The sequence below is a fragment of the Almyronema sp. genome (genome assembly GCF_052168255.1).
Taxonomy (GTDB): domain Bacteria; phylum Cyanobacteriota; class Cyanobacteriia; order Phormidesmidales; family Phormidesmidaceae; genus Sphaerothrix; species Sphaerothrix epifaneia.
Window position 1 is genome coordinate 30,045 of sequence record NZ_JBQLZL010000023.1, and the last position, 57,671, is coordinate 87,715.

Below are 57,671 nucleotides of genomic sequence, written 5' to 3' on the forward strand. Positions count from 1 at the left end.
TGAAGGCTTCTGTCATACTAGAAATGCAGTTAGAATCCCCCTTAGAGCCGCTATGTTAGGGACATTTCAGCAGAGCAATTTACGCATTGAGGTCGATGCCCCTGAAACGGCCATTCGGGAAAAATTAGTTTTTCCCGCTCAATTTCGTCAGTGGATGTGGCCGCAGCGATTCTCAACCGGACTGCCGACAGAGCTAACACCTGGTCTAATTTTCAGCAGCTATATTGGGCCAATTGAAATTCAACATCAGGTTGAAACGGTTTCTAGCAATCGTTTAGAACTTTTGCTTTGCGGTGGAATTGATGGTTTCCATCACTGGTACTGGGGAGAAGGATGGCTGCAATCTCATATAGAAGGCGTTTCTCTGTTGCCGCTTAACTTGGGTCAGACCTTCAACCTGTTTAAGTTACGCCAGCAGCTAGAAGCTCCCCTGCTGAGCGTTGACTAATGGTGAGCTATGGTTTTTGAGTGCTTTCCCGATTAGCTTTGATCACTAGAACCGAACAAGGAGCCTCAGCGACAACTTGACCACTCACGGAACCTTGAAGAATGCGGCTAAGCCCGGTTAAGCCCCGACTACCCAGAACAATCAAATCGCTTTGATAAATATTGGCCAGTCTAATAATTTCTTCGACAGGATCACCCGTGACAATTTCTAGTTCGCTGGTACAGGGTAAAGCCTCTCGATAAGCTTTGAGCTGTTGTTCAATTCGGTGGTATAAATCTTGACCTTCTGCTTTGGGGCGATCGGCTTGATCGTCGGGGCGATCGCTCGTGACTACGTGGGTCAAAATAATCTTGGCTTTAGACGAGAGCTGCAGTTGTGAGAAAACCTGCATCATTGGCTCCCCTATCGCTGAGTCGTCAAGCGCCACCAGAATTGTGTTAAACAGCACAGAGATTTTTCCTACTAACCCTACTAAACCAAGTTCAGGGTAATTTTAGCGGACATGGGCGGCTATGCCGTCATTCACCTGCAATCCCTTTAGCTTGTAGCCGAATCCCCAGCTTCGAAGGGGGGATGATTCGGATTTTCTGGATTGGTTTGTGTCCGTAGCCGGACGGAAGCACCATGAGAGGGTAGCCCTTCTGCCGCAGTCAGGGCATCAATGGCTCCGGCGACTTGCTGCAGTGCCTGAGGTGAATACTGAATCAAGCTAGAGTGCTTCATAAACGTCTCAGTTCCGAGCGCTGACGCATAACGAGCAGTGCCCGAAGTCGGTAAGGTATGATTAGGCCCTGCTAAATAATCACCTACTGCTTCTGGCGTTGAGTGACCTAAGAAAATAGCGCCCGCGTGCCGAATATGCTCTAAAAGCTGCCAGGGATCGTCAACTTCTAGCTCTAAATGTTCTGGAGCAAATTCATTTGAAAGCTCAGCCGCCGTTTTTAGCGTATCTACGACAATGGCAATACCATAGTGGGCGATCGCTTTTTCGGTTAATGTTTGCCGGGGATGATCAACAAGCTGACGTTCTACTTCAGCCGCCACCTGTTGCGCCAGTTCAGCATCCGGCGTAATCAAGATAGCCGCTGCCAAAGGATCGTGTTCAGCTTGGGCTAGCAAATCTGCCGCCACATGGGCAGGTTCAGCAGTGTGATCGGCAATGACTAAAACTTCCGAAGGTCCTGCTAGCGAGTCAATCCCCACTGCGCCATAAACCAGCTTTTTAGCCAGGGTGACATAAATGTTGCCAGGGCCAGTAATCACGTCCACCTTAGGAATGGTTTCAGTGCCATAGGCCAGAGCCGCGATCGCCTGTGCCCCGCCCACCCGATAAATTTCCTGTACGCCCGCCTCTTGAGCAGCCACCAGCACAGCCGGATTGAGAGCGCCCCCTTCACCCGGTGGGGTTACCATGACTAACCGCAGAACCCCAGCCACCTTCGCCGGAATGGCATTCATCAACACGGTACTGGGATAAGCGGCCCGTCCTCCCGGTACATAAATACCAGCACAGTCAACGGGTGTATAGCGCTTGCCTAGAACGATTTCATTTTCGCCAAAATTCACCCAGCTTTTAGGCATTCGCTGCCGATGAAACTGCTCAATATTGCGACAGGCTAACTGAATAGCGTCTAACAGCTTTTTTGAAACCTGCTGGTAAGCCGCATCTAATTCCGAACCTCGCACCCTCAGCTGCTCTCGGCTCAAAGTTTGACGATCAAATTCTGCCGTGTAATGCAAAAGCGCCTGATCGCCAAGCCGTTTAACAGTCTGAAGTACCTCCCTAACCGTCGCCTCTTTGTGCACGACCTGACTGTCGTGGGTTCGTGAACAAATACGCTGAAGTTCTGCCTTTGCCTCAGCCAACTGATGAATAATTCGCAGCATTACAGCAGGATAGTGGGAAAACTAACTTCGAAGATTACCGCTGGGAGAGTCGGCTCAGCCGCTCCCTAATTCAGAAGAAGCAACCGGAGCATGCCATCCTTAACGATCTATAGCTTAGCGCGAATTTTCGTTGCGGTATAACACAAGCCCAAGAGAAGTGCTATGATTATTTATCCGGTGATAATCTAATTAGACTAGGGCTGACTGTGGCAAATATTAAGTCTGCGATTAAGCGTATCCAAATTGCAGAGCGTAACCGTCTGCACAACAAATCTTACAAATCTGCGGTGAAAACCTTAACCAAGCGATATCTCGCCGCAGTTGATACTTATGCGGCTGAGCCATCTGCGGAGAACATGCAGACGGTTCAAGAACATATGGCAGCGGTTTACAGCAAAATTGACAAAGCCGTTAAGCGAGGCGTTTTACATCCAAACTCAGGGGCAAGACGGAAGTCTCGTCTGGCGCATGCACTCAAGCGGCACGACCAGCCCGCTGCTTCTTAGAAGATACCGCTGATTTCGCGGTTCTCTTCTAAAGCAGTGATCTGGTCACTATGCCACTAATTGATACACACGTTCATATTAATTTCGACTCTTTTCAGTCAGATCTAGACGAAGTCGCTTTAGCTTGGAGACAAGCAGGGGTTGTTCGTCTGGTTCATTCGTGTGTGGAGCCTGATGAATTTTCGGGTATTCAAGCGATCGCCAATCGCTTTCCTGAAGTCTCTTTTGCCGTGGGGCTTCATCCGCTAGATATGGACAAATGGGAAGCCTCCATGCCAGCGCGTATCAGGGCACTGGCTGAGTCTGACGAGCGGGTGGTTGCGATTGGTGAAACCGGGCTGGACTTTTACAAGGCTGAGGATCGGGAGGTGCAAGAGGCGGCGTTGTGGGCTCAGCTTCAAATTGCGAAGGCGCTTGATCTGCCCGTTATTATTCATTGCCGAGAAGCGGCTGAGCCAATGGTTCGGCTGCTTAAGCGGTTTTGGCAGGAGGTGGGGCCAGTTCAAGGGGTGATGCATTGCTGGTCGGGCACACCTAGCGAGACACAATGGTTTCTAGACTTAGGGTTTTACATTAGTTTTAGTGGCATTGTTACCTTTAAGAATGCCCATCAGGTGAAAGCTGCGGCACAGATAGTCCCCTGCGATCGCCTATTGATTGAAACTGACTGCCCGTTTTTAAGCCCCGTGCCAAAGCGTAAAGAGCGGCGCAACCAACCAGCCTACGTGCGCTATGTAGCCGATGCGATCGCCCAGATTAGAGAAACCTCACCTGATGTCATCGCTCAACAAACCACTGAAAACGCCTGTCGTTTATTTGGACTATCGCTTGCTGTCTAAATTGAAGCGATCGCCCTCGCCGCCCAAAACATTTTTGGGGGTTCTAATGGATCAAATCTTTGATTGCATAAGCTTGGTTTACAGATACTCAGATGCAAACCGTATGCAGGGCAGGCGTTTGAATCTGAACTCGCTTACTTGAGCTTGATTATTCTTATCTGGCGCAGCCAAGGTGATTTTAATTTCAGTGTCGAAGGCGTTTATATTTTTGTGAGCTTATGAAGCTTTGTTTTTGGAGGGATCACGGTTGAGCAACCCCCCTAGCCCGGTTGCAAATGCATATTTTTTGTCAAGTTCGCCGTTTGTGCGGCTGTAGCTATTTTTGAAGACCACCTGTAGTGGTCGCTAAGCGGTTGCCTAAAGTCAAACCATCTAACCGCTGCACGCTTTACTGAAGTCCAGGGCACGACCTGTTGAGGAGAGGCATGACTGATCAAACCTATCAAACTCCCGTTTTTGTTCTACCGGATCTGGTAGAAATTCAGCGTTCTAGTTTTCGCTGGTTCTTGGAAGAGGGCCTGATTGAGGAACTTGACAGCTTTTCTCCCATTACAGACTACACCGGTAAGTTAGAACTGCATTTTCTCGGCAAAGAATACAGGCTGAAAAGTCCTAAATACGACGTTGACGAAGCTAAACGGCGTGACAGTACCTATGCGGTGCAAATGTACGTCCCCACTCGTTTAATTAACAAAGAAACGGGAGAAATCAAAGAGCAAGAAGTTTTTATTGGGGATCTGCCTTTGATGACCGATCGCGGCACCTTCATCATCAACGGAGCCGAGCGGGTTATCGTCAATCAAATTGTCCGCAGCCCTGGTGTTTATTACAAGTCGGAAACTGATAAAAATGGGCGTCGGACTTACAACGCCAATCTAATTCCTAACCGAGGTGCCTGGTTAAAATTTGAGACGGATAAAAACGGCTTGGTTTGGGTGCGGATTGACAAAACCCGTAAGCTTTCAGCTCAAATTTTGCTCAAAGCCTTAGGACTCAGCGATAGCGAGATTTTCGATGCGCTGCGCCATCCTGAATATTTTCAGAAAACGATTGAAAAAGAAGGCCAGTTTAGCGAAGAAGAAGCTCTCTTAGAACTCTATCGCAAGCTGCGTCCCGGTGAGCCACCAACCGTTTCTGGCGGGCAACAACTGCTAGATTCTCGCTTCTTTGAACCTAAGCGCTATGATCTGGGCAAAGTCGGTCGCTACAAGCTCAACCGTAAGCTGCGTCTCAACATTCCAGATACGGTTCGGGTACTGACCCCGCAAGACATTCTGGCAGCAGTTGACTATCTAATTAACCTTGAGTTTGATATCGGCAACATTGACGATATCGACCATCTGGGAAATCGGCGGGTACGCTCTGTCGGTGAGTTACTCCAAAACCAGGTACGCGTCGGCCTCAACCGTTTAGAGCGCATCATTCGAGAACGAATGACGGTTTCAGATGCTGATTCGCTAACACCCGCTTCTTTAGTCAACCCGAAGCCTCTGGTGGCAGCGATCAAAGAGTTCTTTGGTTCCAGCCAGCTTTCCCAATTTATGGATCAAACCAATCCATTGGCTGAGCTGACCCATAAGCGGCGTCTCAGTGCGCTTGGCCCAGGTGGTCTTACTCGCGAACGGGCTGGGTTTGCAGTCCGAGATATTCACCCCTCTCATCATGGTCGTATCTGCCCGATTGAAACGCCAGAAGGCCCTAACGCGGGTTTGATCGGCTCTCTGGCAACCCACGGTAAGGTGAATGACTTTGGCTTTATTGAGACGCCCTTTTTCAAAGTTGAAAATGGTCGCATTCTCAAAGATCAAGCGCCTATTTATATGACTGCCGATGAAGAAGATGATCTGCGCGTAGCCCCCGGTGACGTCCCTATTGATGCGGAGAATCGAATTCTAGGCGACCAAGTTCCAGTTCGCTACCGCCAAGACTTTACCACTACGGCTCCTTCTGAAGTAGACTATGTGGCCGTTTCGCCAGTTCAAATTATCTCGGTAGCGACTTCTCTAATTCCCTTTTTAGAGCATGACGACGCTAACCGCGCCTTGATGGGTTCAAACATGCAACGTCAGGCGGTACCGCTACTGCGACCCGAACGGCCTCTAGTGGGCACAGGTCTAGAAGCTCAAGCCGCCAGAGACTCAGGAATGGTTATCGTCAGCCGTACCGAGGGTGAAGTCACTTTTGTTGATGCCAATCGCATTTCTATTCGTAGCCCGCAAGGTGAAGAGAACACCTACTACCTGCAAAAGTATCAGCGCTCTAACCAAGATACCTGCTTAAATCAGCGGCCCATTGTCTTTAAAGGCGATCGCGTTGTTGCAGGTCAGGTAATTGCCGATGGGTCTGCCGCCGAAGGGGGCGAAATTGCCTTGGGGCAAAACGTTCTAGTTGCCTACATGCCCTGGGAAGGTTACAACTACGAGGACGCCATTCTCATCAGCGAACGCCTCGTTTATGACGATGTTTACACCTCCATTCACATTGAAAAATATGAAATTGAGGCGCGTCAAACCAAGCTAGGCCCGGAAGAAATCACCCGCGAGATCCCTAACGTCGGTGAAGATGCTCTGCGCCAGTTAGATGAAACAGGCATCATTCGTATTGGGGCCTGGGTGGAATCTGGCGACATTCTCGTCGGTAAAGTAACCCCTAAAGGCGAATCCGATCAACCCCCTGAAGAAAAGCTCTTGCGGGCTATCTTTGGAGAAAAAGCACGAGACGTCCGCGACAACTCGCTGCGAGTTCCTAATGGTGAAAAAGGCCGCGTTGTCGATGTGCGAGTCTTCACGCGTGAGCAGGGTGATGAACTGCCGCCAGGGGCTAACATGGTTGTTCGCGTCTATGTTGCCCAAAAACGTAAGATTCAAGTCGGTGACAAGATGGCTGGACGTCACGGCAACAAGGGAATTATTTCGCGGATCTTACCCATCGAAGATATGCCCTATCTACCGGATGGCAAGCCCATTGACATTGTGCTTAACCCGCTCGGTGTTCCCTCTCGGATGAACGTGGGTCAGGTGTTTGAATGTCTTTTAGGTTGGGCTGCCGAAAACTTGGACGTTCGCTTTAAGGTAACCCCTTTTGATGAAATGTACGGAGAAGAGGCTTCTCGCAATACAACCCACGGCAAACTGCAAGAAGCCCGAGAATCCACAGGAAACGATTGGGTTTTCAACCCCGATGATCCGGGCAAAATTCAGCTTTATGACGGACGAACCGGGGATCCTTTTGATCGACCCGTGACGGTGGGCAAAGCCTACATGCTGAAGCTAGTTCACCTAGTAGACGACAAAATTCATGCTCGCTCGACCGGGCCATATTCGCTAGTGACGCAGCAGCCTCTAGGTGGTAAGGCTCAACAAGGCGGCCAGCGGTTTGGCGAGATGGAGGTGTGGGCACTAGAAGCTTTTGGAGCCGCCTACACGTTGCAAGAACTGCTCACGGTCAAGTCAGACGACATGCAAGGACGCAATGAAGCGCTTAATGCGATCGTCAAAGGCAAGGCTATTCCTCGTCCGGGTACACCAGAATCTTTCAAGGTGCTGATGCGAGAACTGCAATCCTTGTGTCTAGATATTGCTGTCCACAAGCTAGAGACGCGTGAAGACGGTACTAGTCGAGATGTAGAGGTAGATCTGATGGCAGATGTGAGTAATCGACGGACGCCTTCACGTCCTACTTACGAATCCATCACCCGAGAAGAACTCGAAGAGGTTTCCGAGTAATCCCCTCACTTCGCTAAGAGAGGAGAATAAGCTCTTCTCTTAGCCCCCTTATTTGCAGCGTTAAGCACTTAGTCGTAAGGAAGTTGCCAAGAATGCCTAAGCTAGAACAGCGATTTGACTATGTCAAAATCGGTTTGGCTTCTCCAGAGCGCATCCGTCAGTGGGGAGAGCGCACCCTTCCCAATGGCATGGTTGTGGGAGAAGTGACCAAGCCAGAAACCATTAACTACCGTACGCTCAAGCCTGAAATGGATGGCCTCTTTTGTGAGCGAATTTTTGGGCCAGCCAAAGATTGGGAGTGTCATTGCGGTAAATACAAGCGTGTGCGCCACCGGGGTATTGTGTGTGAGCGCTGCGGGGTTGAGGTAACCGAGTCACGCGTGCGGCGTCACCGCATGGGATATATCAAGTTAGCGGCTCCGGTTACTCACGTTTGGTACCTCAAAGGTATTCCCAGCTATATGGCTATTTTGTTAGACATGCCCTTACGGGATGTTGAGCAAATTGTCTACTTCAATGCCTATGTCGTTTTAGATGCAGGTAATGCTGAAAACCTGTCTTACAAACAACTGCTGACCGAAGAGCAGTGGATGGAGATTGAAGATCAGCTTTACGATGAAGATTCTCAACTGGCGGGAATTGAAGTCGGTATTGGGGCAGAAGCCTTGCAACGGCTGCTAGAAGACCTCGACTTGGAGGGAGAAGCCGAAAAGCTGCGGGAAGAAATTACCACTGCCAAAGGCCAAAAGCGGGCAAAGCTGATTAAGCGCTTGCGCGTCATTGACAACTTTGTCGCCACTGGATCTAAACCCGAATGGATGGTACTCGACGTCATTCCGGTCATCCCACCTGACTTACGGCCTATGGTGCAGCTAGATGGCGGTCGGTTTGCAACCTCTGACCTTAACGACCTTTATCGGCGGGTGATTAATCGCAACAACCGATTGGCAAGGCTGCAAGAGATTTTGGCACCTGAAATTATTGTCCGTAATGAAAAGCGGATGCTTCAAGAAGCGGTTGATGCGCTGATTGATAATGGTCGTCGAGGCCGCACTGTTGTTGGAGCAAACAATCGTCCCCTCAAGTCTCTCTCCGACATTATTGAAGGGAAACAGGGACGATTCCGCCAAAACCTATTGGGTAAGCGGGTAGACTACTCAGGCCGTTCAGTCATTGTCGTAGGCCCAAAACTGAAGATTCACCAATGCGGCTTGCCGCGTGAGATGGCAATTGAGCTATTTCAGCCCTTTGTGATTCATCGCTTGATTCGGCAGGGCTTGGTCAACAATATTAAAGCAGCGAAGAAGCTGATTCAACGCAATGATCCCCAAGTTTGGGATGTGTTGGAGGAGGTGATCGAAAGTCACCCTGTGATGCTGAACCGAGCGCCAACTTTGCACCGTTTAGGTATTCAAGCTTTTGAGCCAATTTTGGTGGAAGGACGCGCTATTCAACTGCATCCGCTGGTTTGTCCTGCCTTTAACGCTGACTTTGATGGTGACCAAATGGCGGTGCATGTGCCGTTGTCGTTAGAGTCTCAAGCTGAGGCGCGGCTGCTGATGCTGGCGTCGAACAACGTTCTTTCTCCTGCGACTGGGCGACCGATTATTACCCCTAGCCAAGATATGGTTTTGGGCTGTTACTACTTAACGGCTGACAATCCTTATCAACAGAAAGGAGCTGGACGCTATTTTGCCAGTATGGAAGATGCCATTATTGCCTATGAGCAAGGGCTGGTAGACTTGCACGCTAAGGTTTGGTTGCGCTTCGATGGCCCGGTTGAATCCGAGGGGACAGAATCATTGGTGAAAGAAGAAAAGGCAGCAGATGGCAGCGTAGTGCGGGAATACAGCGATCGCCGGGTTCGCGAAGATGCCGAAGGACAGCTTATTTCCCAGTATGTGCGGACTACGCCGGGTCGCATTATCTACAACAAAACCATTCACGATGCATTGGCTAGCTAGCGCAGCCGCTAGATTTGGCAGTTGACGGCAACACCTTTGAAGAGAATAGAGCGAAGGGTAAGGAAATTAAGATGTCAGAGCAGCAAGGTTCCAATCAATCCACTCCGATGCTGTTTCGCAATCGGGTGATTGACAAAAAGCAGTTGAAAAAGCTCGTGACCTGGTCATTTGCAAACTATGGCACAGCCCGGACAGCCCAGATGGCTGACCTTGTGAAAGACTTGGGCTTTAAGTATGCTACCCGCGCCGGGGTTTCTATTAGCGTGGCTGATCTGCAGGTGCCGCCTAAGAAGAAAGAAATGCTGGAGGCAGCAGAAGAAGATATTCGCATTACGGAAGAGCGCTATACCCGTGGTGAAATCACCGAAGTTGAGCGATTCCAAAAGGTAATCGATACCTGGAACGGAACGAGCGAAGAGCTAAAGGATGAGGTTGTTCGCAACTTTAAATCGAACAACCCGCTGAACTCAGTTTACATGATGGCCTTTTCAGGAGCCAGAGGTAACATTTCTCAGGTTCGTCAGCTGGTAGGGATGCGTGGGTTGATGGCGAATCCGCAGGGTGAAATCATTGACTTACCGATTAAAACCAATTTCCGCGAAGGGCTGACGGTTACTGAGTACGTCATTTCTTCTTATGGTGCTCGGAAGGGTTTGGTTGATACGGCTCTGAGAACGGCAGACTCTGGCTATCTGACCCGCCGTCTTGTCGATGTTTCCCAGGATGTCATTATTCGGGAATTAGACTGCGGTACGGAACGGGGTATTCCGCTCACTAGCATGACGGATGGCGATCGCGTTCAAATTCCGCTACAAGATCGACTGCTCGGTCGGGTCTTGGCCAAAGAAGTGGTGCATCCCAAAACGGGTGAACTGATTGCAGAACGCAATCAAGACATTTCAGACGACTTAGCGGAAACGATCGCTCAAGCAGGTGTCGAAGAAGTTGAGGTGCGTTCAGCCCTCACTTGCGAAGCCGCACGTTCAGTTTGTCAGCGCTGCTACGGCTGGAGCTTAGCCCACTCCCACATGGTTGATCTAGGCGAAGCGGTAGGAATTATTGCCGCTCAGTCCATTGGTGAACCAGGTACGCAGCTAACCATGCGGACATTCCATACCGGTGGGGTCTTCACGGGTGAAAAAGCCCCTGAGATTTTTGCCAAAGCCGAAGGTAAAGTCAGATTTCCCGAAAAGCGTTTGAGAACACGGGCTTTCCGAACCCGCCACGGTGACGACGCCTTTGTAATCGAATCTAAAAGTGCTGAAATTACGGTTGAGCTGAACTCAGGCAAAAAACAGACTTTTAGTTTGCCTCAGGGAGCCACCCTGTTTGTGCGAGACGGCGAATCGGTTAAAAAGGCTCAGGTCTTGGCCGAAATGCCTTCCATGAGCCGCGTGCGTAAAGTAACCGAAAAAGCCAGCAAAGACGTTACCTCAGACCTATCGGGTGAGGTACTGTTTGACGGTCTTTACCAAGAGGAAAAGAAAGATCGCCAGGGAAACACCACACGCCTAGCTCAGCGGGGTGGTTTGTTGTGGGTACTTTCCGGTGAAGTCTATAACCTCCCACCGGGTGCAGAACCAGTTGTTAAAAACGGCGATCGCATTGAAGCTGACGGCATCATTGCTGAAACCAAACTCGTCACCGAACGTGGGGGTGTCGTTCGTCTACCCCAAACGTCTGACGGTAAAGGAGGGCGAGAAGTTGAAATCATCACCGCTTCTGTGCTGCTTGACAAAGCTGAAGTCAAAATCGAAAGCGGCCAAGGACGAGAACACTATGTGATCGAAACCATTGGTGGACAGCGATTTTCACTGATCGCCACCCCCGGCACCAAAGTCAGTCACGGCCAGGTTGTCGCTGAATTAGAAGACGATCGCTACCACACCAACACAGGCGGCATCTTAAAGTACTCTGGGGTGGAAGTCGCCAAGCGCGGCAAAGCAAAGCAAGGATACGAAGTCGTTCAGGGCGGCACTTTGCTTTGGATTCCTGAAGAAGCCCACGAGGTGAATAAAGACATCTCGCTGCTTTTAGTAGAAGATGGTCAATTTGTCGAAGCAGGCACCGAAGTTGTCAAAGACATTTTCTGTCAGAGCAATGGCGTGGTTGAAGTGACGCAGAAAAATGACATCCTGCGAGAAATTGTGATCAAGCCAGGGGATCTACACATGGTAGATTCGCCCGAAGATGTCATGGACAAAGATGGCGCTTTGGCGACTGCGGGTGAAGAAGTCATGCCCGGTCTAACCGTCGATGACCTGCGCTATGTGGAGTATGTAGAAACGCCAGAAGGGCCAGCCTTGTTGCTTCGTCCGGTCACCGAATTTACGGTTCCAGACCGCCCCTCTGTACCCAGCCAAGACTCTGTCAGCGACAGTAGCGATAGCGCTATTCGGCTGCGAGCTATTCAGCGAATTCCCTTTAAAGATGGTGAGCGCGTTAAGTCTGTAGAAGGGTTGGACTTAGTTAGAACCCAGCTAGTGCTGGAAATTGACGAAGATGCCCCCCAACTCGCCGCCGACATTGAGCTAGTTGAAGACGAATCTGATGCAGAGGTTATGCGTCTACAGCTAGTGATTCTAGAATCTCTGGTGATTCGCCGCGACATCATTGCCGATCAAACGCAGGGAAGTACGCAAACGCGCTTGCTCGTAGAAGACGGTGAGCAAATTGACCCCGGTGCCGTCATTGCTCGAACTGAGATTCAGTGCAAAATTACGGGTGAAGTTCGAGGCATTCGCGAAGGCGTTGAAGCCATTCGCCGGATTCTCGTCGTTCGCGATGAAGACCTCTTTACCGTCTCGACAGATCAAACGCCAGGGGTTGCGACCGGGCATCTTGTCGTGGCGGGTTCGGAAATTGCCCCTGGCTTAGTAGCAGAAGAGTCAGGACAAGTCGTCAGTACAACCGACTCTAGTATTGTGCTGCGGATTGCCCGTCCTTATCGCGTCTCTACCGGAGCCGTCTTACACATTGAAGATGGTGACCTGGTACAACGGGGCGATAGCTTGGTACTGCTGGTCTTTGAACGGGCTAAAACGGGAGATATCATCCAGGGTCTACCGAGAATTGAAGAACTTTTAGAAGCCCGGAAGCCGAAAGAAGCCTGTATTTTGGCTGAGCGACCCGGAGAAGCTCAGGTAGTCTATAGCGATGATGAAACCGTTGAGGTAAAAATTGTCGAAGACGATGGCGTGGTGACTGAATATCCCATCAGTCCGGGACAAAACGTTTTGGTGTCGGATGGCCAGATTGTCAGTACAGCTGAACCCTTAACCGATGGCCCTGCCAATCCGCACCAGATTTTAGAAGTCTTCTTCAAGTTCTACTCTAGCGAAGGTATGGGCACTCACGAAGCAGCGCTACACAGCCTGCAACGAGTGCAAAACTTCTTGGTCAACGAAGTCCAGTCGGTTTACCAATCTCAAGGTATTGATATTGCTGACAAGCACATCGAAGTGATTGTGCGTCAGATGACTTCTAAAGCCCGGATCGACGATGGGGGAGATACGACGATGTTGCCGGGTGAGCTAGTTGAAATTCACCAGGTTGAACAAGTTAATGAGGCCATGTCAATCACCGGAGGCGCTCCGGCTGAATATACGCCCATGCTGCTAGGGATTACTAAAGCCTCGCTCAATACCGACAGCTTTATTTCGGCAGCCAGCTTCCAAGAGACGACCCGTGTACTCACAGAGGCCGCGATTGAAGGTAAGTCTGACTGGCTACGGGGGCTTAAAGAAAACGTCATCATTGGTCGGTTAATTCCAGCGGGTACCGGATTCAATGCCTACGAGGAACCGATGGCAGCCGATCTCGATGCGTCTTTAGAAAGCGCCTTGTTAGATGACGGTTTAGACTTGCAAGACGTAGTGTTAGATGACCAAACGGCTCGGTCTTACAGCCTGGACTCTAGTTTGGAGGGTTTTTCGGGTGAAATCATTGGTCGTGAAGAGGGTCAGCGTCGCCCCCACAACGGCTACTCAGCGCTGTTTGATGATGGGGATGGTTTAATCGATGATCAAACTGAGCTGGGTTAAGCGATCGCCCTTAGCATCCTAGCTAGATACGTTAGTAAGTAACTTAAGTAAGGGGAATGGCACTTGTCGCCATTCCCTTTTTTTGTTTAAGCGTGTCGTAAAGAGTTTCTAGGGTTTGAGTATTCTGGCGAATATCAAACTGACGTTCTATCTTTTGGCGACCCTGAGCGGCCATTACATTGCGTAAGTTTTCGTCATTTAATAGCGTTAGCAGGTAAGCAGCGATCGCCTGGGTGTCTTTTTCAGGTGCCAAAAACCCGGTTTTTTCATGCTCGACGGCTTCCGGAATGCCTGCGTGCCAAGAACTCACTACCGGTAAGCCCATAGCCTGGGCTTCTAAAATAACAATAGGCAAGCCTTCTGAGTCGCCTTGCTGACCTGTGACGCTAGGGGCAGCCAGTACCGCTGCTCGATTCATCCAGCTACGGACTGTTTCAGGGGGCTGAAAACCTAAAAAACGATAAGATTTGAGACATTTAGCCGCCAACGCTTCCAAAGCCAATCGCTGAAAACCATCACCAATCAACACCAGTTCGCAGTCAGGCCGCTCAGCCTGCACATGAGCCATTGCTTGAATCAAATATTCGCAGCCTTTCTTTTCAACCAAACGACCGACAAATAAAACAATAGGCTGTCTCGGCACCATTGGCTTTGGGGTGAGCTGGCTAAGGTCAATACCGATGTAATGTACCTGAATTTTTTCCGGCGGGCAGCCCCGCTTGATTAAGCGATCGCGAATAAATTCTGAAACCGCAATGATCTGATCAGCCGTTTGAAAAAGCTTTGAGCGTTGTCGATAAAACAAGGTGGGGTAAAAACGCTGCCGATGAATGAGAGATGTAAACCCGGTCAATAGAGTCGGCACCTGGTAAGCTAAGCTGACTTCTGCTGTTGCATAATAGCCATGAAACGTAACCACCAGCGGAATCTGCAACTGCTTAGCCAAAGGCATTGCCAAAACACCATCTAGACCCAGATGAGCATGAATGAGCTGAGGCGAGAGAGCTTTAATCTGGTTGAACCAATGAGGGTGGGCAATGCCCAGGCGCATATAAAGGTTTTTCCAAAGTTTAGACTGCTCAACACATTGATCTAGAACAATTTGGCGATCGCTGGGTAAGGGAAAGCAAGCCTGCGAAAAAGTGGTCGTCCCCACATAAAAGCCTTTGTGCCTGCAGAAGTGTTCAACTTGAGCCGGAATAAATGTTTCTGAATAGGGCAGAATCTGATCGCGATAGATAACAACAGATGGCTGCATAAGGCTCGAATGGCTTACTTCCCTCTATTTACCCACCCGAGACTGACAAAGCGACAAAAAGTTTAAGCAAGCTAATGACTTTCAATAATGGGGCAGATTTGCTCATCCGTTAGCGTTGTTGGCGTGGCTTGATCTAACAGATGCGTCAACTGATTTTTGAGTTGAGTGAGTTGTTCAATTCGGTCATTAATCGCAACAATTTTTTGCTGAAATTTTTGTCGTACGGTCTGGCAGGGAATTTGTCCCTGGTCGTGTAGCGCCAGAATTTCCCCAATTTCTTGCAGGCTTAACCCTAAACTTTGAGCTTGTTTAATAAAAGCAAGCCGCGTTAAAACTTCCGGCCAAAAGAGCCGAAACCCCCCACGAGTGCGTCTAGCAGACTGAATCAACCCCAATTCTTCGTAATAGCGAATGGTTTTGATAGGCACCTGGCTTTGCTGATGGACTTCACCAATCTTTAGAAATTGAGATTCTTGAGCCAGCATGGTTTTGGATTAATTGAGAATTTGGCAGTCTTTCTCTCTTTAGCTTACTGCTTTCAACAAAGTCCTTTTTAGGCTTAACTCTCCCCTTAACTGGATTGTTTATGCTTAGAAAAGCCTTCACAGCATTAGCCATTAGGGTGGAGATATTTAAACTGCTGCAAGCCGCTGCCAGAAAAGCTTTAATTCTACGTTCTGACTTTAGAGCCGTAGCCGCCAGCGCTGAGACGCTCAAATAGCTGAAAGCCGCTGACAGAAAAGCTTTCCTTCTGCCCTCAGCCTTCTACCACCTTTAGCGACAATGCTTGAATTGTCAAGGCTCAATCAATTGTCACTGGTTTTCAAGTTTGACTATGAACCGTCGCCAGTTTCTCGCTCTCAGTACAACTGCCATTGGCGCTGCTGGGTTGTCTCAATGCGCGAGGCGATCGCCTATGGCTTCTACAGCTCAGAGATTTGTCAGCCAAGCAGGCGTTTTGACAGCAGACCTCGTAGCGCAGTCAAGCCGCCTTTCACTAGCAGGTCAGCCAGCCACCCTGCTCAGCTATAACGCTCAGGTACCTGGGCCTTTGTTGGAAATAGCCCCTGGCGACACGCTACAGTTGCGTTTTCACAATGCGCTATCACAACCCACCAATTTGCACTTTCATGGCTTGCACATTCCGCCAACCGGCAACGCTGACAACGTTTTTCGGCACGTTCCACCTGGTGAGACGGCAACCTACGAATTTACCCTACCGATTGACCATCCGGCTGGCCTCGCCTGGTATCATCCCCATGTACATGGCGTCGTTGCTGAGCAGGTTTTTGGTGGACTGGCGGCTCCGATTCTGGTGCGCGGTGGCCTAGATGAGCTACCCGAAATCAAGGCAGCGGCAGAAGCTCTATTGGTTTTACAAGATTTTGCTTTGAATCGACGGGGGCAAATCCAACCTCCTAGCCCTATGTTCCAACGCTGGGGCCGACAGGGTGAGCTAATTACCGTTAATGGTCAAAGTCAGCCGCGCTTTCGCTTGCCAACAGGTGGGCTACTGCGTCTGCGCTTGTTGAATGCTTCGGCCTCTCGCATTTATCGACTGGCTCTCAACCAGCACTTACTCCATCTAATTGCGACGGATGGTAGCCCACTAGCTGCCCCCGTCGCCCTAGAAGAACTTATCCTCGCGCCGGGGGAACGGGCTGAAGTGCTGATTCAAGGCGATCGCCAACCCAGCGAGTATGCCTTGATGAACCTACCCTACGATCGCGGCATCATGGATATGATGGGCGGCATGATGGGCGGCGACGGCATGATGGGCGGCAGGTTAGCTCAGCCTCAGGCGATCGCCCATATTGAATATGGCGATCGCGTTGAACCCCAGCCCTTACCGCAACAGCTATTAGCGCTCGACCCGCTGCCACAGCCATCCATCAAACGAGAATTCGTACTGGATCACGGCATCGACCACCATACGGGCGCGCCTTTCTTAATCAATGGCCGAGCCTTCGCCCCAGAGCGTGTAGATACCCCCGTACAGCTTGGCAGCGTTGAAGATTGGCACATCATCAACCGAGCTGGAATGGATCATCCTTTTCATCTACATACCAATCGGTTTCAGGTCATTAGCCGCAACGGCCAACCCGTTACCCCCTTAGCCTGGAAAGATGTGGTCGCCATTAAAGCCTACGAAGAAGTAGTGATACGCGTACGGTTTGCAGACTATGCAGGCAAAACCGTTTATCACTGCCATATCCTCGATCATGAAGATCAAGGCATGATGGGCATTATTGAGATGCAGTCTGTCTAGGCAGGCCGCACCCGCATTAGCGCCTGACCAAACTCAACGGGTTCAGAATTTTCTACTAAAATTTCAACAATTTCACCCGAAATTTCAGCCTCTAATTCATTCATCAGCTTCATTGCTTCGATAATGCAAACCGTTTGGCCACTCTGAATGCGATCGCCGACATCAACAAAAGGCGGCTCCTCAGGCGCTGGCGCTCGGTAGAACGTGCCCACCATAGGGGAGGTAATTTCTACCAAATTTGGATCCAGAGTGGGTGCGCGCTCGGCGGCAGGTGGGGCTGGCGGGGCTGGCGGCATTTCAGGCAAAACTGCCGGAGGCGTTGAGCCATTACCCGCTAGACCACCATCAGCTAAAACGACTGCTGAGCCAACCGCAGTTTGCTTGCGCAGCGTTAGCTCAAAATCGCCACCTTTTAAAATAAGTTCGGCAATATCTGTTTGGTTGAGTGCAGCAACCAGTTCACGCAGTTCGCCAAAATTTAAATCCACTTAGTTAAACCCCATGCCTACAGCCGTTTTACTGCTGAAACTTTAGTTTTTGATTCCGTGCCTTAGCAACGCCGCTAGTGATACCGTCTAATGCGGGTGCTTAAGCAGTCTACTCGCGTCCCAGGTAAGAGTCATTGCGGGTATCAACTTTAATCTTCTCACCAACGGAGATGAATAGAGGCACCATCACCTGCGCCCCAGTTTCGACAATGGCAGGCTTGGTGCCGCCAGTAGCAGTATCACCTTTGACCCCCGGATCGGTTTCGGTGACTTCCAGCACAACAGAATTGGGAAGTTCGACCTCTAGTACCTGGTCGCCCCAACGAACCACGTTAACCGCCATTTCTTCTTTGAGATATTTAACGCGATCGCCAATTTGGTCGGCGTTTAGACGGGCTTCTTCATAAGTCTCCATATCCATAAAAACGTAGTCTTCCGCATCACGGTAGGTATGCTGCATTGTGCGCTTTTCTAAAACGGCTTGTGGCACCGTTTCTCCAGCCCTGAATGTTTTTTCAACAACGCTGCCAGACTGAACGTTTTTTAACTTCGTACGCACAAAGGCAGAACCCTTGCCCGGTTTGACGTGCAAAAATTCAACTACACGCCAGACGGATCCTTCTAGCTCGATGGTGGTGCCAGTACGGAAGTCGTTACTAGAAATCATGAGGTTGACTACCTTAGTTGCAGTGAAGAACAAATGAAGCACAATCGGCCATTATTTTACCGCTCAGGGGGAGTTTCCCCATACTTCTAGAGGGGAACACACTGTGACAAAATCATTAAAGAAGCGCCCAACCGCCGGGTAACGTTGAATATTAGAGCAATGAGTATGGTTTTCATCAAGCGTTGGCTTAAAGCAACCTCTCTAGGTATTTTGCTGTTTGCAGTGTCTACCTGGGTGAGCGCCTTCCCTGGAAATGCAGACAGCCTTACCGCCTATGCATTTTCTCTCAGCAATCCGATACTAAACCAGCCACCTTTAGTCAGCTATCTGCCACCGGGTAATGCCATCACCGATGGCAAAGCGCTCTTAAGATATGCCTTACCAATCGACAACTCAGAAATTCGTAAAATTCAAAAAGATTTAGAAGAACTCTCAGACTGGTTGCGCAGCAAACGTTGGGGGCCTATCAAAAGCAACATCGGCAAAATTGAGCGCATCCTTAATCGCAGCAGTGCCAAAATTCTGGCAGCCGTACCGACAGCTAATCAAGCCCAAGCCGAAACGTTGATCAGCCAGCTTCAAGCCGAACTTTTACCCCTGAAAGAGGCGGCAGAGGCGCAAGATAAAGAGCAGGTTTGGCAACAGCGAGCAGCGGCATTAGATACCGTAGGCGCGTTAGAAGAACTGATGGTAGAGGGGTTTCCCTATGAGGTACCCGCAGAATACAGCCATTTGCCTCAGCTTCAGGGACGAGCCACAGTCGAATTTACAACGAACAAAGGCACAATGACGGCGGTAGTAGATGGCTATAGCGCTCCGGTGACGGCGGGTAACTTTGTAGATTTAGTCCAGCGTGGCTTTTATGACGGCTTGGAGTTTATCCGGGCTGAAGACTATTACGTCTTGCAAACAGGCGACCCAGCCGGGGCAGCCGACGGCTTTATCGATCCTCAAACTAATGAGTATCGGGCAATTCCTTTAGAAATTTTAGTCCAGGGAGATGACCAGCCGATTTACGGTGCGACGCTTGAGTCTTTAGGTCGCTATTTGGAAGATCCGGTGCTGCCTTTTTCTGCCTTTGGCACGTTGGGAATGGCTCGTCCGGGTAATGACGTCAATGGCGGTTCTTCTCAGTTCTTTTTCTTTTTGTTTGAACCTGAGTTGACCCCGGCAGGGCTGAATTTGCTAGATGGTCGCTATACGGTCTTTGGTTATGTAGTAGATAACAAAGAAGTACTTGACGAACTGACCCAAGGCGATCGCATTGTATCGGCAAAAGTCGTTGATGGCCTAGAAAACCTGGTAACGCCTAGCGCCTAAGCGATCGGCTCGGTTTAAAAGCCCTGGCACCTCTTGCTGAGATAAACAAAGCTCTAGATAGAACCAACCGACGAATTCGACTGCGCTGAAGGCGCGATCGCTTGCTGTGCCTCAGCCAGGTGCGGAGCCAAGGCAGCGCAGTCGCAACCCCAAAGCCAGCTTACGCAAAGCGCAATTGTAGCTAAAGCCAGAAGATTGAGGGCGGCGGGAAAGCTTTTCTATCCCTCACTTTCAGCCGTTGAAGTGTCTCAACGCGGGTGGCGACAGCGATAGACAATAGCCTTAATCTAAGCTTCAAGCCTTATTTAAGCAGCAATAGTCATTCCTTAATGTGATTTCGGTAACTTGAGCGGCAGAACTTTAAACGTGGTTTTCACGTAAACACTCAGGAGTTTTGCATGAAGATACTTCGCGCTTGGCCTGCTTTGCTGCTGCCTGTAGCAGGTTTATTGGCCGCTTCCGTTGCCGTTGCCTCACCGCAGTTGCTCAAAGACGACGAAGCAAACGATTTGGATTTGAATACGCCAGAGGCTGGCCTTCCGATCGTTATTGGCCATCGGGGAGCGAGTGGTTTTAGACCTGAACATACCCTAGCGGCTTATCGGGTGGCGATTCAGCAGGGGGCTGATTTTATTGAACCGGATTTGGTCGTCACCAAAGACAACGTCTTGATTGCTCGCCACGAAAACGCCCTGACGACCGTTGCCCTTGACGCCAACAACGAGATTATTTTCGACGCTAACGGCAACCCTACCGTTACCCAAGAGACGACTAACGTAGCTGAGTTCAGAAAGTTTCGCGATCGCCTGACGGTCAAATTTATCGACGGGGTCGCCACCGGGGGGTGGTTTGCCGAGGATTTTACCCTGGCTGAAATCAAAGAACTCAGGGCACGCGAGCGTATTCCTAACGTGCGTCCTCGAAATACTCGCTTTAACGATCGCTACGAAGTTCCTACCCTAGCTGAAGTAATCCGCTTGGTAAAGCAGGTAGAAGCCCGGACAGGCCGTCAGATCGGCATTTATCCAGAAACCAAACATCCGACCTTCTTTGCCAAAGAAGGCACTTATGTAGACGGTACACCCATCAACAAATCTTTGGGTGATCTGCTGATCAAAACGCTGGTTAGAGAACGCTTTACCAATCCGAATCGAATTTTCATCCAGTCGTTTGAGTTTGAAAACTTAATTGAACTACAAACCCAAATCATGCCTCGCTATGGCGTAGATATTCCGCTGGTGCAGCTCTATGGTGACATTACTGACGCCTTTTTGCAGCCTAGCAGCAACTTCTCTCGCCCCTACGACATGATTTACAACGCAGCGCAAGGGGCAGACCTCAACGCAATTTATGGGCAGCTAGCCAACTTAATTCCTGGCGGCATTACCCCCACAACCGGATATGGCGCTTTGGTTTCTAACCCCATCATCCGCTACATTGCTGATACCTATGCTGAAGGCATAGGGCCTTGGAAAAACAGCTTCTTGCTACGTGAGCGGCTACCTCAGGCCGTCGATGGCAATGGCGATGGCGTCGCCGAAATTACCACCCGTCTCACGGGTGAAGTTGAGCCTTTTCTGGCGTTTGCCCTTGCCCAAGGGTTAGACGTGCATCCTTATACCCTCCGTTCAGAAGAGCAGTTTTTGACGCTCGACGCTAACGGCAACCCTCAGACCATTATTGACGAGGTGGTGCAGATTCTAGAATTAGGCGTAACCGGCTTTTTTATTGACCAGCCCATTGACGGTGTGACCGGGCGCGAACAGTTCTTGGATTCCTTTGGTGACGATGAACCGGAGGAAGATGATGAGTCAACAGAAGACGAAGACGGCTTGAATGTGCCAGGAAATATCATCATTTTGCCAGGTGGCGACGATGACTAATCAGATTGTCTGCCAAAACAGCTAAAGCAGGCAGATATAGCTAAAGGCAGCAAGCTGAGGTCAGAAGGAAAGCTTTTCTGTCAGCGGCTTGCTGCTGTTGAAGTGTTTTAACGCTGCTGGCTCCGGCTATGTGAGAAAATTTTTGAAAAGATATCTGCTGTGTAGCAAAACGGTTTAGATCCCCCTAAATCCCCCTGAAAAAGGGTAACTTCCGAGCCGATCCCCCCTTTTCGAGGGTAGTAGGGGAGATCGATGAGTGCCTAAAATCACAACCGTTGGCTTTTCAAACACGCTCTAAGCTTTCACCAGCGATGGAAGTTCTGCAAAATATTCTATCGGTGGCTGTTTGGAGCGGCACTCACTAGCCATTTTGAGGAATATATTGGCTCAGCTTGTGAGCAATTTCAAATAAGCGTTCTTGCTGAGCGCTTGTGAGCTGCTTACCAAATTTTTGCTGCGTTCTGAGCGCATAGAAATAGTCGAGTTCTTCCAGTTTTCTGGCGTCTTGAATGACGTTTTGCAAAAACTGAAGATGCTGCCGCTTCGTCAGAGCATCGGGTTTAGCTTCCGGATCAAGGTGGCTTAAGACAGTGGCGAGTTGTTGATTGCTGAGGAGGGCTTCGCTGCTGGTAAGCGATCGCACAATAGCAGGCACAATTTTGATCACCGCATAATCATCCATGATGGGTACGTGCTGTTGACCAGGAGCCGATCGCTCTAACCGAAGACCTCGTAGCCTATACTGTATGGCTTCTACAGGCTGGTTAAAAAAGACGTAAGCGCCACAGCGTAAGGGAGCATCTCCGCCACTGACTGCTTGGGCAAACAGATCTAAACGACTGTTTAAAATTAGTTTGTTTTGGTCGCGCAAATCGCTTAGCCGTTCAATTCGATGGAGCAGAGCAGGCGCTAGGCTAGCAAAGGGAACCAAGGCGGAAAACAAACCGCCAAACTCAGCATAAATAGTATTTAGACCCTGGAAAATTTCGTCATTTTTATCCAGTCCTTTGTCGATTTCAAAAATTTGCAGCTCCAGCCAAAGCCGTGCATCGGCTGCATAGTCTTGGCGAGCAAAGATGTGTTCAAACTCTAGGTTGTCTTTAACGGTTTGCGGCGGTACCTCCCGCTCAAAAAAATTAATCACCTGGGTCAACGGTTGATCCCCATAGCGGACTCGCGATCGCACGAGTAAATCATTACCGCTGTTGTCTCGTTCGTGGCCTTCATACACATAGAAACTTTTAAGCGAAACGGTAAACGCGCCGCCAGCTTCAATCATTTGATCGGTGGCTACAATTGCCGAGTCTGAACGCCGCAGTTTAGCCCCTTCAGGGTGACTTAAATCTGCTAAGGCCACAAACCAATGCGAGCTTCTATCTTCTGGCATCGCTCAAAAATTCAACCGATTGTTCAGTCAGCCTCACCCGTTGAGCGACTGTGGGCTAGTCAAACATCAATCTCAAGCTGCCGATAGCGTTAATTGCGCGGGGTGGCTGTTTACCACGCTGGAGCGATCGCAATTTCCAATTCACCCTGATAAAATCGGCGTCCGCTTAGCCAACTTGCCCCAGCTTTCTACAGGTAGGGGGGTATAGTCTGACACCTCTAGCGTATCCCAATCGTGAAAAAGTCTCCGGGTCTGGTAGCTTTCTTAATAAAGCTTTTTGTGCCTTGAGGGGGCACTCCTGCTGAGTGCTCCCCTCTCCAGCAACCGCCCCAGCCGCTAACTATAATTAGCCCTGACGGTTTTTCTCTGACCAAACGCGAGTCGGCAGACCCCAGACATAAATGAAGCCTTCTGCCGCTTTGTGATCAAACTGATCGTCGCTGCTATAAGTGGCTAGTTCTTCGCTGTAGAGCGCCTTGTCAGATTTACGTCCCACAATTGTGGCGGTGCCCTTAAAGAGTTTGACTCGCACTGTGCCAGAAACACGCTCTTGAGTCTTTTGGATAAAGGCATCTAAAGCAGCCTTGAGGGGGCTATACCACAAACCGTTGTAAATCATCTGGCTGTAGCTCTCTTCGATGCCTCGCTTATAGTGGGTGACATCAGCCGTCAGCGTTAAGCTTTCTAAGTCTCGGTGAGCCAAAATGAGAACCAACAGCGCTGGGGCTTCGTAAATTTCGCGTGATTTGATGCCAACTAAGCGATTCTCAATCATGTCAATACGCCCCACCCCATGCTCACCAGCGATCGCATTGAGCTGACTCACCAGTTCCACCGCCGCTAGAGACGAACCGTTAAGGCTAACAGGCAAGCCCTGCTCAAAGCCAATTTCTACATAAGTCGGTTCATCCGGCGTGGCGGCGATCCCGTTAGTCATGACGTAAATTTCTTCTAGCGGCTCGTTCCAGGGATTTTCTAACGGGCCAGCTTCAATACTGCGGCCTAGCAGGTTGCGATCGATACTGTAGGGCGAAGACTTTTTCACCGGAAAGCTCAGGCCAAACTGTTCGCCATAGGCGATCGTCTCTTCGCGACTCATGCCCCACTCGCGGGCAGGCGCTAGCACTTTGAGGTGAGGATTGAGGGCAGCGATCGAAACATCAAAGCGCACCTGATCATTACCCTTGCCCGTACAGCCGTGGGCAACGGCATCTGCACCGTATTTTTCTGCCGCTTCAACCAGCAGTCTGGCAATCAGAGGCCGAGCCAACGCCGTTGAGAGCGGATAGCGATTTTCGTAAAGTGCATTTGCCTGAATGGAGGGAAACGCATAGTCCTGAATGAAGCGTTCAGTAGCATCTCCCACCAGAGATTCTTTGGCACCTGCGGTCAGCGCCTTTTGGCGAATGGGTTCTAGCTCGTCACCTTGGCCAAGGTCTGCTGCCAGCGTAATGACCTCTTTAACCCCCCATTCATTCATTAAATACGGAATGCAGACTGTGGTGTCTACACCGCCAGAATAGGCTAGTACAACTCTTTCAGCGCGACCCATAACTGTTTGACCTGCTTACACATTACAAGCCTCCTATTATCTACCCAATCGTCGCGAAATCGAGTTGGGATTCAACAGAATTTGGTGACAATTTGAGCAGGGGGATTGAGCCAACCTCATGCCTCAGTAATAGTCCTTTGGGCCTAAAACCTGAAAGTCGCTGGGCTTAAAGTCTCGCTGATGAAAGATGAGAAGTAACCTGAGCTTTTGCAAGATGGCAAAAGGGCGATCGCTGCATGTCACAGCCCTCAAGTTTTGCAGATAACCCAGGAGCTGACGATGAAATTGACGCAGACTTTAGGACTAGCCATCGGTCTGAGTGCAACCGCTAGCACCATCCCAGTTGGGCAAGCGGCTGAAGTGATAGGCGGGCCAACCGGGAGCCAGTTCACAATTGAGTCCTTAGCCAATGGCAATTACCGTTTTTGCAGCGATCGCCCCCCTACAGACGTACAAAGGGTTTCAGGTGTTTGTTTTCGCTTTCGTAAGCAGGGGGAAGCCATTGTCGGCAACTACTACTACCCCTATGAAGGATCTAGCCTTTGTGTCAAAGGTCAGGTCAACGGCAATACGGTGACAGGGCAAGGGGTCGAGCGCTTAGGCGAAAATAGCGATCGCTCACTGTTTGACCTGCCGCAAGACCGCTCGGCTTGGCGCTCCGATACCTTTGACGACACTTTTTTACAAGTCGGGCGATCGCAGCTCGTTTTGCAAGGCGAACAGCCAGATCACATTCGCTATCGTAGCTTGCTGCTAAATCTCAACAATTTTTACTGGTTCAACGCTGGAACCGTGTTACCGCCGCAAAGTTGTTTGGCTATAGCTGAAGACTCAACCGCTAACCGGGGCTATACCACCGTTCCTGATACTTTCAGACTGATCGGCGAGTCTGAATATTATCAGCAACCGATTTATCTCAATCAAGATCGCATTCAGCCAGTCTCTAGCCATAGCTATCGCTACAGCACCCGCATTGGGCTGAGCGCCATTGAGGCTGAGTCAGACCTCATTGTCGATTGCAATCAGCCTGACCAGGTACGCTGGCTACGTTCTCGCTATTACACCGAAGCAGGCGAACTGAGCGAGGTTGAAACAGTCGATCAGGTACAGCCTGTGAGTTTAGACGGGCCTAACGCCGACAAATATCGAGCCAACCAAATTGTTTGTCGTCAGGCTGAGGCCGATACCGCCACCTCTCCACCGCTAGAACTGCCCGAAAATATTGTTTATGAGCGTTACATCAATCACCGCTTTAACTTTTCGGTGAGGTATCCGGTCAATGTCGTCACTCCGCAGCCAGCCCCGACCAATAATGACGGTCGCATTTTTGAGTCTGCCAGGGGTCAAATCACTTTGCGCGTCTTCGGTCGCCATAATAGCGCCTCAGAATCGCTAGCAGCGCTTTATCAGCAAGCTTTACAACGCCAAGGGCGAGAAGTGACCGACCAAATCCGGGGCGATCGCTATTTTGTGGTTTCTGGTTACGAGGCTGGCCAGGTTTTTTATGAAAAAAGCGTTTTAGAAAATCAGGTGTTTAAGTCATTAATTCTGCACTATGACTCAGCCCTTCAGCCAGACTTTGATCCGGTAGCGGCTGAAATTGCCGCCTCTTTTCCGTAATCAAGCTGAATTGAGCGGGGGGCGATCGCCTTTGGGGGAGAGCTGTAGCCACTAGCGTTGAGACACTTCAACGGCAGAAAGTCGCTGACAAATAGCTTTTCATTCTGCGTTCTGCCCTTAGCTTTCTAGAAAGCTGAAGCATAGCCTTCAGACTCAATTCTCGCTAATCTACGAGCAGAACTATTGTGAGCCGAAAAGGAGATGCTGCAATTTCAGCCAATTGGGTTTGGGCAACGGGTCGTCGAAACTGCGTTGGGGGCAATGGCCTACTATACGCCAACTGCGGCTCCGTGGGTACGATCAGATCAAGCCACCGAAGAGGCAAAGCCACCGCTGGTATTTCTCCATAGCTTAGGCGGCGGCTCCTCAGCTTATGAATGGTCGCAGGTGTATCCGGCTTTTGCTGCAGATTATCAGGTGATCGCCCCGGATTTGATTGGTTGGGGGCAATCGGCTCATCCGGTGCATGATTACCGGGCGGAAGATTATTTTGAAGCGATCGCCATTTTGCTAGAAACCGTAGCTCAACGACCTGCGGTGGTGGCAGCAACATCACTAACCGCCGCAATTGTTATTCGTTTAGCCATTCGTCGGCCTGAGCTATTTTCGCAGCTATTTCTGGTTTCACCGTCAGGTTACGAAGACTTTGGCAATGGCTATCAGCAGGGAATTGCCGCTCGCTTAGCGGGCACACCGGGGTTAGACAATCTGATTTATAGCTTAGGTGCGGCCAATGAAACGGCGATCGCCAATTTTATGGCCACCTTTCTCTTTGCTAACCCTGATCGCATCACACCTGAAATGATTGCCGCTTACTTGGCCTCAGCCACCCAACGCCAAGCCGAGTATGCAGCCCTGGCGTCGCTGAAGGGGGCGCTTTGCTGCGATCTTTCTCGTTATATGAGCCAGCTACAAGTGCCAACCCTGTTTGTTTGGGGTCAAGCGTCGCGCTTTAATCGGCCTGAGATTGGCCAGCGCTTAGCTGCGCTCAATCCAACTGCGGTCAAAACAGTGGCAGTGATTCCGGAGGCTGGCGTACTGCCGCACTTAGAATTACCTGCGATTGTCATTGGGCTTTTGCGAAAATTTCTAGCGGCTTAATGCCCCTATGCTCAATTGTCTGTACCCGATTTTTACGAACGGTTAATGGTTTTGGGGCGTAGGGGTTTCTTAAAGGCTTTGACAGCAGAAATATATTGACCCAGAAAAGGCAAGCCACCCACCGCGGGCAGAAAATAGCGAGAGGTACACAACAATCCCAGCGCCGCCCCCGTAGCCGCGTCAAAGTAAGGACTGTAAAAGGCAATCAAAGCCGCGTCACGGGTGCCAACTCCGGCAAAGGTGAGGGGTAGCAATCCGGCTAAAATCGCCAGCGGAGACAACGCCAGGTTGGTCAAAAAAGGCGTATAAGCCCGCAGCGCTAGAATAAAAAACCAAATCTGAAGCAGGTGCAAAAACCAGATAAAGATAGAGGTGAGCGAAATTATCGTTAGCTGTCGAGAATCTCCCCAAAAATAGTCGTGCATTTCACTCCAAGAAACCTGCATCGTGTGCAGCTTTTCTTTAATTTTTTTGGGCGCAATGCTGCGGGCAAGCTGAAAAAAGATCTGGGCAAACGCTTTAGAACCTAGCAACAACATGCCTATCACTAACCCGCTGACGACGCCTACCGTCATCACCCAAAAAAGAAAGTCTTTTTGCGGATAGAGCAGTAATCCAAAAGCACACCACAGCAGCAGCGACAGCATATCGCAGGCTTTTTCAAAGACGACAATCGACAGCGACAAAGAACCGCTGAGGTTGCCGCGATCGCGCATAAAATAAGCCTTGGCAATGTCGCCCATTTTAGAAGGCAGCACCATATTCAGCGTACTGGCTGCCAGAATTAGCTTGTTGGCCTCGCCAAAGCCCAGCTTAGACTTAGAGGGCACAATCTGCTGTAAGCGCCAGGAAGTCACCGCCGTAATCGGAATCACCATCCCTAGGCTAACGACCATCCACAGCGGATGGCAGTTTTGAAACACCCCTATCAGTCCGGCAAAATCAATGCGGGTGTAGATAATCGCCAAAATACCGAGGCTAACAATCAGAGAAATAATGCGTTTCATGGCTATAGCGATCGCTCCACCTTAAGGGGTTGTCCGGGCTGTAGTTGGCGAATTTGCGGCGTTAAATCCAGCCAGGGTTGTAGCTGTCCGCGCTGGAAAGTACGGCTCATCACCACATAAATCGAGGTTTGATCCACACCGATACCGCCAGAAACTACCGCGTCCCAGTTGTCGGTTTTAAGTTCATCCGTGACATGCCACTGACCGTTTTGCCAGCGAAAAGTCCGGCTAAATTCAAAAGGTGCTGGCTTTTTACCCGTGATCAGAACTTTTTGCAGCAGCTTGCGAATCAGATTAGGAAAAAACCGCCCCACCATCAGCATGACCACCCGCAAAATCATCAGGTTTAGCGGTGTCATCTGTTTTTGCTTTGCCCAGCCCAACGAACCGCGAATCTGAATCTTATCTTCATCCACCTGAATTTGGTAAGGACTAACCAGGTGGCCTACAGCGTTTTTAAGCTTGCCGTCTTGGCGCACCAGCAGCGAAAACTGCGTGTCCGAAGTTACCAAATGATGACCCTGAAAAAACTTGAAGGTGCCCCCTTTGTTGAGACCCAAATACAGTTTGGTATCTTGCCGTTGGTCGATTAAAATTCGGGCTTCTTCTAGCCAAACCCGTCCGGGGGCAGGCAGCTTGGTGGGGGGGCGATCGCTAACAAAGTCTCGCCAAGCCAGTAGATAATTCCAGGTGTGGTGGCCAACAATATGATCATCGCTATAGCAAGCACCTAGCCCTTTGGCTAAACCTGCCAAAAAGCGATCGTTGATGCTAAGAGCCTCTGGCAACCATTGACCAGCCAGTTCAAAGCCGTGGGGAAAAAAGTTGTAAGTATTGCGGCTGGTATATTCGCCGCCGTAAGAGCCATCAGGATGCACAAAGTAGGCAGCGAGAATTACCCCTTTGGCGATCGCATCTTTGAGCTGAGCTGTAGGCCGCAGTTGATAAAGGCGAGCCAAACAAGAAATCGTCAGGGTGTGATAGCCCGGATCGCAGCCCTCATACTCTTGAAACCAACCTTCTGGGTTTTGCCAGGAAAAGACCAGATCCAGTCGCTGCCGAATGGCCGTTTCCCACTTTTGGGTTTGCAGCAGACGCCCCGTTAGCTCCAAGCACAGGGCAATTAGCGCTTGATGATTAGTTAAACGGCCACTCTCCAGGTGATGGGCTAACCAATCGGCTCGCTGTTCAAAAAAGCGTAAAGCAATTGAATTATTTAGCCCCATGAGCTGATAGCTTTCTAGGCAAGCCAACAAAGAGAAAGCCGCCGCGCCGCTGGCCCGTTCAAAGGGAAAATAATCATCGCAAGAGCCATCTGCATGGGCACTTTTAGCCGCATAAACGATCCCAGCTTCTACCCAGTCTCGTAGCTTTGGCTCTTGGTAGAACGGATTTCCGGGGCAGTCGGTAGCGTAAGCCAGCGCCAACGGCCAGACAAACTCCTGCGACATACCGCTAGGAAAGTCAATAATTTTGTACTGCCAGAAGTTGCGATCGAAGCAACCATAGGTAGGGCTGTGGGGATTTCGATCTTGCAGGGTTAAAATTTTAGGAATTTGGGCTAGGGCTGCTTGAGCGAAGAGATCTCTAGTCATGCGTCTTTACGTGTTGCTTGCGCTGTAAGTGGGCTTCAATTTCAGAGCGTCGCAGCCTCAGCTGGATATCTTCTAACAGTTTGCGATTGACCGAAAGCAAATCCGCCACTAAGCCAAAAATACAAAGCTGAAAACCAACCAGAATCAAAATCGCCGTCAGAATCAAACTGGGAACGTGGGTACGCGCCGTATTTAGCAAGAAAAACAGCACCAGCCAGCGCACACCGAGCAAAACACCCGCAATTAAGGGAATAGCGCCCAAATAAGTAAAAAATTGCAGCGGACGGTAGGTAATAAAAATGCGAACGATGGTTAACAGCGATCGCTGCACATAAGCCCAAATACTCTTGACCAGCCGCGAGGGGCGCAAATAGCCATTCGTCCGAATCGGCACTGACACAATCGCCATGCCCTTTTGCCCCGCTTGAATAATCGTTTCCAGCGTGTAGGTGTATTCGTTAAACACGTTGAACTGTAGAGCAGCAGCGCGGCTAAAGGCTCTAAATCCACTGGGAGCATCAGCCACGGTTGTATTACTAGCTACTCGCACAGCCCAGCTACCCAGTCCTTGCAAAAACTTTTTAATCGGTGAAAAGTGCTTAATCTGGCGAATGGGTCGAGCGCCGATTACAATCTCGGCCTCTCCCCTGACAATAGGCTCTACCAGCCGAGGAATATCGCCTGCATAGTACTGGTTATCAGCGTCGGTATTGACAATAATGTCAGCACCCGCCTTGAGGCAAGCTTCCAGGCCAGCCATAAACCCTTTCGCCAAACCCTGGTTGTAATCAAAACTGACGATATGATCAACACCCCATTCTCGCGCCACATCCACGGTGCGGTCGGTGCTGCCGTCGTTGATAATTAACCACTCAACCTTATCGATCCCAGGAATCTCACGAGGCAGCTCTGACAAAGTGACGCCGAGCGTGGCCTCTTCGTTGTAGCAAGGAATTTGAATAATCAGCTTCATAGTTGGCTAATCTAAAAACCGGATAACTGAAATCTAAACCCAAATATCGTCAACCATTCAACCGCGACAACCCTTTAAAGCGCCAAAAATTTCGATCCACTAGTCGATCAGCTCAACCTGAGAACACACCGCAATAGAGCAAAACCAATGCTTAATTTTTGAAGGTGGTAGCCTAGCCAACAAGCAAGCCCCCACTCTCTCCAGTTAAATAGGGTTGGCAACTTCATTGTTGTTCTGGCTGCGATCGCCTTCACCTTTTTGCTCTAAGCTGAGCTTTCTAGACTCTCCAATTGAGGACTTTAATCGCTGCTCCAGTTGATATGCCAACAGACCTTCCACTTGAACCAGACATCTTGCTATGAGCATACCGGGTAGATTTACTGACCTGAGCAAAGCTCCAATGAAGATGCCCGCTCAGATGCATAAAGTTTTGAGCAAACATTGGTTGTTCAGGTGATTACTCAACTCTTAGGGTTGCCATGAAACCTTTAGTTCACCGTACTAAGATTGTCGCCACGATGGGGCCAGCTACACAATCGCGCGAGACGATTAGGCAAATGGCGATCGCAGGGATGAACGTGGCTCGCCTGAATTTTTCCCATGGCAGCTACGAAAACCATGCCAAGATGATTGCCGAATTGCGCTCCGTTTCTGATGAGCTAGAAACGCCTATTACCCTATTACAAGATCTGCAAGGCCCCAAAATTCGGGTCGGCCACCTGCCCCATACGGGCACAATCGCTTTAGGAGCCGGACAGCGCCTTACCCTCGTGCCGATGGCAGACTATGTCGGACAGGACAATACCGTTTCTATTGACTATCCCTATTTGGCAGAAGAAGCCCAGCCTGGGATGCAAATTTTGCTAGATGATGGCTTGCTAGAGCTACAGGTTGAAAAAATTGAAGGGGATCAAGTTCACTGCCAAGTGATTGAAGGAGGCGAACTCAAAAGCCGCAAAGGCGTCAATCTACCGGCTCTAGACTTACGCCTACCCTCACTCACCGAAAAAGACAAGCAGGATTTAGCCTTTGGCTTAGCCCAAGGAGTCGATATTATTTCTCTCAGCTTTGTGCGGCAAGGAGCCGATGTGGAAGCCCTGCGATCGCTGATTCAACAAAGCGGGGCTGATGTTCCCATTTTGGCCAAAATTGAAAAACCCCAGGCGATCGCCAATCTAGAAGATATTTTGGCCGTTTGCGATATGGTCATGGTGGCCAGAGGGGACTTAGGGGTAGAAATGAGTCCAGAAAAGGTACCAACGCTTCAAAAGCGGATCATCCGTGCTTGCAACCTGCGCAGCATCCCTGTGATCACGGCCACGCAAATGTTAGAGAGCATGATTCATAATCCTCGTCCCACGCGGGCAGAGGCCAGTGATGTCGCCAACGCCATTATTGACGGCACCGATGCCGTTATGCTCTCTGGAGAATCAGCGATCGGTCAATATCCCATCAGAGCGGTCAAAATGCTGGCACGCATTGCCACCGACATCGAACAAGACCTGGAGTTTGTCAACAATCCCCCCGCCCAAACAGACGAAACGCACGCTCTGAGCGAAGCACTCAATACCTTAGACAGTATCTTAGATTTTCAGTGCATCGTGACTTTTACCACCACTGGCTATACAGCAATGATCGCTGCTGGCGAACGCCCTCAAGCCCCTGTGGTGGCGCTCACACCTAGCCGTGATGTTTACCATCGGCTTAACCTGGTTTGGGGGGTTAAACCTGTTTTGATAGAGTCGCCGACTGAAACGTTCGAAGATCTCGTTAGTCAGGCTCAAAGCATTTTGCGAGAGCGTCGGCTAGCTCAACCTGGCGACAAAGTACTCATTCTGGGCGGGATTCCAACCCAAACCCCTCAGGGCACTAATTTTCTGAAAATTCATACCATGCCCTAGCAGGCTGGCAAGCGATCGCTGTAGCCATTAGGCTTAAAAAGCTGCCGAAAGCTGCTAACCGATAAGCTTTGATTTTGCCGTTAGCTCTAATCACTTGCGCCAGCCGCTAGCCAGGTTGATTATCCTAACCAATTGCTGAAAAACCTCAACAACGGCTCATGGCCTATGACGGTGGAGGCTCATAAGCCTCGTACTGGAGGTGAAATCGAGGATGCAAAAGACGCTTGACGGGCTGATTTTGATGCAGATGCTGCGCCACTATCTCAGCCACATCAGCCACCTTCACCCGACAATACCAGGTATCATCCGGCATAACCTTGACCGTGGGGCCTGAACCACATTGCCCCAAACACTGGCTGGGGCTGACAAAGATCGGCAGCTCAGTTTGAGCCTGAAACGCTGCCAGTACCTGATCGGAGTCGCTTCTTAAACAAGAGCGATTTTGACAGACTAAAACACAGCGGCGCTGAGGCAGAGAACGGGTAGCAGAGTCAGAAATTGGAGATACCCTCCTTGAGGTCAAGCGGTCATTTTTTCAGGATGAACCTCAATTAGGCTCGCAGAAACCGATCGAGCAAATTATTAAAAGACTGATGCAGGTGGCGGCGACGACGCCACTTTTGAAACTCAGCTTCGTATTTAAAGTTGCTAGGCCAGTAAGTTTGCCACGCATGGAGAGAGAGTCCTAAACCCCAGGCTAAAACGACATAGAGTGACCAGGAAAGGCCACCACTGGTGAGCAGGTTGAGCAGAATCAAAAAAACGTTGACCACCGTGTAGCGAATGAGGTGGTGCTGAAACTTTTGCTGGCGATAGTGATTGAAGGTTCGCTGTTCGCTAATTTCACCTTTACGCTGTTGCCACTCTAGCTCAGCCGCTGCCAGCGTTGATTGGGCAATGCCAAGTTCGCCCGCGATTTCTACTAGCTGATCACGAGACAGTTCGCCCGCTTCGGTTTCTTTAGCGATCGCAATTTGCAAAATTTGCTGGGCGTCCTCAGAGGGGTATAAAACATTCATGGCATCTCAACAGCTCAACGTTCTCTGACTCTCTTCTTTTGTTATAAAAGATATTTCAGGTGTCTGAACCCAAAAATAGGGAGGGAAATCCCGCCCAAATCGTGGGTAAATTCTAGAAGACTTCGTGTCGATGTGAATGAATCTAACTGATTTAGCCTTTCAGCCAGCTTTAACCCAGGCTCAGCTTGTTCGATCTCGAGAGGTTTCTCCTTTAGAGCTAACCGAACTTTATCTAGACCGAATTGCCGCTTTAAATCCTCAGCTAGGCAGCTATTTTACCGTAATGGCTGACGCCGCGATCGCTGATGCCAAAGCCAAAACCGAACAGCTAACCCGCAGCCAACAGGCAGATTTACCCCTTTTCTATGGCATCCCAATTTCTATCAAAGATCTCAATCCGGTCGCTGGGGTTCCCTGTAGCTATGGTATTCGCTTTGCCCGCGATCGCCTAGCCGATCAAGATGACACCCTGGTAAAGCGCATTCGGCAGGCAGGCTTTATTATTCTGGGTAAAACAGCGACCTCCCAACTGGGTTCGTTTCCCTACACCGAGCCACCAGGGTTTCCCCCCGCTCGCAACCCCTGGCACCTAGACTACACGCCAGGAGGATCCAGCGGCGGCGCAGCGGCGGCCTTAGCAGCGGGGCTGTGTGCCATTTCTCAAGGGTCAGATGGGGGCGGGTCGCTGCGGGGGCCTGCCTTTTGCTGTGGTTTAGTTGGCCTCAAGCCCGCCCGCGGTCGCGTCAGCTTTGCCCCTGTCGGGGAACGGCTCAATGGTTTGGCAAGCAACGGGCCGCTCGCTCGTACCGTCGCCGATGCCGCTGCTTTGCTCGATGTGATGTCGGGTTATGTCGTCGGCGATCCCTACTGGCTACCTGACCCAGATCCGTCGTTTTTGGCCTGGACTCAGCGATCGCCTGGGCAGTTACGCATTGGCTACCTCACCGCTTTAGACCCCATTGGCGAAACTCACCCTACTTGCAAACAAGCGGTTTTGGACACGGCAAAGCGTTTAGAAGCATTAGGCCATATCGTAGAAGCAGCTCCTCGACCCGACTTTAGCGGCTTGATTGAACCCTTTACGGTCGTCTGGCAATGCGTTTTGGCAGAGGCGGGGGTGCCGTGGTTTGCCCTAGAGCGGGTCAACCGCTGGCTGCTAGGACGGGCTAAGCGAATTAATAGTGGCGCTTATCTTAGAGCTGTCAGCCAGCTACAGGTCGTTGCGCGGCAAATTGTCAGGTTTTGCCAACCTTACGACGTCATGCTGCTGCCAGTTTTTATGTATCCAACCGTTCAAATAGGGCAGTGGCAGCGTCTGCGCTCGGCTCAGGTTTTAGAAAAAATCATTCACTGGATTGCACCTTGCCCCCCTTTTAATGCTAGCGGCCAGCCAGCCCTAGCCCTGCCGACTGGCATGGACGAAAGGGGTCTGCCCATCGGCGTTCAGCTTGTTGGTCGCCCAGCAGATGAAACCACCCTGCTGGCGCTAGCCTCACAGCTAGAAGCGGCTCATCCCTGGGAGCACAGACCCGCGATCGCCCAGATCTCCTAACCTCAGCCACCTAAGCGTTAATCTCAAGCACTAGCCTTTATCGGGCGGCTCAGGCGGCTTCAGCCGCGTACGGGTTAAGGCAGCCTGTACCGCCTGTTGTTGGTCACGGTGGGTAATCCAGCGGTGATAAGTCCGGTTATGCACCGCCACAGAGTGCCCCATCATTTTGGCGGCTACCGTATCCGCTAAGCCAAAGTGAATGGTTCTGACCGCCCAGGCATGCCGTAAATCGTAAGGTGAAAATGGCAAACCATAACGGCGAAATTGAATCGTCACCTGTTGGCCAATCCGCTGCAAGGTGGTGCGGTTGAGATCGGTATTGACCGCCGGAAGCTGCACAGCCTGCAAATCAAACTGCGCAACCCATTCTGGATAAAAAGGCCAAACCTCGTGACTGCCTGTTTTCGTCATCGCCTGTACTTCTACGATGGCCTCTGGCTCACCCGCTATCAACCGCTGATAGTCCGAGAAAAACACCTCATGGTTGCGCAATCCATAAGTTGCCATAATGCCATAGACAAATCGCCAAGCTGGGTTGGGCACCTGATAGTAGCCAGCAATGATTTGCTCATCGGAAGGCAGCGATCTAGCAGTGGTTTGACTATTGCCATAGTTACCCGCCAGACTTTTTAGTTCGGTGGGGAGATCTAGCGCTAGAAAATCGGCAAAAGCGTTGAGGGCAGTGCAGCAAACCTGCCGACTACGAGAATTGGGTCGAGTTGATTGCACCGTGGCGTAAACTGCCTCACTCAGGCTGAAACTGGTATGTTTATCAGCGATCGCCGTGAGCTTCTTTAGATAGGGCACATAGGCTTTTGTCCAGGTTGTTCGCACAGACGCGGCTTTTGACGTTTCCGGCTCTCTTGTAAAGAAATATTGCTGAAAAGAGTCAATTTTTTCGGCTAAGTTCTGTTGCGAAATTGCCTTGCCAACTGGATTTTTGAGATAGTTGCGCCAGTCAAATGTATTTTGAATCAGTTCGGCAGCAACAATTTTGGCCTGTTGCTCTGCTTGTTTGAGTCCCGCTTTCGTCGCCGATAAGCCCAAAGCAATTCGCTGCTGATAAGGGCGCAGCCTCACACTATCGGGACGAGGCGGTAGCACCCCCCGCAAGCTGAGCAAAGTTCCGCGCCGCTCTATCTGCAATCCTAAACGGGCGGCCTTGAGCCGTTGATTGATCTGAGTAATCTGAATATCAATAGATGAAGTTGAAGACATTTTCTTGAAAAGCTTGCAGATCAAAGACACTAAAGCTTTTAATAAAGATTAAAACTTTTTACGCAGTGCGCCCGATCTGAGCGCGGATAAAGTGGCGGCTAGCTTAACCTTTCTAGAAAGTAATCTAAAATTTAGGAGAGTCAAGGGATAAGATTAATTGTTACGATATTCAAAGATTATTAGAAACGAAGGGAACTGAAATCATCATGGGCCGTGTTGGGGTTTTACTGCTGAATCTAGGTGGACCAGAGCAGCTTGAAGATGTTCGGCCATTTCTGTTCAATTTGTTTTCTGATCCTGAAATCATTCGTCTTCCTTTTCCCTGGCTACAAAAGCCCCTAGCCTGGTTGATTTCGTCTTCACGCGCCCAAAAATCCCAAGAGAACTATCAGCAAATCGGCGGTGGCTCACCTCTGCGCCAAATCACCGAAGAACAGGCCAATGCGTTGCAAAAGTCGCTCGAAAAAAAGGGCGTCGAGGCCAACGTTTATATCGGTATGCGCTACTGGTACCCGTTTACCGAAGAAGCGATCGCCCGCATCAAACGAGATGGCATTGAGCAGCTAGCCATTTTACCGCTCTATCCCCAATTTTCCATTAGCACCAGTGGTTCTAGCTTTCGCCTGCTGGAGCAACTGTGGCTCGAAGATCCAACGCTCAATCGAATTCGCTATACGGCGATTCCTTCCTGGTACAGCCGTCCTGGGTACGTTCAAGCCATGGCTGAATTAATCGCTCAAGAACTGGATCAATTACCCGATCCCAGCGATGGGCACATCTTTTTCAGCGCCCATGGGGTTCCGGTGAGCTATGTGCAAGAGTCAGGTGATCCTTACCAGCGAGAAATTGAACACTGCACAGAGCTAATCATAAAAGCGCTGAATCGAGCTAATGATTATACGCTGGCTTATCAAAGCAGAGTGGGCCCGGTTGAGTGGCTACAGCCTTATACCGAAGATGCGATCGCAGACCTAGCCGCGCGGGGAATTGAAAGCCTAGTAGTCGTCCCTATCAGCTTCGTTTCAGAGCATATTGAAACGCTGCAAGAAATCGATATTGAGTACCGTGAGATTGCCGAGGAAGCTGGTATTGAGAATTTCCGGCGCGTCCCAGCGCTCAATACCCACAGCGGCTTTATCGATGACCTAGCAGATCTAACTGTGGAAGCACTAGCAGCACCGCCACGGCTGCTCTCAGAAGTCGTCCATCCAGACAAACGGATGAAGATGTATCCGCCTGAGCGCTCCGCTTGGGGGATGACGCCGTTTGCTGAAGTTTGGAACGGACGTCTGGCAATGGTCGGTTTCTTAGCGCTGCTGCTAGAACTGGTCAGTGGCCGGGGGCCTTTACATTTTGTCGGTCTGCTCTAGCCGTAATAACAAAATTTAATCAGCAAACTGACGCCGCTGTTAGCTAGATCGCCGAGAGGAAAGATACCACTGCCGCCAAGCGGATGAGTTACGAATAATCAGCCATAGCAACAGCAAGGCAATCAGTCCCCCTTGCTGCGGCGCATCAAACGCCAGCAAAACCAAACTCACACAGAGAAAGTCTTGTAAAAACAATAGCCAAACGGGCGGTCGTTGCGGGCGATATAACCACCCCGTTTGAAACAACTGTATGACTAGGGCCAACAGCCCACCCACAACGCCAACTAGACCGACTAACCAACCCGAAAGTTCAACCGTTCGGGCGATCGCAATACCCGCGATCGCGCCTACAAACGGGCTAAAAAACAGTTCAATATTCTGCAACATCTGGCGGCTCGTGCGATCTTTAAAGACGACCAGTTCGCACAGTGACCATCCAGCTAAAATTCCCACCACTAACGAAGGCGAAAGCTGCGACAAAATCGGCACGTTAGACCAAAGAGCCGGCCCCGACAACAAACCAATCAGCAGTAGCGGCAGAGCCAAACGCAGTCCCACTGCCGCTGAAATAGAAAGTACGGCTAAAAGTTCAGTAATAATCACACAGACATCAAAGCTTGGCCAAAACCCGTTACATCCAATAAGTTGCTAAATCAGCCGCCCACACTCTGCCCTGATCAGCATAGTCCTAGTTTGGCATTAGACAAACGCTAGAAGCAGAAAAGCGCGGCAATTTTTCAGAAACCGAACTTTCCGCAGCCATTTCCCCTAAAGTGAGAAAGCTCTAGCAATCAAGATTGTGCCAGAGCTTTCAAGATACGCCGTTTCCGCAATCAGGGAGCAAAGCGGCTGACTAGGCCCGCTGTTGATGAACCGCCTCAGTGGGCATACAAATCAGGTTGTCACCATAGTGCTGAATCAGATTACGCTGTCGCAGCTTACCCATCAAGCGCGTCACCGTCACGCGAGTAGACCCAATTGCACTGCCAATCTGCGCATGGGTCAAAGTCCAGGGTAAATAATAACCCTGCTCACAAGGTTCACCGTACTCTTCAATCAGTAGGGTTAAAAAGCCCAGCAAGCGATCAATCGTGCGCCGCTGGCCTAAAGTGCTGAGCCAAAGCAGCTTACGCTGATGCTGATGGCGAAAAGCATCGAGCACTTCCCGGCGAAAGTGAGGCCAATTGTCTAAATCATGCCAGTACAGCCAAATAACAGCCGTCTGATCAATATGAGCAAAGCTTTGCAAGTTGAAAGGAGATTGAGCCACAATTTCAAAGGGCTGGCCAGCCCCAACAAATCCCAAAAAAGCCTCCTCTGCAGCCACTAAGGGAATACGGGAGGTGCTGTGTTTTTGCTTAAGACTAGCGCTAATTTGAGAATTGCCCACTAATCGAATTGCTCCCCGATGGACAAGATAAAGCAATCCTGCTCGCGCAGGCACCTTTTCATCACGATTAAAAATTCGATAGCGATAATGCTCTTGTGCCCAGTCTAAAATTCGTTGCCAGGTTAGAAAGGGGCGAGCGTTGTCGGTTTGAGAAGATGAATACATGGCTCACAACAGGGTTGAGAAATCAATAGAGTTCACAAATAGATCAGCAGCCTGGATCAGCGCAAAAAGCATAGTTAAACAGAAGATTCAACGTTCGACTTTCGATTAAAAATGCGATCGCTCGAACTATGCCCTCCCCATGCTGCTAGCCAACAACCGCTACTAGCTAATCACTTCTTACAATGCTGTTTTAGAATTCAGACTTTAGAGTTTACAAGCTTTTTGCTAAAGCCTAAGACGGGAACTAGCGATTGGCCATCTACTTTTGTTTCAGCATTTCGAACACACAAACTAGCCTGATCAACCTTACGACCAATGTTCAAAGTGAAATAGTGATTGAAAGCATTTATGCCGTACCTCTCACTTCAATGGATGTTGAAAGTGCATCTGTATCAAGCCTTGTATGATAGCACTTGCTCAATTCAAGTTCCTCAATCTCAAGTAACTAATTGCCCAAGTTTAAGCTTCTCACTTGCTCACAATGATATCCAAAGTCTTCCAATCTCGAAAACAAAAAACTCATTTCAAGTTAGCTATCAATCTCCCATCGCTCTAAAGCTCAAAAAAACTTGCCAGCAGCCTGTTCAATCGATTACTCAAAATCTCATCAATCGGCTAGCAACCCTCCCACCAGTTTCGATACCTGAGATTTCTAATCATCAGTCTCCTTTGACCGCTTTCATCAATTCTATCTGGCTTGATGTCGAAATTGGGATAGCTGTCAATGGTTGGCTAAGATTTACCTTCCCGGAAAAAAGCTTAAGCCTATGGTGTACTCATTTTTGGGATACAAGTAAAAGCGATAGATTAGAACAGAGGGCAGATCACTTATCAGTGGGCGATTTTCAGTATATTCCCCGATTTGATGCCTCCCAGCTTACTGCAGAAGCCCGCTTCAGGCTTCAGTATAATTACGCGCGATGCTGTTTGTTAATCAACCGCCTACAGCAAGTCTACAAAGGTTCTTTCTCAGATTTGGCGGCGATCGCCCAGCAAGCAGCCTCGTCCCAATTCACACATCATCAAGCCGAACAAAATCTTTTACACGCGGTCATTGAGTTGGCAGATAGCTGTTTTTCAGCACCGCTCAAATTCAAGCAACCACCCCTAGCCCAGCTTTTGCAACTCAGCCATCAAACAGAGCAGTTCTGCCGCCGCTATGCAGACTTTCAAACAGAAGATCTGGCCCTGGCCTATCTCAAGCTCCTCATGACGATTCGCTGCCTGCTTAAACATTGCCTGGTGGTTGAATTCCAGATAGAAGCATCGCCACACCTATAGGTTGCTCCCCAGGCGATAAGAAAAATTAACCCTTCACACTCGGCTTTGGGGATGACAACACTAGCGCCTTCGCCTATACTCTTAGTTGTGTGTGAGGAGCGAACCAGTCAGGGCACCGAGACGAAACACGGCCAGTCGTCGGTGCCCTTTCTGCTGAAAACTTTCTCAAAAAGGCTTTAGGGTCAAACTCAGCTATCTACATCCCCATAATTTCATAGCCTGAGTCTACATAAATAATCTGGCCTGTAATGCCGCTAGACAGCTCGCTACAGAGAAAGGCCGCTGTGTTACCCACTTCGAGCTGCGTTACAGTGCGTCTTAGGGGTGCCACCGCTTCAACATGGTGAATCATATCTAAAATGCCACCTACCGCTGAGGAGGCTAACGTTCGGATAGGCCCTGCCGAAATGCCGTTGACGCGAATGTTGTCAGGCCCCAATTCAGAAGCCAAATAACGAACGTTCATTTCCAGAGCAGCTTTGGCGATTCCCATGACGTTGTAGTTCGGCACCACGCGTACCCCCCCTAAGTAGGTCAGCGTGACAATGCTACCGCCTTCTGTCATCAGGGGTTTAGCGTAATGCGCCAGTTGCACAAGCGAATAAGCGCTGATTTCTAGAGCTGTGCGAAAGCCTTCGCGAGAAGTCGCGCTAAAATCACCCGTCAAATCATCGCGATTGGCAAAAGCTAAACAGTGAACCAGCACATCTAGACGTCCCCAGTTTTCTTTGATAGCGTCAAAGGTTGCCTGAATCTGCTCATCATCTTGGACGTTGCAAGGCAGAAATAGCGAAGGTTGTAAAGGAGCTGTCAGTTCTGCCACTTTCTTTTCCATCTTGCCCCGCTCATCGGGTAAGTAGGTGACACCCAAGTTAGCCCCAGCACTGGATAATTGTTGAGCAATTCCCCAAGCAATTGAGCGGTTGTTGGCAATTCCGGTTACCAACGCGTTCTTGGCGGTTAAGTTAATCATGGTCCCCCTTGTCTAACAGGCACTATGGAGAATACTCAAAAATGGGGACGTCTGAATAGATGCTGAAGGCTTCAGCGAGCCAGTCATCTTAACGAAAAAGCGCAGGGATTGAAGCGCCTTGAGAACCGAGCAACCGCCACTATAGGTTCGTATTTTGCCGGGATAAAACAGCCCAAAGGATAGATTCAAAGTTTTTTTGAGCAATAAAGTATTTCTTTATACAAAACTCAGTCTATTAGTTAAGCTTAAGTGGTCTAAAGTCAACATCTTCTAGCATCTGTAAGATTTAATGAGTTAGATATACTGTTGTCTTTAAAGCACGAACAAACAGTTTCTGACGGCAAGTTGCTGCTCCTGGTTACTTATGGGTATGGTTGTGACGCAAGATAAGCCACTGGCTAGCGTATTTCGTCAGCTTTCTGGAGGCGCTTTTCCGCCCGTTGTTGAAACCTATGAAAGGGGCAAGACCATCTTTTTCCCAGGAGATCCGGCGGAAAGGGTTTATTTTTTGCTCAAAGGAGCGGTGAAGCTTTCTCGAGTCTATGAAGCTGGCGAGGAAATTACCGTTGCTCTGCTACGAGAAAATAGCGTCTTTGGGGTCTTGTCGCTGATTACAGGCAATCGTTCCGATCGCTTTTACCATGCTGTTGCTTTTACCCCAGTAGAGCTGTTGTCAGTTCCTATTGAGCAGGTTGAACAAGCATTAGAGGAAAATCCCGAATTGACCATGTATATGATGCGTGGGCTTTCTTCACGGATTTTGCAGACTGAAATGATGATCGAAACGTTGGCTCACCGCGATATGGGATCGCGCTTGGTGAGCTTTTTACTCATTCTCTGCCGTGACTTTGGCATTCCTAGTACGGAAGGCATTACGGTTGACCTTAAGCTATCTCATCAAGCGATCGCCGAAGCAATTGGCTCAACCCGCGTTACTGTTACCCGGTTGCTGGGAGATTTGCGGCAAGAAGGCTTGATTTCCATTCACAAAAAGAAAATTACCGTTCATAACCCAGTAAATCTCAGTCAGCAGTTCACCTAATCGCAGAAACATGCAGTAGGCTGGAGTCTGAACTGCATCCTCTAGCCCATGACCACGGGGTATGTCCTGATTTTGGCGATCTTAGTCCTCGGTGGCGTTATTGCCACGGTTGGCGATCGCATTGGTATGCGAGTTGGCAAGGCTAGGCTCACTTTATTTAACCTACGACCTCGCCAGACGGCGACTGTTATTAGCATTTTGACGGGAGGAGTCGTCTCAGGCACGACACTGGCTTTGCTGTTTGCCGTTAGCGACCAGTTGAGAACAGGCGTTTTCGAGCTAGAAACGCTCCAGGCAGATCTTAAGCAGGCTCGCCAGGATCTGCAGGCAACGCAGTCGGCTAAAACTGGCGTTGAAGACGAACTAGCAACGGCTATTAGAGATCAAATTAGAGCGAGACAGCGCCTTCGCAACATCAATGAATCTCTGCAGACAGCGGTTGAACGTCAAGCCATGACGCAATCTCAGCTCAACCAAACTCAAAAGCAGTTGCAGTCAGTCTCCCAGCAAGCGCAAAGGTTGCGTTCAGAAATTAGCAGCTTACAGTCAGAGCGGAAAGATCTCTTAGCTCGACAGGCTGCTGTCCGCGCTCAAATTGCAGAACGCGATCAAGAAATTGCGCAGCGCGATCAGGCACTCGCCCAGCGCAATCAGGAAATTGTCCAGCGCGATCAAGAAATTGCGCAACGCGATCAAGCGATCGCTCAGCGCGAAACTCGTCTGCAAAAGCTACAGGATCAGCAAGCTTATCTAGAACAGCAAATTGAACAGCTAGATCGAGAATTTTTAGGACTGCGTCAGGGCAGTGTGGCCATTGGCCGCAATGAGCCTTTGGTGGCTCGATTAGTGCAAGTGCAGGAATCGGTTCAAGCTACTGCCATTGTCAGGCGGCTCCTGCAGGAAGCGAACTGGGTAGCCCTGCAAAACATTGACCCCAGCACCGAAGAACCAAACCAGCAAATTATTCGCATTACCAACGCCGATGTAGAACAACTGACTAATCGCATCAGCGATGGGCAGGAGTATATTGTCCGCTTTCTGTCAGCAGCTAATTATGTGGTTGGCGAACCTTGCGTCATTCAACGAGAAGAGCCTTGCATTGAAGTTTTTGCCAATGCCACCCTTAATCGCCGCATTTACGAACAGGGGGAACAACTGGCTGAGGCAACGCTCGAAACAGCCAATCCGTCTGATCAAGAACTGATTTCTAGGCTGCAATTACTGATTGCAGCAACCCAGTTTAGGGGCAGTCAAGATGGGGTAATTGATAATCGGGTTCAAATTGCCGAAGGCCGCTCAGATGCAGTCCTACAGTTTTTGAAACAAGTTCAAACGGTAGATGGCTCTGTTGTCATGCGGGCGATCGCAGCAGAGCCAATCTTCAGCATTGGCCCTATTCGCATGGAACTCGTTGCCACCCAGCAAGACCAAATTCTATTTAGCACCATTGTGCCTACTGCTGCCCCACCCTCTGCTCCCGAAGATGCAGCAACGGAATAAAGCCTTTTGCCAGCCGAAAGTTTAATAAACTCTAAAAAAATTTGCAGAGAGTAACTATATATCCCCCTTTGTGAGCTAAGCGAACGCTCAGTGATTAAAATTGACAGATACGACCTAGGGCAATTGAGTCGTCAATAGTCAAAATCAGCAGCATTGGAGAACGCTGCTCTGCGAAAATTTTCTTTAATCAGTATATTTGCGCAGAGCAAAGCACCCTGCGGTTTTTCAGCACTGTGTTTAGCGATTGACAGTTGGCTCAATACATCCCGCTACGGCCTCGCTGTGGCTGATATTGCAGCCATTGCCTAACCAGTCTGTGTTGAACAGTAAGCTTGGAGCAGTCCAATGAAGTTTGAGGATATCTATCAGTTCTTTGAGGATCCGCCGCCAGTCTATCTTAATAAAGAACTTGCGGTCTGCTATGTTCTGGCAGTGCTGATTCACCAAGATTCCTATGGCACGGAACTGATTCAGCTGCTGATGCATGAGTATCCTCACTATCGACTTTCGGACACCGTCCTTTACAGCGCCCTCAAGTTTTTAGAAGATCAAAATGCCATTACGGGTTACTGGAAAAAAGTAGAAGGTCGAGGGCGGCCTCGGCGGATGTATCGGCTTAGTCCTGATTGGCAGTTACAAGCCCGTAATTTAGCCGATCTCTGGCATCACTATATGAGCGATCGCAGCACACACGAGTTTTCTCACACCGGAGAGGCTTTAGCGCGATCGCAGCAACGGTAGGTTTTAAGCCAAAATTGCTGATTGAAATGCACCATCTTTGCTTACCCTAGAAAGGGTAAGCAAATTGCTTTTAAAGGGCCTTGCCAGCAATAGGCTATTTGACCTCAACACAGGTCTTTCTGCACGGGTATACAGCCAAGTGTGGTTAGAGTTCAAAAAATCACCCATGACGACCGCTATACTATCTTCCACCTTCTTTTTAACGCTACTCCTTGCAGTCGGCTTGTTCTTTTTCATTCGGGCTTCAGCCAAAGATAGAACAGAAACCCTTACTTTCTTCTCGAAATCTGCTGAAGCCGACCTGCTTGAACAACTTCAGCAGTACTTCGCTAGCCGTGCTTATCAAGTAAGCCAGATTGAGCCAGAAGCCAGCCAAATCACGCTATCGGGCTTTGTTCGTCCCAGCCGATTTTTGGCCATATTTCTTTCTGGCTTAGCCGCAATAGGCATTCTCTGCTTTAACCTGATTTTTTCTTTTCTGTTTCCTCAGCAAGCCTTCTTTTCGCTGGGTCTGTTGCTCCTAGCTCCCCTTGCTGGCGTTTTTTACTGGCGTCGAGCAGGCCGCCGAGAACAAATCGCTTTCAAGGTACAACCGACGCCCCCGCTAACCAACGATTTCCTTAGCCAATTGACGATTCGCGCCCATCGCGACGAGCTAATTCAACTACGACAAAAAGTTCCCCTCACAGAAAAGGAGATAGAGCCAAGCTAGCCCTATCTCTCTGGGTAATTTAATGCTGCATCGGCAACCAGAGAACCAAAGTTTTCTGATGCTAATTCAGACTCTATCTGCGCAACTTATAGTTGAGCTTCTAGATCGCAAAGATTGTCTTAACAAAAAAGCTGACGGTTGGCACAACTCCAAAGCTGTCTTAAAGTTTGCTGAAGAGAACCCAACCTTAAGCGCTGCCTTAGTGCAGTCTGCTAACAACTAGCAAAAAAGTTTGCAGTTTGCTCCTGAGCTGGTAGCTAAGACGATCGAAAGCGAACTAAAGTCTAGTGCCCAACAGTGCTCAAACTCATCACTTCGTCTTCGTCTTCCTCAACCCGGAGGCTGGGGAATAGGAAATGATTTTCTTCTACATACTGGGCACCGAATAAACCTTTTTCTGCCCAGAAATACCGATCTGTAGTGTGCTCGTTCCGCTTTACTAAAAGTAAAGCCGGAGGAGCAATGCCCTCAGAGTGAATGAAATTACGAGCCGCCGTGACTGGCTTTTCGCTCCCACTCTCGATACTATACTGAGGTACGCTCTCTAGAATCCGACGTCCTTCCAAACGACGACGACTCTTGCGCTTGCGTCTCCTTGCCAAATCGCCTACCTCCTCTGTGATCGCCAACAAGGTGTAGTGTTAGTTACAAAACTAATCAACCCTGCAAAGTATATCGGCTTCACTCTAGAATTTCAACTTCTCTTAAAATTGCTAATACATGCTTTCAAAAACCTTCTATGCCTTACTCAGAGAAGCTTTAGAGCAATTATAAAGAGAAACCGATTTTGTTAAAACCTTGACAAAAATTTAACTTTTTATTAATTCCTTCAAAAGAAAGTCGCTTCGGATGTTGATGCCCGTTAGCTCAGAGTTTGTTGAGCTTTGCCAATCACAAATTGTTTTACTGACTCAGACGTTAGGCGCAGCTTCTGCTGTGGTTTACCTAACAGAACGTTATGCCGATCAGCCAGAAGCTGAGCTGATTCCGATTGTGGCTTATCCAGAGTCTGCGGCTGTTTGGCAGCAAGTCGTTGAAAATGCGCTGCCTGATCAAGCTATCGAATCGCCAGCCAGCCAGAGCTGGATCAGCCGTCAGCAAACCGGGACGGAAGCCGCACAGTTCGAGAGTGATGAATTCACCAATCAAGTTTCGACGGCGTTAACTGCGCCTTCTCCGCCGATAGCACAGACCTCACAGGTGAGTGAAAAGCGCTTGGTTTTACCGCTAATTCATGAAGAAGTGGTAATGGGCCTTTTGGTGACAGCGCGTAGCGATCGCCCTTGGACAACCCAGGAACGGTCACAGCTTGACCAGGTAACCCGAACGCTAGCGATCGCTCGCTTTCTCGATCAGCAAAATCAGTGGCTCAGGCAAACGCTCCAGCAAAGACATTTAAAACAGCATCAGCAGTCGGATGTTTTTCATAACCTGCTGCATCAATTTCGCAATCCGCTGACGGCTTTGAAAACCTTTGGCAAACTGTTGGCTAAGCGCTTTCAACCCGAAGACAATAGCTACAGTTTGATTTCTGGAATTATTCGCGAAAGCGATCGCTTGCAAGAACTTTTGCAACAGTTCGATGCCACGGTAGCCTACGGCGATCGCCAGTGGCAAACAGATACAGACGTCTTAGCCCTATCTTCAGGAATAGACGAGAAGACAGCCCCTCAAAATCGACCGCTGGTTGAGAGTGCTACCAGCGCTGAGCGAACTTTACCGCTACTGCCTAGCTCTGGACTAGGAACCGATTTAACCCTGGCTCATTGCTCTTTCAAAGCAGTTCTCAAACCGCTATTAATTTCGGCAGCTGCCCAAGCTCAAGAGCGTCAGATTTTGCTCCAGTCAGCCATCGATACAGACCTGCCGACGGTTTCAGGAGATGCCCAAGCGCTACAAGAAGTCTTTAGCAATCTGATTGATAATGCCCTCAAATACGCGCCGGCAGGAAGCTGGATTTATATTCAAACCGGGCTATTTCAGGTAAAACCTCAAATCCGCTATCAGGGAGTTATGATTGCCGACAGCGGCCCAGGCATTCCGGCGGCTGATCAGCCGCATGTCTTTGAGCGGCACTATCGCGGTAGGCAATCCACTGGGCCGATTGCTGGCACTGGCCTAGGTCTGGCGATCGCTCAAGATTTAATCACTCAAATGCAAGGCAAAATTGAGGTGGTTAGCCCCGTTGAGCAAACGCCTTGGATGTCGGAAGAGGCTTTACACTGGCTCAACCAGCACGCCCAAAATTCTGTTTTCGGCCCCGGTACCGCTTTTATTGTTTGGCTGCCCGAAGCCCTTGAGTCGCCTTAACTGTCTGAGGAAATGTCTTGCTTGTTACCTGTCGCCCGGACATTAACCACCCGGTTGAGTAAGTCATACCAAAAGCTCGACCCCATCGAAATTGCCAACCCAGTAATCAGCCAGCCCAGAAAACGCCTCGGAATCGGAAAAGCCCATTCGGCCTCGGCTTGAGCTTGCAAATCTAACACTTGAGGCGATCGCCCAATGGGTAGCGGAAACTGGTCTAAAGAATTGTCCACCGCTTCGGTCACCAGGTTTAGCTCTTGCTGCAAATCTTGCAAATCCTGATTGGCTAACTGACTCACAGCCGCCGAAATGCTGTCGCGGATGGTCTGATCCGTGGTTAGGCGACTGGCAATATGCAAGCTATCTGCATTCAATACAACCGCGATCGCAATCCCAATTAGAATAGCTACTCCTTTAGCATTGCGTTTATAGACGCCTGCGGCTCTTGTCATAGAGCGATCAAACCAGGCTTCTACCTCTTTTTGAAACCGTTGCAGTTCTTCATCTGCTTGTTGTACTTTTAACTGAGCTTGTTCCGCCAAAGTCAGCAAACTATCTTTCAATCTAGGCGGAACCTGCTGGGGTTTAATACGACTGATCAACTCCCGAATCAGTCCGTCCTCTTGAGCTGCCAAAGCAGAGACTTCCTGATAAATAGAACTTTTGGCATCCAAAATAAGCACCAAGTCTCTTAGGGTTGGCTGAATTTTGCGCAGTAGCAAAGCCAGCTCATCAGCACTATTCACTAAGTTGCGCCTTAAAAAAGTTAAGCGTTTTAGGAACGTCTGGCTGAGGTGGTTCTCAGGCGGTAATGACTGCTGCGCAATTTCAATAAAGCTGTCTATCTTATTGAGCAGTAGACTGACTGCTTGAGTCAAATTAATTCGACGAGCCTGAAAATCCTGAGTAATTTGCTGTAAAGACTGCTCTAGCTGTCTTATTTCAGGATCCAGCAGATACTCATTAGCCGTGCTAATACGTAAATCATTTAAAATTTGATTGACTGGTAATCGAATACGCTCTTCAACTAGATTTCCTAATCTCGACTCCGTTAGCAGTCGCTGAAGGTCAATCAAATGCAAATTTTCTAACAGCGTCGCCGCAAAAGCTTCTGAGGGAATATAAGAAGGGCCACTCGTTTGAGTGCCAAAAACGTTTCGGGTGCGAGTCACCGTTCGATAAATTTGACCGATAAAATGCAAAAATTGCCTTAATAGACGGGCTAATCGTCCTCTCGCTTCGTGGTTTAAACTGCGAATAACCGGGCTGTTGTATAGCTGGTTAGCCAGTTCTTGAGCCGCTGCTCTACTTTCAGCGCTGTCTCCCGCCAACAACTGCTCAATTGAATATTTAAGATGCTCTGCCCGCCATTGCAAAATAGCACTAATAATTTCTTGGATTTCGCTAGCCAAGAGGCTCAGAATTAAATAGGTAAAAATCAGCCCCAGAGCCAAGTCTAGGATTAAAGGAAGACTCATAGTGCGTTTAGTTTAATTGAGCGGCTTAGATTTTTTTGGCGTTATCGCTGAGCATTCGGTAATATAGGCCAAACTCTTCCTGGTAAGTCTGTACCTTAACTAAACTTATCGGCTAATTTCACAGCGCTCTGCCTCGGCAGCAGCAAAATTGATAGTCAAGCAGTAGCCACTTAGCTTTATAACCAGAGTCAACTAAAGACCCGTTAAAGCGGCGCTGACCCTTAGGTAAGCAAAAAAATGGGTCTTAGAGAAACCCAAAACTGCATGTCTCTAAGACCTAGTCAACCAATAGCTAGAGATTAATCATCCATATCTATCTCTTCGCCATCTTCAGTAATTTGCTTGAGCCGAATATGCTTACGGCCCAAAGAAATTTCAAATTCATCTCCAGGCTTTAGCCCCATTTGCTTGGTATAGGCAGAACCAATCAGAAGATTACCATTAGACTGTACCGTAATGCGATAGCTGGCGCTACGACCACCTCTGCCATTGCCGCTTTGAGTGCTATCTAGTTGAATACCCTCAGCATCAATCAGGGCATTCAAAAATTTCATCATATTGACTCGCTCTACGCCGTTTTTTGTGACGGTATAGTAGCCACAAGCCTTTGCCTTCTCTTCTTTAGACAGATGCTCCAAGTCTTTTACTTTTTTAAGGAGCGCTTTGCCCGTAAGGGCATCTGCATTTACTTCACTAGCCATCAACCTAAGTCTCTATATCCTACAGGACGTGAAAATCACTAAGCAGAGTCAATAGGGTCTATAACTCTACACAGTTTCAACTTTAATATTGCCATGAAAAATGATACTACAATGAAATAGTTTTTTGCATTTAATCGAAAGATACTAATGGCAAGATCGTGAATTTATGACGCCAGAAAACCAACTAAAACGACGGATAACGAAATGAAGCTGACGACCCGTGGCCATTATAGTGTTAAAGCTCTATTAGATTTGAGTCTGCAAGCACGGAATAAACCTGTTTCTGTAAACGTTATTGCAGAACGGCAAAGTCTGTCTGCTCCCTATTTAGAAAAATTGTTAATCGCCCTTCGCAAAGCTGGAGTCGTCAGGTCAGTAAGAGGTTCTCAAGGGGGCTATCTATTAGCACTGTCCCCCGATCAAATCTCTTTGGGTCAAATATTAGAGGCCGTTGGTGAGACGGTTGAACCGCTACCTCACCAGCCGCTTGCAGATCATCAGGTAGAAGATTGGGTAACTCTAACGCTCTGGAAGCGATTACATGAAAAGCTCAAAGAGGCACTTTATCAGATTTCATTAGAAGATCTTTACTACGATGCTCGCAGTTGGCAAGCTGCTCAAGGAGAAAATATTAGCTTTATTGTTTAGGCGGCGAAGGAGAAGCTAATTGTAAAAAATCTTTGCTATTAGAGTGCGATGACCCTGGAGATTGAGGCGGCGATGATAACGCTTATCTTGGCTGGCCTAGTTGATGCTTTGATTGGCGATCCGTGGGAGTGGCCGCATCCGGTTAAAGTGATGGGTCACGTTATCACAACCTATAGTCAGTGGAGCTTACAGAAGCACGATGCCGCTTGGAAACAGAGGCTTTCTGGTATAGTTTTGGCCTTGTTGGTCATTGTTGGTAGTAGCACAATTGCAGGCGGCTTAGTTTGTTTGAGTCTGCAAATAAGCTGGCTGTTGGGGGTTGGATTGGCAGTCATTTTGCTGGCAAGCTGTTTTGCCCAGCGCAGTCTCGGTGAGGCGGCCAAAGACGTCTTGCGACCTTTGCAACAGGGTGATTTGGCGGTAGCGCGATCGCAATTAGCTCGGTATGTGGGACGCGATACCGCCGATCTTGACCAAGCCGAAATCTTGCGAGCCGTCTTAGAAACTGTCAGTGAAAATGCCACTGATGGGGTAATGGCACCGCTCTTTTATGCGCTTGTTGGCGCGTTGATTTCTCCGGTCTGTAGCGTGGCTTTTGCTTTCGCCTACAAGGCTGCTAGCACCTTAGACTCAATGGTGGGCTATCGAGAACCCCCCTATCGGGATCTAGGCTGGTTTAGCGCCCGCTTAGAAGATGGCTTGACCTGGCTTCCCTGCCGACTAACAGTAGCCACAATTGCGCTACAGTCAGGACGGCCACTTCGCGTTTGGCGGTTGTGCCGTCAAGATGCGATCGCTGACCCCAGCCCTAACTCAGGTTGGAGCGAATGCGCCTATGCCGCTACTTTGAGGGTTCAACTTGGCGGCGTAAATCGCTATCGTGGGGTTACGAAAGTGAAGCCGCTCTTGGGCAGCCCTGACAGAGACATTACGCCCGCTGTGGTTGCAGAAGCGCTGAAGCTGACTCGCCATAGTTTTTGGCTATGGCTGAGTCTCGGTCTTGTTGCCCTGCTGTCGCTCAGGTGACTTAATTTATGCCTGCTGATACCGTTGAGATTTTATCTGCCGAAGAAATCCGCCGGACAGTCAATCGACTGGCGTCAGAAATTGTGGAAAAAACGGGCGATTTAGAAAAGCTAATTTTAGTTGGCATCTATACGCGGGGGGTGCCTTTAGCACAAACCCTAGCGCAACAAATTGAGCGATTAGAGCAAACACCTATTACAGTTGGGGCACTGGATATCACGTTTTATCGAGATGATCTCGATAAAATTAGCACTCGCACCCCGGCCAAAACCAAATTGCCAAAAGACTTAGCCGGACGCACAGTGGTACTGGTAGATGATGTTATCTTTAGCGGACGCACTATTCGAGCTGCCCTCAATGCCGTGAGTGACTATGGTCGCCCAGATCTGGTGCGATTAGCCGTTTTGATCGATCGCGGCCATCGGCAACTTCCGATTCATCCTGATTTTATTGGCAAGCAGCTACCCACCGCTAGCGAAGAAGTTGTCAAAGTCTACCTACAAACTACGGATCAAAGAGATGCGGTAGAGCTACTCAAGCGTTAAAGCATGGAGATTGTTAAAGGGGGCGTTAGGGCGGGTCGAGCCTGTGGGAGACTACAGGTTACCAGCTTTAAATCCCATTTATTTAAACCTTGATTCATTCATGACCGTAACGCCTTTTTCCCTTGCTTCTAGCGAAACTCAGGTGCGTAAAGCCGATCATCTACGCATTTGTATTGACGAAGACGTGCAGTTTCGCCAAATTAGCAACGGCCTCGATCGCTATCGTTTTGTCCACTGTTGCTTACCCGAAATCAATCGCGATGAGATTGACCTATCGACTCATTTTTTAGGCAAGTCCTTGGCCGCCCCCTTGCTGATTTCTTCGATGACCGGAGGCACCGAGCAGGCTCATTTGATCAATACCCGTTTAGCCGCGATCGCCCAGCGCTGTGGTTTAGCGATGGGTGTCGGTTCCCAGCGAGTAGCAATTGAAAATCCGGCACTAAAATCGACTTTTTCAGTCCGCGCGATCGCCCCTGATATTTTGCTGCTAGCAAACTTAGGTGCCGTTCAACTCAACTACAACTATGGTCTAGAGCAATGTGAACGGATTGTAGACTGGCTCGAAGCAGACGCCCTCATTTTGCATCTCAACCCCCTACAAGAGTGCATTCAATCGCAGGGTGATACCAATTTTCGAGGGCTGCTAGCCAAAATTGAACAGCTTTGTCAACGGCTCACGGTACCCGTCATTGCCAAGGAAGTCGGCAACGGCATCTCTGCGGCCAACGCCCAAGGTCTGATCAACGCCGGGGTCGCCGCCATTGATGTAGCTGGAGCCGGAGGCACTTCTTGGGCCAAAGTCGAGGGACAGCGTGCCCAAGATGGCAAACAACGTCGTCTCGGACAAACCTTTGCAGACTGGGGATTGCCCACGGCTGAGTGCATTCTAGCGGTGCGCTCCGTTGCCCCCAAACTGCCTCTCATTGCTTCGGGTGGTCTGCGAAACGGTCTAGAAGTCGCCAAGGCGATCGCCCTAGGAGCAGATTTAGCGGGCTTGGCTTGGCCCTTTCTCAAAGCTGCCGACGAATCAGAAACTGCCTTAGACGAGCTGACAGAAGTTCTCATCGCTGAGATCACCACTACTCTGTTTTGCACAGGTTCGGCCAATCTGCAAGAACTACGAGACGCTCACCAACTGCAGCGAGTACCATAGAAAAAACATCCTGCCGACGCCTCACGAGTTCAACTGCAATCATGCGAGACTTCATAAAATACACAGCAGCTAGTGCTGTAGGTGCGTTCTTGAGTTTAGTGACGCTAATGATCCTGCTTGGGTTTGGGGCAGTTGGGCTTTTAACCTTCGTCATTGCGACCGCCTCACGAGATACTGAACCCCAAATTGAAGACAAGTCTTTGTTGGTTTTTGACCTCTCAGTAGACATTACCAACTCAATTCCACCCGGTGGCCCAGAAGTTGTTATAGAAGAGGCTCTTTATGGAGACTTAGGTCAGGCTGTCTCGCTCAAAACGGTTTTAGAAGCAATTGATCAAGCCGCCAACGACGATCGCATTGTGGGTTTGCTGCTACAAGGTAATACGTTTGAAGGACTCTCAACTTTACGAGAAGTCAGAGAAGGGCTAGTCAAGTTTAAAGCGACAGGCAAGCCCATTATTGCCTACGAAATGGGGTGGGCTGAGCGCGACTATTACCTCATTTCTGTAGCCGATACTATCATTTTGAATCCTTCCGGCATTTTAGAACTTAATGGCTTCAGCGCGGAAACCCAGTTTTTAGCAGGTGCCTTACAAAAATATGGAGTCGGTGTTCAGGTTTTGCGCGCAGGTCGCTACAAGTCTGCGGTAGAGCCATTTACTCGCACAGAAAGCAGCCCGGAAGAGCGTGAGCAAACTCAAGCCCTCTTAAGCGACCTATGGCAAGACTTTCTCACAACAGCAGCACAGGAGCGCGACCTAACGCCCCAGCGTTTGCAGCAGATTGCCGATGCTGGTGGCTTGCTGATGGCAGATGAAGCCCTACAAGCGGGTTTAGTAGACGAAGTGGCTTATTTCGACGAAGTTTTGTCAGACCTAGGGGAACTGACAGAGTCAGAGGCGGACACATTTGAAGATTTTCCCCAAGTTGACTTAGTAGACTATGGTCTGAGGGCTGAGTTTGCCAGTGACAACAGCTCAGATAACACCATTGCTGTTGTCTATGCCGAAGGCGAAATCGTCGGCGGCGAGTCAGCACCGGGGCTAGTTGGGTCTGATACGCTCACTCGGCTATTGCGAGAACTCCGTCAAGACGATGATGTCAAAGCCATTGTGCTGCGAATTAACAGTCCGGGGGGCGGTGCCGCCGCTTCTGAGCTGATTACACGCGAAGTAGAGCTTGCCAGCGAAACCAAGCCCTTGATGGTTTCAATGGGCGATTTTGCCGCATCTGGCGGCTATATGATGGCGGCTCCTGGCGATACTATCTTTGCTACCCCAACCACCATCACCGGATCGATTGGCGTATTTGGCCTATTGCTCAATCTTAAAGAAATTGCCAACGAAAATGGAATTACCTGGGATGTTGTTAAAACAGCTCAGTTTGCCGATATTGGTACTATTGCTCGTCCTCAATCGCCGCAAGAACTTGCCTTACAGCAAGACATTGTCGATACGCTTTATAACCGCTTCTTAGGCATTGTCTCTGAGTCGCGGGATATGACGACAGCCGAAGTTGATCAGGTCGCTCAGGGGCGGGTTTGGTCAGGTGTAGATGCAGCCGAGGTGGGTCTTGTCGATGAAATTGGGGGGTTAAGCGATGCGATCGCCGCAGCGGCAAGGGCAGCCGACCTTGAAGAATGGCAGGTTGAAGAATATCCTCAGCCGCGAACTTTAGAAGAACAAATTTTTGAAAGTTTGTTTGGCCAGATTATTTCGCGCCTACCGGGTGCCCAAGACCCGCTGACGCAAGAAATCTATGCTTTTCGCGATCGCCTAAGAACGCTGGGCTTGCTCGACGATCCAAACGGTTTGTATACGCGTATTCCGTTTACCACAACGATTAAGTAGCAAACTCAGCACGACCCCTATCAGGCGATCAAAGCGTAGCAAAGCGATCGCTGGCTTCTATCAGAGCGTGAACAATCCCTGGTTCCGTCGCTGCATGTCCGGCATCAGCAACCACAACAAATTCAGCTTCTGGCCAAGCACAGTGCAACTCCCAGGCAGACACCATCGGGCAAACGACATCATACCGTCCTTGCACAATCACCGCAGGAATGTGGCGAATGCGATCGATGTTTTGCAAAAGCTGGTCGTCCGTCGTAAAAAAGCCGTGGTTGACAAAGTAATGACACTCAATCCGAGCAAACGCTGTCGCAAAATCGGGCTGATCAAATCGTTCTACTAGCTGGGCATCGGGCAAAAGCTTACTGGTACTGGCTTCCCAAACCGCCCATGCCCTAGCAGCTTGCTGGCAAATAGCTGGGTTTGAACTGGTAAGCCGCTGATAATAAGCGCTCAACAAATCTCCCCGCTCTGCTACCGGAATGGGGGCGAGGTATCGTTCCCACGCCTCCGGAAAAAGATAGCTAGCACCCGACTGATAAAACCAGCGAAGCTCTTTGGGTCGCAGCATGAAAATGCCGCGCAAAATCAAACCCACACACCGCTCAGGGTGAGTTTGACTGTAGGCTAAAGCCAACGTGCTGCCCCAACTACCGCCAAAAACGACCCATTGCTCAATGCCCAGGTGCGATCGCAAAGTTTCAATGTCTGCAACCAAATGCCAGGTAGTATTTTCTTCTAGCTCAGCGTGAGGCGTACTGCGGCCACAGCCGCGCTGGTCGAACAACACAATCCGCCACTGCTGCGGATCAAAAAACTGGCGGTAGAGGGGCTGGCTGCCGCCGCCTGGGCCGCCATGCAAAAAGACAACAGGCTTTCCCTGAGGGTTTCCGACTTCTTCAAAATAAAGACTGTGACGCTGAGAAACAACAAGTTTATCTTGGCGGAAAGGCTCAATGGGAGGGTAGAGCGATCGCATAAAACTAGCTCTCATCCATCAACTTTGCCATTTTCACAGCATCAACACTGGCCCGCAAGCAACAAGTCGGATATTGCTCTAGGCTAGCGACTTTACCACAATCCACTTTCCTGTCTGGGGATCACGGTAGGTAATAAATGGATTGGCCTTGAGCGGCTTCTGAGAAATCCTCGGCATGGCAATCAACTTCAAATGCTTACCCCATAATTTAAAGGGTTTATGAAGCAGCTAACGTGACTGCCTTCGCGCTCCTGAGTGATTTTTTAGCATCAACAAAGTGATCTCACTCACCTCAGGCTGTTAGCCAACGGTTCCTTTTAATTTAATCCACAGCCAGGCCAGGATCATCACACTCATCGCCACTACCTGTCTTTAGCGTACCAAGCAAGTTGGCAATAATTACACACTGCTTTGCGGCGGCTGCGCGAGGAGACACTTCGATTTTGAAGGGAATTTGATCAGAATCCGGTAAACCTTCATAGTCAAAGCTAACAGCAGTACTCGCCTCCCAGGCACCACTCACACTGGCAAAGCCAGTCAAATCCACATAATCAGGTCTGACGCTGTCTCTGGCTAAGATTTCTACTGTACCGACACTAGCGGCTGAACCCACCTGCAGGGAAGGCAAAGCGTCATCAAGAATGGTAATTACTCGAGTCTCTCGGTTTTGTCTGGCATCGGCCTGAGCTTGTCTGAGAACCTCTAGCAAGTCACTGCGCACTGTACTCATACGCTGGCGATCCGCAAAGGCCAACCAGCCAGGAGCCGCAATGCCCATCAAAATACCAACCATCAAAACGACAAGCAGCACTTCAATCAGTGTAAAGCCCGCTGTTGTCTCATCTGGGATCGGTTTAGCTTTTTGGCTGCGCATCAGAAATAGCCTCAATCACATCACAACAGAAGCTTACAACTCTTCGCCACGAACACCCCGTAAAAGCACCCTCGACTGGAGTGTAGGAAGTCTACTAGCGTCACTCAGAGCATTAATCAACCCGTCTTGCCTAGCCGTTGCATTACCCCGTAAAAAAACAACCAGGTCTTGGTTAGAAGTTAGCTCTTGACCGATGGTATTAACCGCACCTGTCGTCGCCTCTCGCACACAAACATAAAAGCTTTTACCGTCGGCAGGGGTAGAGGGCGATCGCGTATACAAATCGGCATCAGGACAATCAGCTTCAGTAATGTCATCTGGACTAGGAACGTCTACAGAATCTACCAGCACTTGCTTAATTCCGTCAGTCGTACCATTGGCTTCCCAAGTGGCAAAATCGTTACCCGAACTCAGGGGATCAGCATAGCCCGGTGTACTGTTACTAGCCAGTGAGGCTGCTATGCGCGTGTACTTAGGCAGTGTGTAACGAACAATTCGCGTTTCGCCGTTCCAAATCGAATCTTCATCATTTTCTTCTTGCAGATAAACCACCAAGGTCAGAGACGCCTGCCGCAACCTTAACAAATCACACTCGTCTGAAGTACAGCTATCTATGGCATCTAAGTCATCCTGGTCAAGCGGATCAGGTCGCCAAAAAGCCAATATAGGGGTTTCTTCGGATAAATCAATATCGTCTAGTTCGCCTACTACATC

At 49.6% G+C, this 57,671-nt stretch carries 48 protein-coding genes (1 of these 48 only partly in view); 25 read left to right on the forward strand and 23 right to left on the reverse strand.

Annotation, left to right across the window (positions count from 1 at the left end):
- The first annotated feature begins 52 nt into the window (after positions 1-52).
- Positions 53-448 (forward strand): hypothetical protein, encoded by a 396-nt coding sequence (locus ACTS3T_RS03955; protein WP_377964299.1) that lies wholly within the window; start codon positions 53-55, stop codon positions 446-448.
- Between the two features lie 7 nt (positions 449-455).
- On the opposite strand, the gene ACTS3T_RS03960 is transcribed toward ACTS3T_RS03955, so the two are convergent.
- Together ACTS3T_RS03960 and hisD are read right to left on the reverse strand one after the other, a co-directional pair.
- Positions 456-893: a universal stress protein gene (locus ACTS3T_RS03960; protein ID WP_377964454.1), complete on the reverse strand. Its 438-nt coding sequence runs from the start codon at positions 891-893 to the stop codon at positions 456-458.
- A 92-nt stretch (positions 894-985) separates the two neighbouring features.
- The gene (gene hisD / locus ACTS3T_RS03965) at positions 986-2,335 is read right to left on the reverse strand and encodes a histidinol dehydrogenase (protein WP_377964301.1); all 1,350 of its coding nucleotides are present in this window, start codon (positions 2,333-2,335) and stop codon (positions 986-988) included.
- Between the two features lie 206 nt (positions 2,336-2,541).
- Here hisD and rpsT point away from each other — a divergent pair, with 206 nt between their 5' ends.
- The 5 genes from rpsT (at position 2,542) to ACTS3T_RS03990 (ending at position 13,412) form a co-directional block, all read left to right on the forward strand.
- Entirely contained in the window at positions 2,542-2,841 is a 300-nt protein-coding gene (rpsT, locus tag ACTS3T_RS03970) for a 30S ribosomal protein S20 (RefSeq protein WP_377964303.1), read from the forward strand.
- A 50-nt stretch (positions 2,842-2,891) separates the two neighbouring features.
- The gene (locus ACTS3T_RS03975; RefSeq protein ID WP_377964305.1) at positions 2,892-3,680 is read left to right on the forward strand and encodes a TatD family hydrolase; all 789 of its coding nucleotides are present in this window, start codon (positions 2,892-2,894) and stop codon (positions 3,678-3,680) included.
- A 425-nt stretch (positions 3,681-4,105) separates the two neighbouring features.
- A complete protein-coding gene (gene rpoB / locus ACTS3T_RS03980) occupies positions 4,106-7,405 on the forward strand; it encodes a DNA-directed RNA polymerase subunit beta (protein WP_377964307.1) in 3,300 nt (1,099 codons plus the stop codon).
- A 92-nt stretch (positions 7,406-7,497) separates the two neighbouring features.
- Positions 7,498-9,369 (forward strand): DNA-directed RNA polymerase subunit gamma, encoded by a 1,872-nt coding sequence (locus tag ACTS3T_RS03985; RefSeq protein ID WP_377964309.1) that lies wholly within the window; start codon positions 7,498-7,500, stop codon positions 9,367-9,369.
- Positions 9,370-9,440: 71 nt separating this feature from the next.
- On the forward strand, positions 9,441-13,412 hold the full coding sequence (locus tag ACTS3T_RS03990; protein WP_377964311.1) for a DNA-directed RNA polymerase subunit beta': 3,972 nt from the start codon (positions 9,441-9,443) through the stop codon (positions 13,410-13,412).
- Positions 13,413-13,455: 43 nt separating this feature from the next.
- Here the strand turns inward: ACTS3T_RS03990 and ACTS3T_RS03995 are convergent, their stop codons facing one another.
- Positions 13,456-14,670 carry a glycosyltransferase gene (locus tag ACTS3T_RS03995; protein WP_377964313.1) on the reverse strand — a complete coding sequence of 405 codons (1,215 nt, stop codon included), beginning with the start codon at positions 14,668-14,670 and terminating at the stop codon, positions 13,456-13,458.
- 71 nt (positions 14,671-14,741) lie between these two features.
- Entirely contained in the window at positions 14,742-15,155 is a 414-nt protein-coding gene (locus ACTS3T_RS04000) for a heavy metal-responsive transcriptional regulator (protein WP_377964315.1), read from the reverse strand.
- Between the two features lie 350 nt (positions 15,156-15,505).
- Here ACTS3T_RS04000 and ACTS3T_RS04005 point away from each other — a divergent pair, with 350 nt between their 5' ends.
- Entirely contained in the window at positions 15,506-16,939 is a 1,434-nt protein-coding gene (locus tag ACTS3T_RS04005) for a multicopper oxidase family protein (protein WP_377964317.1), read from the forward strand.
- On the opposite strand, the gene accB is transcribed toward ACTS3T_RS04005, so the two are convergent.
- Both accB and efp read right to left on the reverse strand, forming a co-directional pair.
- Positions 16,936-17,427 carry an acetyl-CoA carboxylase biotin carboxyl carrier protein gene (gene accB, locus ACTS3T_RS04010; RefSeq protein WP_377964319.1) on the reverse strand — a complete coding sequence of 164 codons (492 nt, stop codon included), beginning with the start codon at positions 17,425-17,427 and terminating at the stop codon, positions 16,936-16,938. The genes ACTS3T_RS04005 and accB overlap by 4 nt on opposite strands.
- A 109-nt stretch (positions 17,428-17,536) precedes the next feature.
- The gene (gene efp / locus ACTS3T_RS04015; protein WP_377964321.1) at positions 17,537-18,094 is read right to left on the reverse strand and encodes an elongation factor P; all 558 of its coding nucleotides are present in this window, start codon (positions 18,092-18,094) and stop codon (positions 17,537-17,539) included.
- A 165-nt stretch (positions 18,095-18,259) separates the two neighbouring features.
- On the opposite strand from efp, the gene ACTS3T_RS04020 reads away from it, so the two are divergent.
- Positions 18,260-19,414: a peptidylprolyl isomerase gene (locus tag ACTS3T_RS04020; RefSeq protein WP_377964456.1), complete on the forward strand. Its 1,155-nt coding sequence runs from the start codon at positions 18,260-18,262 to the stop codon at positions 19,412-19,414.
- 398 nt (positions 19,415-19,812) lie between these two features.
- Entirely contained in the window at positions 19,813-21,297 is a 1,485-nt protein-coding gene (locus ACTS3T_RS04025) for a glycerophosphodiester phosphodiesterase family protein (protein WP_377964323.1), read from the forward strand.
- Between the two features lie 361 nt (positions 21,298-21,658).
- Here ACTS3T_RS04025 and ACTS3T_RS04030 read toward each other — a convergent pair whose 3' ends face one another.
- Both ACTS3T_RS04030 and ACTS3T_RS04035 read right to left on the reverse strand, forming a co-directional pair.
- Positions 21,659-22,654, reverse strand: a complete 996-nt coding sequence (locus ACTS3T_RS04030; protein WP_462934804.1) for a hypothetical protein — start codon at positions 22,652-22,654, stop codon at positions 21,659-21,661.
- 376 nt (positions 22,655-23,030) lie between these two features.
- Complete coding sequence (locus ACTS3T_RS04035; RefSeq protein WP_377964329.1) at positions 23,031-24,236, reverse strand: argininosuccinate synthase; 1,206 nt, start codon at positions 24,234-24,236, stop codon at positions 23,031-23,033.
- 279 nt (positions 24,237-24,515) lie between these two features.
- On the opposite strand from ACTS3T_RS04035, the gene ACTS3T_RS04040 reads away from it, so the two are divergent.
- Both ACTS3T_RS04040 and ACTS3T_RS04045 read left to right on the forward strand, forming a co-directional pair.
- Positions 24,516-25,856 carry a hypothetical protein gene (locus tag ACTS3T_RS04040; protein ID WP_377964331.1) on the forward strand — a complete coding sequence of 447 codons (1,341 nt, stop codon included), beginning with the start codon at positions 24,516-24,518 and terminating at the stop codon, positions 25,854-25,856.
- Positions 25,857-26,057: 201 nt separating this feature from the next.
- Positions 26,058-26,957, forward strand: a complete 900-nt coding sequence (locus tag ACTS3T_RS04045) for an alpha/beta fold hydrolase (protein ID WP_377964333.1) — start codon at positions 26,058-26,060, stop codon at positions 26,955-26,957.
- Positions 26,958-26,989: 32 nt separating this feature from the next.
- On the opposite strand, the gene ACTS3T_RS04050 is transcribed toward ACTS3T_RS04045, so the two are convergent.
- The 3 genes from ACTS3T_RS04050 to ACTS3T_RS04060 are packed head-to-tail and all read right to left on the reverse strand — an operon-like array spanning position 26,990 to position 30,532.
- Positions 26,990-27,964: a lysylphosphatidylglycerol synthase transmembrane domain-containing protein gene (locus tag ACTS3T_RS04050; protein WP_377964335.1), complete on the reverse strand. Its 975-nt coding sequence runs from the start codon at positions 27,962-27,964 to the stop codon at positions 26,990-26,992.
- A gap of 2 nt (positions 27,965-27,966) precedes the next feature.
- Entirely contained in the window at positions 27,967-29,559 is a 1,593-nt protein-coding gene (locus ACTS3T_RS04055) for a hypothetical protein (RefSeq protein ID WP_377964337.1), read from the reverse strand.
- Positions 29,552-30,532, reverse strand: coding sequence for a glycosyltransferase family 2 protein (locus tag ACTS3T_RS04060; RefSeq protein WP_377964339.1), 981 nt, complete (start codon positions 30,530-30,532; stop codon positions 29,552-29,554). Before ACTS3T_RS04060 ends, ACTS3T_RS04055 begins: the two co-directional genes overlap by 8 nt.
- Positions 30,533-31,011: 479 nt before the next feature.
- Here ACTS3T_RS04060 and pyk point away from each other — a divergent pair, with 479 nt between their 5' ends.
- Entirely contained in the window at positions 31,012-32,433 is a 1,422-nt protein-coding gene (pyk, locus tag ACTS3T_RS04065) for a pyruvate kinase (RefSeq protein WP_377964341.1), read from the forward strand.
- 163 nt (positions 32,434-32,596) lie between these two features.
- On the opposite strand, the gene ACTS3T_RS04070 is transcribed toward pyk, so the two are convergent.
- Both ACTS3T_RS04070 and ACTS3T_RS04075 read right to left on the reverse strand, forming a co-directional pair.
- Positions 32,597-32,956, reverse strand: coding sequence for a (2Fe-2S) ferredoxin domain-containing protein (locus ACTS3T_RS04070; RefSeq protein ID WP_377964343.1), 360 nt, complete (start codon positions 32,954-32,956; stop codon positions 32,597-32,599).
- A 28-nt stretch (positions 32,957-32,984) separates the two neighbouring features.
- Positions 32,985-33,452: a 2TM domain-containing protein gene (locus tag ACTS3T_RS04075; protein ID WP_377964345.1), complete on the reverse strand. Its 468-nt coding sequence runs from the start codon at positions 33,450-33,452 to the stop codon at positions 32,985-32,987.
- 136 nt (positions 33,453-33,588) lie between these two features.
- Between ACTS3T_RS04075 and ACTS3T_RS04080 the strand changes: the two genes are divergently transcribed.
- Positions 33,589-35,004, forward strand: coding sequence for an amidase (locus ACTS3T_RS04080; protein ID WP_377964346.1), 1,416 nt, complete (start codon positions 33,589-33,591; stop codon positions 35,002-35,004).
- Between the two features lie 30 nt (positions 35,005-35,034).
- On the opposite strand, the gene ACTS3T_RS04085 is transcribed toward ACTS3T_RS04080, so the two are convergent.
- Complete coding sequence (locus tag ACTS3T_RS04085; RefSeq protein WP_377964348.1) at positions 35,035-36,222, reverse strand: site-specific integrase; 1,188 nt, start codon at positions 36,220-36,222, stop codon at positions 35,035-35,037.
- A 206-nt stretch (positions 36,223-36,428) separates the two neighbouring features.
- Here ACTS3T_RS04085 and hemH point away from each other — a divergent pair, with 206 nt between their 5' ends.
- A complete protein-coding gene (gene hemH, locus ACTS3T_RS04090; RefSeq protein ID WP_377964350.1) occupies positions 36,429-37,592 on the forward strand; it encodes a ferrochelatase in 1,164 nt (387 codons plus the stop codon).
- Positions 37,593-37,631: 39 nt separating this feature from the next.
- Here hemH and ACTS3T_RS04095 read toward each other — a convergent pair whose 3' ends face one another.
- Positions 37,632-38,195 carry a DUF4126 domain-containing protein gene (locus ACTS3T_RS04095; protein WP_377964352.1) on the reverse strand — a complete coding sequence of 188 codons (564 nt, stop codon included), beginning with the start codon at positions 38,193-38,195 and terminating at the stop codon, positions 37,632-37,634.
- A 250-nt stretch (positions 38,196-38,445) separates the two neighbouring features.
- A complete protein-coding gene (locus tag ACTS3T_RS04100; protein ID WP_377964354.1) occupies positions 38,446-39,147 on the reverse strand; it encodes a Crp/Fnr family transcriptional regulator in 702 nt (233 codons plus the stop codon).
- Between the two features lie 348 nt (positions 39,148-39,495).
- On the opposite strand from ACTS3T_RS04100, the gene ACTS3T_RS04105 reads away from it, so the two are divergent.
- The gene (locus ACTS3T_RS04105) at positions 39,496-40,428 is read left to right on the forward strand and encodes a hypothetical protein (protein ID WP_377964356.1); all 933 of its coding nucleotides are present in this window, start codon (positions 39,496-39,498) and stop codon (positions 40,426-40,428) included.
- Between the two features lie 196 nt (positions 40,429-40,624).
- On the opposite strand, the gene fabI is transcribed toward ACTS3T_RS04105, so the two are convergent.
- Entirely contained in the window at positions 40,625-41,401 is a 777-nt protein-coding gene (gene fabI / locus ACTS3T_RS04110) for an enoyl-ACP reductase FabI (RefSeq protein WP_377964358.1), read from the reverse strand.
- Between the two features lie 370 nt (positions 41,402-41,771).
- Here fabI and ntcA point away from each other — a divergent pair, with 370 nt between their 5' ends.
- The 4 genes from ntcA to ACTS3T_RS04130 all read left to right on the forward strand — a co-directional run bounded on the left by ntcA (position 41,772) and on the right by ACTS3T_RS04130 (position 45,396).
- The gene (gene ntcA / locus ACTS3T_RS04115; protein WP_377964458.1) at positions 41,772-42,443 is read left to right on the forward strand and encodes a global nitrogen regulator NtcA; all 672 of its coding nucleotides are present in this window, start codon (positions 41,772-41,774) and stop codon (positions 42,441-42,443) included.
- Between the two features lie 48 nt (positions 42,444-42,491).
- Positions 42,492-43,943, forward strand: a complete 1,452-nt coding sequence (locus ACTS3T_RS04120) for a DUF3084 domain-containing protein (protein ID WP_377964360.1) — start codon at positions 42,492-42,494, stop codon at positions 43,941-43,943.
- Positions 43,944-44,288: 345 nt separating this feature from the next.
- Positions 44,289-44,684 carry a PadR family transcriptional regulator gene (locus ACTS3T_RS04125; RefSeq protein ID WP_377964362.1) on the forward strand — a complete coding sequence of 132 codons (396 nt, stop codon included), beginning with the start codon at positions 44,289-44,291 and terminating at the stop codon, positions 44,682-44,684.
- Positions 44,685-44,850: 166 nt separating this feature from the next.
- Positions 44,851-45,396, forward strand: coding sequence for a cofactor assembly of complex C subunit B (locus ACTS3T_RS04130; RefSeq protein ID WP_462934805.1), 546 nt, complete (start codon positions 44,851-44,853; stop codon positions 45,394-45,396).
- Between the two features lie 284 nt (positions 45,397-45,680).
- On the opposite strand, the gene ACTS3T_RS04135 is transcribed toward ACTS3T_RS04130, so the two are convergent.
- Positions 45,681-45,998: a DUF3155 domain-containing protein gene (locus ACTS3T_RS04135; protein ID WP_377964460.1), complete on the reverse strand. Its 318-nt coding sequence runs from the start codon at positions 45,996-45,998 to the stop codon at positions 45,681-45,683.
- Between the two features lie 247 nt (positions 45,999-46,245).
- Between ACTS3T_RS04135 and ACTS3T_RS04140 the strand changes: the two genes are divergently transcribed.
- Positions 46,246-47,706 carry a GAF domain-containing sensor histidine kinase gene (locus ACTS3T_RS04140; RefSeq protein ID WP_462934806.1) on the forward strand — a complete coding sequence of 487 codons (1,461 nt, stop codon included), beginning with the start codon at positions 46,246-46,248 and terminating at the stop codon, positions 47,704-47,706.
- Here ACTS3T_RS04140 and ACTS3T_RS04145 read toward each other — a convergent pair.
- On the reverse strand, positions 47,703-49,181 hold the full coding sequence (locus tag ACTS3T_RS04145) for a hypothetical protein (RefSeq protein WP_377964368.1): 1,479 nt from the start codon (positions 49,179-49,181) through the stop codon (positions 47,703-47,705). The genes ACTS3T_RS04140 and ACTS3T_RS04145 overlap by 4 nt on opposite strands.
- Before the next feature lie 299 nt (positions 49,182-49,480).
- Positions 49,481-49,882 (reverse strand): AbrB family transcriptional regulator, encoded by a 402-nt coding sequence (locus tag ACTS3T_RS04150; protein WP_377964370.1) that lies wholly within the window; start codon positions 49,880-49,882, stop codon positions 49,481-49,483.
- Positions 49,883-50,086: 204 nt separating this feature from the next.
- Here ACTS3T_RS04150 and ACTS3T_RS04155 point away from each other — a divergent pair, with 204 nt between their 5' ends.
- The 5 genes from ACTS3T_RS04155 (at position 50,087) to sppA (ending at position 55,107) form a co-directional block, all read left to right on the forward strand.
- Positions 50,087-50,530, forward strand: a complete 444-nt coding sequence (locus ACTS3T_RS04155; RefSeq protein WP_377964372.1) for an Rrf2 family transcriptional regulator — start codon at positions 50,087-50,089, stop codon at positions 50,528-50,530.
- Positions 50,531-50,578: 48 nt separating this feature from the next.
- Positions 50,579-51,556, forward strand: a complete 978-nt coding sequence (cbiB, locus tag ACTS3T_RS04160) for an adenosylcobinamide-phosphate synthase CbiB (RefSeq protein WP_377964374.1) — start codon at positions 50,579-50,581, stop codon at positions 51,554-51,556.
- Positions 51,557-51,564: 8 nt separating this feature from the next.
- The gene (gene pyrR / locus ACTS3T_RS04165) at positions 51,565-52,101 is read left to right on the forward strand and encodes a bifunctional pyr operon transcriptional regulator/uracil phosphoribosyltransferase PyrR (RefSeq protein WP_377964376.1); all 537 of its coding nucleotides are present in this window, start codon (positions 51,565-51,567) and stop codon (positions 52,099-52,101) included.
- Between the two features lie 100 nt (positions 52,102-52,201).
- The gene (gene fni, locus ACTS3T_RS04170) at positions 52,202-53,257 is read left to right on the forward strand and encodes a type 2 isopentenyl-diphosphate Delta-isomerase (RefSeq protein WP_377964378.1); all 1,056 of its coding nucleotides are present in this window, start codon (positions 52,202-52,204) and stop codon (positions 53,255-53,257) included.
- A gap of 41 nt (positions 53,258-53,298) precedes the next feature.
- Positions 53,299-55,107: a signal peptide peptidase SppA gene (gene sppA / locus ACTS3T_RS04175; protein WP_377964380.1), complete on the forward strand. Its 1,809-nt coding sequence runs from the start codon at positions 53,299-53,301 to the stop codon at positions 55,105-55,107.
- A 28-nt stretch (positions 55,108-55,135) separates the two neighbouring features.
- Here the strand turns inward: sppA and pip are convergent, their stop codons facing one another.
- The 3 genes from pip to ACTS3T_RS04190 all read right to left on the reverse strand — a co-directional run.
- Positions 55,136-56,083 (reverse strand): prolyl aminopeptidase, encoded by a 948-nt coding sequence (gene pip / locus ACTS3T_RS04180; protein ID WP_377964462.1) that lies wholly within the window; start codon positions 56,081-56,083, stop codon positions 55,136-55,138.
- Positions 56,084-56,405: 322 nt separating this feature from the next.
- Positions 56,406-56,957: a pilus assembly FimT family protein gene (locus ACTS3T_RS04185; protein ID WP_377964382.1), complete on the reverse strand. Its 552-nt coding sequence runs from the start codon at positions 56,955-56,957 to the stop codon at positions 56,406-56,408.
- Positions 56,958-56,990: 33 nt separating this feature from the next.
- A protein-coding gene (locus ACTS3T_RS04190) for a prepilin-type N-terminal cleavage/methylation domain-containing protein (protein WP_377964384.1) crosses the window boundary here: on the reverse strand, positions 56,991-57,671 show its 3' portion. It continues 270 nt past the right edge of the window; 681 of the gene's 951 nt are visible here — the last part of the coding sequence; the start codon falls outside the window, past its right edge — the gene reads right to left on this strand; the stop codon is at positions 56,991-56,993.

Coding starts and splice junctions, on each gene's coding strand:
- pyrR (WP_377964376.1), top strand. CDS start 51,565: ATGCCTGCTGATACCGTTGAGATTTTATCTGCCGAAGAAATCCGCCGG.
- hemH (WP_377964350.1), top strand. CDS start 36,429: ATGGGCCGTGTTGGGGTTTTACTGCTGAATCTAGGTGGACCAGAGCAG.
- ACTS3T_RS04130 (WP_462934805.1), top strand. CDS start 44,851: ATGACGACCGCTATACTATCTTCCACCTTCTTTTTAACGCTACTCCTT.
- hisD (WP_377964301.1), bottom strand. CDS start 2,335: ATGCTGCGAATTATTCATCAGTTGGCTGAGGCAAAGGCAGAACTTCAG.
- ACTS3T_RS04055 (WP_377964337.1), bottom strand. CDS start 29,559: ATGACTAGAGATCTCTTCGCTCAAGCAGCCCTAGCCCAAATTCCTAAA.
- ACTS3T_RS04060 (WP_377964339.1), bottom strand. CDS start 30,532: ATGAAGCTGATTATTCAAATTCCTTGCTACAACGAAGAGGCCACGCTC.
- ACTS3T_RS04045 (WP_377964333.1), top strand. CDS start 26,058: ATGCTGCAATTTCAGCCAATTGGGTTTGGGCAACGGGTCGTCGAAACT.
- pyk (WP_377964341.1), top strand. CDS start 31,012: ATGAAACCTTTAGTTCACCGTACTAAGATTGTCGCCACGATGGGGCCA.
- ACTS3T_RS03985 (WP_377964309.1), top strand. CDS start 7,498: ATGCCTAAGCTAGAACAGCGATTTGACTATGTCAAAATCGGTTTGGCT.
- ACTS3T_RS04100 (WP_377964354.1), bottom strand. CDS start 39,147: ATGTATTCATCTTCTCAAACCGACAACGCTCGCCCCTTTCTAACCTGG.
- ACTS3T_RS04185 (WP_377964382.1), bottom strand. CDS start 56,957: ATGCGCAGCCAAAAAGCTAAACCGATCCCAGATGAGACAACAGCGGGC.
- ACTS3T_RS04140 (WP_462934806.1), top strand. CDS start 46,246: ATGTTGATGCCCGTTAGCTCAGAGTTTGTTGAGCTTTGCCAATCACAA.
- cbiB (WP_377964374.1), top strand. CDS start 50,579: ATGACCCTGGAGATTGAGGCGGCGATGATAACGCTTATCTTGGCTGGC.
- ACTS3T_RS04050 (WP_377964335.1), bottom strand. CDS start 27,964: ATGAAACGCATTATTTCTCTGATTGTTAGCCTCGGTATTTTGGCGATT.
- ntcA (WP_377964458.1), top strand. CDS start 41,772: ATGGTTGTGACGCAAGATAAGCCACTGGCTAGCGTATTTCGTCAGCTT.
- ACTS3T_RS03995 (WP_377964313.1), bottom strand. CDS start 14,670: ATGCAGCCATCTGTTGTTATCTATCGCGATCAGATTCTGCCCTATTCA.
- ACTS3T_RS04080 (WP_377964346.1), top strand. CDS start 33,589: ATGAATCTAACTGATTTAGCCTTTCAGCCAGCTTTAACCCAGGCTCAG.
- ACTS3T_RS04105 (WP_377964356.1), top strand. CDS start 39,496: ATGCCGTACCTCTCACTTCAATGGATGTTGAAAGTGCATCTGTATCAA.
- ACTS3T_RS04125 (WP_377964362.1), top strand. CDS start 44,289: ATGAAGTTTGAGGATATCTATCAGTTCTTTGAGGATCCGCCGCCAGTC.
- sppA (WP_377964380.1), top strand. CDS start 53,299: ATGCGAGACTTCATAAAATACACAGCAGCTAGTGCTGTAGGTGCGTTC.
- ACTS3T_RS04000 (WP_377964315.1), bottom strand. CDS start 15,155: ATGCTGGCTCAAGAATCTCAATTTCTAAAGATTGGTGAAGTCCATCAG.
- ACTS3T_RS04150 (WP_377964370.1), bottom strand. CDS start 49,882: ATGGCTAGTGAAGTAAATGCAGATGCCCTTACGGGCAAAGCGCTCCTT.
- ACTS3T_RS04075 (WP_377964345.1), bottom strand. CDS start 33,452: ATGAATGTTTTATACCCCTCTGAGGACGCCCAGCAAATTTTGCAAATT.
- ACTS3T_RS03975 (WP_377964305.1), top strand. CDS start 2,892: ATGCCACTAATTGATACACACGTTCATATTAATTTCGACTCTTTTCAG.
- ACTS3T_RS04120 (WP_377964360.1), top strand. CDS start 42,492: ATGACCACGGGGTATGTCCTGATTTTGGCGATCTTAGTCCTCGGTGGC.
- ACTS3T_RS04085 (WP_377964348.1), bottom strand. CDS start 36,222: ATGTCTTCAACTTCATCTATTGATATTCAGATTACTCAGATCAATCAA.
- ACTS3T_RS04020 (WP_377964456.1), top strand. CDS start 18,260: ATGGTTTTCATCAAGCGTTGGCTTAAAGCAACCTCTCTAGGTATTTTG.
- ACTS3T_RS04145 (WP_377964368.1), bottom strand. CDS start 49,181: ATGAGTCTTCCTTTAATCCTAGACTTGGCTCTGGGGCTGATTTTTACC.
- fni (WP_377964378.1), top strand. CDS start 52,202: ATGACCGTAACGCCTTTTTCCCTTGCTTCTAGCGAAACTCAGGTGCGT.
- ACTS3T_RS03955 (WP_377964299.1), top strand. CDS start 53: ATGTTAGGGACATTTCAGCAGAGCAATTTACGCATTGAGGTCGATGCC.
- ACTS3T_RS04025 (WP_377964323.1), top strand. CDS start 19,813: ATGAAGATACTTCGCGCTTGGCCTGCTTTGCTGCTGCCTGTAGCAGGT.
- ACTS3T_RS04035 (WP_377964329.1), bottom strand. CDS start 24,236: ATGGGTCGCGCTGAAAGAGTTGTACTAGCCTATTCTGGCGGTGTAGAC.
- ACTS3T_RS04005 (WP_377964317.1), top strand. CDS start 15,506: ATGAACCGTCGCCAGTTTCTCGCTCTCAGTACAACTGCCATTGGCGCT.
- pip (WP_377964462.1), bottom strand. CDS start 56,083: ATGCGATCGCTCTACCCTCCCATTGAGCCTTTCCGCCAAGATAAACTT.
- ACTS3T_RS03990 (WP_377964311.1), top strand. CDS start 9,441: ATGTCAGAGCAGCAAGGTTCCAATCAATCCACTCCGATGCTGTTTCGC.
- rpoB (WP_377964307.1), top strand. CDS start 4,106: ATGACTGATCAAACCTATCAAACTCCCGTTTTTGTTCTACCGGATCTG.
- ACTS3T_RS04155 (WP_377964372.1), top strand. CDS start 50,087: ATGAAGCTGACGACCCGTGGCCATTATAGTGTTAAAGCTCTATTAGAT.
- efp (WP_377964321.1), bottom strand. CDS start 18,094: ATGATTTCTAGTAACGACTTCCGTACTGGCACCACCATCGAGCTAGAA.
- fabI (WP_377964358.1), bottom strand. CDS start 41,401: ATGATTAACTTAACCGCCAAGAACGCGTTGGTAACCGGAATTGCCAAC.
- ACTS3T_RS04040 (WP_377964331.1), top strand. CDS start 24,516: ATGAAATTGACGCAGACTTTAGGACTAGCCATCGGTCTGAGTGCAACC.